This is a genomic window from Polaromonas sp. P1_F8 (genome assembly GCF_056405635.1).
Map to the genome: position 1 here is coordinate 339,028 of NZ_JBFUBS010000002.1, position 54,649 is coordinate 393,676.

Here is a 54,649-nt window from a genome sequence, read left to right on the forward strand (position 1 = left end):
GCTCGACATCGCCAGGCACCACCCTGACCCCGCCCGTCGTGAAAGGGCACAGCAGTGGTGCAGCCTGCTCACACCCGTGTTGAAGGCTGCTTTCACCGATCAGGCTTTCCACGGCGCCAGCGAATGCCTGCAGGTTTTCGGTGGCCATGGCTACATCCGCGAATGGGGAATCGAGCAGACTGTGCGCGACTCACGCGTGACCATGATCTATGAGGGCACCAACGAGATCCAGGCCATCGACTTGCTGGTCCGCAAGGTGATACCGGACGGCGGCAAGACGTTGCGGCAGATGTTCCAGGTCCTGCAGGAGGGCCTGGACGACGGGCGCGCGAACGAGAAGGCTGTATTGAGCTGTTTCGTCCGCCTGGAGGTGACGACCGCAGCATTGATCAAGGCCGCGGGTGCGGCGCCCCAGTTGCCCTATTGGGTCGCTAGCGACTACCTGCGCGCGGTGGCGCTGGCGCTGCTCGGTTGGGCTTGGGTGCGAATCTGCAACACGCCTGACGCGCAGGGCCATGAGCGCTGGCAAGGCCCAGGTGAAGCGTTACGGCGCTGGGTGATGCCAGAGTTCGATATGCGGCTGGGCATCATCGAAGATGAAATCGGACGGCAGGATTGACCCGCTTTTCATGTGGACGGGGCGACACCGGATCGACGGTTAACCCCAGCATGCCCTGGGCGTTGAGAGATCAGATCTTCCGCACGCCTTGGGCAGCCTGCTAGTTCTGAACCCCGCGACCACCCAAGGTGCGCTGCGCATCGTTTTCGAGCGCGATGGCCTCGTCGAAATGGCGAAGGCCGATGTCGTTGAGAACCCGTTTGAAGCTGGCTGCCACCGCCGGCTGAAGCAACGCCAGCCTGGCGCCAATTTGTCGGGAAGCCGATTCGAGTTCCTGGTCGGGGACCACTTTCCAGACAAGACCCCAGGCCATCGCCTGCGCGGGTGAGAACTCCTCGCCCAGTAGCATCAGCGCCTTGGCGCGCGCCACGCCTGCATAGGCAGATAAGGTGACGGTCAATCCACCCGTCACAAAAACCCCGAGGGAGGACTCCGGCAGCTTGAAGCGGGTGCTTTCTCCCGCGACCACAATGTCCGCATTGAGCATCCACTCGAAGCCAGCGCCGACTGTCCAGCCATGAACCGAAGCAAGCACCGGCTTGGGCAGGGACACCAGCGCTTTGGACACTGCTTGCACCAAGACCAGTTCCTCTTCAGTTGGGGCCGCACTAACGTCCCTCCCCGCACAGAATGCCCGGCCATTGCCGCGCAGAAGGAGCACCCGGACGGTATCGTCGCGCGAGGCCAGCTCAATAGCGGCAAGAAGCGCACGCGCAAGCTCGTTGTCAATGGCATTGAGTTTTTCGGGGCGGTTCAGGGACACGGTCATGATGCCGTCCACGGACTCGATCAGCAGCTTGGGAGTTGTCATGGGTGTGATTCTGAACCGGGAAGCCATCAGCGAACGTATAAATTTCCGGCCCAATGTTTTTCCGGGGCCGTACGCATATCGCCCCGAGGGCGCGGCGGCTTCGCTGCCTGAAGTGAGCGTCTACCAAGCCTCGCAGTGCTATTCCGCGCAATTAAAGTCGTAAACACGGACCTAGGATTCATGCGGTTTTGCGGCGTTAAAAATTCACAACCGGTAAAGCTGAAGTCGTAAACACCTTCACAAACAGTTAGTCGAGTTGTACTTCAAGCTGGCACTTCATTGTTACTCCCCAAAACGATCGAATCGCAACTCGCTCGGCTCGCGGCTTAGTTTTGATGACCCCTCTGGTCCAGTCCGAGGGCTCACTCCATAACTGGGTCGAATGTCGACGGAGTCAACAACACGGCGGCATTGAATGTCACCGTGCGTTGGGCACCGCGATATCTGATGCCGTCCGCGGGATTGCTAGGGTTTATACGAGTGTATAAGTAATTTATACAGGTGTATATTTCATCCTACCAAATCTCTGGATCGAGCAACATGACCAAGCCCCGTGCAAGCAATCGCCCCACCCGCAGCTCCAGCGAAGACTCAGCCGACGCCGCCGTGCTGACGCCGGATCGCAAGCGCAACATCTTGTTGGCCGCTGAACGCCTGTTCGCAGAGCGTGGTTTTCATGGCGTGTCGATTCGCGAGATTGCCGATGAAGCCGGCGTGCAGTTCGCTCTGGTGGGCTACTACTACGGTCCAAAGATGGACCTCTATCACGAGATCTTTCGCCAGCGGGCGGGGTATATCCAGCAGCGGCTCGACTCCCTGGCTCAGGCGCAGAAAACCACGCCGGGCGAGCAATTGCTGGAAGAAGTCGTCAAGGCATTCGTGCTGCCTGTGCTGCAGGTGGCCCGGCAACCCGAGGGGCGAAATTTCATGCGACTCATCCAGCGCGGCATGGTCGAGCAGCTCAAGGAGGACGAGGCCCTGATCCGGGACATGTTTGATCCGCTGGCTCATGCCTTCATTGACGCGTTTACCGCCGCCATGCCGGGTGCCACGCGAGGCGCAGCGGCATGCTGCTACCAGTTTGCGCTGGGCTCATTGCTGCATCACGTCAACGACAGGCGCATCGAAGGCCTGTCCCGCGGTGAGTTCGCGGCCTGCGCACCCGAAGCGGAGCCTTTGATCGTGCGCTTCATTAGCAGCGGTATCCGTGGCGTGCTTGCCACCCCGATCCATTAAATCGCCGCCTTCACTCTTCACGAATCTCTGGCCATGTTTCGCCTTGATTTGAAGCGTCCCCCCTGAGTTTTCCGGCCTGCGCCGCGCAGCGCAGCGTCCTTCCCTTTCCCACACATTCCTCCGGACGGCCAAAGCTGGCTTTGACGACCGGTGGATCAACACACCCTAAAAAAATGGAGCGAGACAACATGAAGACAATTTTTCTTTTCGCCGCCACGGCGACCGTGCTACTGGGAACGCAGATTGCCCGGGCACAAAGCAACGTCACGGTGACAGGCGTGCTGGACTCTTACGCGGGCAGTCGCCAACTCAGCGGAAGTCCGCGATCGACGCGGGTCGATAGCGGTGGCTTGACGACATCACAACTTACTTTTCAAGGCGTCGAAGATCTGGGCGGAGGCTTGAAGGCCGAGTTCGTCCTGGGTATGTTCCTGCGGGTGGATACCGGGGAATCAGGTCGCGCCACAGGTGACCCGCTATTTGCGCGCAACAGCTATGTCGGCCTGAGCGGCGGCTTCGGCACTTTGCGCCTGGGGCGGCAAACCACGGGTAATTTCCTCAACTTCATACGAACCAACTCTTTCGGTGACTCCTCCACGTTTGGTCCGACTTTTGTTCAGACATGGGTTGCGGCAGTCGCGCAAGGAAGCCAGTTCATGACGCCCGGCGCACCGCCGACAAGCCGTTCCTTGACCGGCGCCCTGGGCACCACCGACAGCACCTGGAACAACGCCATCGGCTACATCAGTCCCAATCTTGGAGGCGTCACTGTGATGGCGCAATGGGCCCCCAGTGAAGTCGCAGGCGTCGGCAACCGCGCGGGCCTCAGTGCGTTTTATGCCAACGGCCCCTTGACTCTTGGCCTGGCCACGGAACAGATAGGCAATGCCTCCGTCCCGCCGTCGGGCCCTGCCGCCGCGGTTCTGGCCAAGCAACGCACCTGGCATGCGTCGGGCGCCTATGCTTTCCCCTTCGGACGCATCAGTGCCGGCTATCTCGACACCAAACGGGACTATGCTGCCATCGTGGACGACAGCATCCGAACCTGGCATCTTGGAGCAAACATTCCCGTCGGTGCAGGCAGCGTGCTGTTTCAAACGGCCCACAGCAAGCAAACACCTGACACCGGAGCGGCCGTGACGCGCACCACCACCAGCGTGGGCTACGACTACAACCTCTCCAAGCGCACCGACGTTTATGCCATTGTGATGAACGACAGGTTCACCGGAAATGCTTCAGGCAACTCGTACGGCGTCGGCATTCGCCACCGTTTCTAGGCATCGACACAGGAGCCACATCATGTTCACCCGACGCGACTTCACCCAACTCGCCGCAGGCGCCATAAGCGCCGCCGCCTTTCCACAAATTGGCCGCGCCCAGGCCTCCTCACTGAACCTGGCCAAAATCATTACCGGCTTTCCTCCGGGCGGCACGCTGGACGTGCTGGCCCGGCGAGTGGCCGACAAACTGAGAGGCAACTACGCTGCCACCGTGTTGGTGGAAAACAAGCCAGGCGCCGCCGGACAGATCGGCGTTCTCACACTCAAGGAAGCCAACCCCGACGGCAGCACGCTGCTGCTTACGCCTTCGTCCATGCTTTCGATCTATCCATTCACTTATCCCAAGCTGCAATACACCGTTGAGGACGTATCCCCCGTCTCGGTAGGAGCCTATATCAACCACGGGCTTGCGGTGGGGCCGGCCGTGCCCGACAGCGTCAAGACACTCAAGGATTTCATTGCCTGGGCCAAGGCCAACGATATCAAGGCGAATTTCGGAAGTCCCGGTGCCGGCTCCATGCCGCACTTGATCGGTATCCTGCTGGGGAAAGTCGCCGGCGTGGATCTCCGGCACATTCCCTACCGCGGCTCGGTACCGGGTGTGCAGGATTTGCTGGGTGGGCAAATTTCATCATTCGCGGGCCCGATCGGCGACTACCTCCCATACATCAAAACCGGCAAGCTGCGTGTACTGGCGATCTCCGGAAAAACGCGCTCACCCTTTCTGCCCGAGATACCCTCGCTGCGTGAACTCGGCCACCCCTTGACGGTGCGCGAATGGTACGGCTTCTTCCTTCCCGGCAAAGCCAGTCCTGATGTCGCGCGCCGTGCCGCCGCTTATCTGCAACCTGTATTGGCGCAAGCCGACCTGGTGGCTTACGGCAGGCAATTCGGGCTGGAAGTTGAATCCTCCACCGCACCTGCATTGGCCGAACTGCTCCACGCGGACACCCAGGAATGGCGGCGATTGATCAAGCAAACAGGCTTCACCGCCGAGTCCTGACCCTCGCAGCGCCGCACGGCGTGCCCCTGATACCCCACGGAGCTTCCCATGCCAAGAAAGTTTGTTGACCTGTCCATTTACCTCGAAAACGATGTCGCCTCTGATCCGCCCGGCCTGGAGCCGCGGATCACCTATTTCACGCATAACAACACCTATGAGCAGATCGCGCCTTTCTTCCCGGGCCTGAAAAAAGAGGACCTGCCGGAAGGGGAAGGCTGGGCCGTTGAACTGGTGCAGCTTTCCACGCACAACGGTACTCACCTGGATGCGCCCTACCACTTCCACTCCACCATGGACCAGGCGCTGGATGGGAAAAAACCCGCGATTGCCATTCACGACGTGCCACTGGAGTGGTGCTTTCAACCCGGCGTGAAACTCGACTTTCGCGACAGGCCTGATGGGTATGTGGTGACGGCAAACGATGTTGAATCAGAGCTCGCACGCATTCGGCACACGCTCAAGCCGCTGGAGATTGTCGTGGTGAACACCCGGGCCGGATCCCGCTACGGCCAACAGGACTACGTCGCCGCAGGCGTTGGAATGGGTTATGAAGCCACCATGTATCTGCTCGAGCGCGGCATCCGCCTGACCGGCACCGACGCGTGGAGTTGGGACGCGCCCTTTGTGCACACGGCAAAGAAGTACGGCGAGACCAAAGATGCGTCACTGATTTGGGAGGGCCACAAGGCTGGCCGGGATATCGGCTATTGCCATCTGGAGAAGCTGCACAACCTGGAAGTCCTGCCTTCAGATGGATTCTTTATCAGCTGCTTTCCACACAAAATTCGTGGCGCCTCGGCAGGGTGGACCCGCGCGGTGGCAATTTTTGACGATGCCTTGATGGCTACCATCTGAGGCATTGCCATGGACCTGAACCACACCCACGCACTAACTACCCAAAGCTGGCTTGAAGAGGCCAACGGCCACACGGATTTTCCTATCCAAAACCTGCCCTATGCGGTTTTTCGCCGACAGGGCAGCGCAGAAGCCTATCGCGGCGGAGTGGCCATCGGCGGGCAAGTCGTGGATCTCGCGGCGTTGAGCCGCAGCGGTGTGCTGCACGGTTTGGCCCTGCAGGGATGCCAGGCTTGTACCTTGCCCGTGCTCAACGATTTCATGGCACTCGGCCCAGGCGCATGGCGCAGTTTGCGCCACGCCTTGTTTGCCTTGCTGCGCGAAAATGTGACCGCCCCGCAGCAGGAGGCCATACGCGCCTGCCTCGTGTCCCAGGCTATGGTGGAGTACCGGGTGCCATCGCGTATTGCAGACTACACGGACTTCTACACATCCATTCACCATGCGCGCAATGTGGGTCGCATTGCCCGGCCGGACAGTGATCCGCTCACGCCCAACTTCCAATGGCTGCCAATCGCGTATCACGGACGCGCCTCAAGCGTGGTCATCAGTGGTACGCCGTTTCGCCGCCCCATGGGGCAGATGATGCCGCCGGGCGCAACCGAGCCGATATACGCTCCTTGCGGCAGGCTCGATTACGAACTGGAACTTGGAATCTTTATCGGCCCGGGCAACGCCATGGGCGAGCCTATCCCGATCGCGCAGGCCGAAGAACACATCTTCGGCGTCTGCCTGCTCAACGACTGGTCTGCCCGTGATATTCAGTTCTGGGAAATGGCGCCGCTCGGCCCGTTTCTGGGAAAGAATTTTTGCACCAGCATCTCACCATGGATTGTGAGCATGGAGGCACTGGCGCCTTTCAGGTTGCCATTTTCCCGTCCTGCAGGTGACCCTCAGCCTCTGGCTTATCTGAACAGCCCTGCCAATCTCGCGGGCGGCGTGCTCGACATTCAACTTGATGTGCTGATCGAAAGCAGCCCGCAACGCGCCGCGGCTCAGGCTCCCACCCGTGTGTCCCGCACCAGTTTCAAGCACCAGTACTGGACTTTCGCCCAGATGGTCGCGCAACACAGCATGGGCGGCTGCAACCTCCAAAGCGGTGACCTTCTGGGCAGCGGCACCATCTCGGGCCCGGCACATGGCGAGGAAGGCGCCATCATCGAGATGACCAAGGGCGGACTGGCCCCCCTGACCCTCGGCAACGGAGAGCAACGCGCCTTTCTGCACGATGGCGATGTCGTCACCCTGCGCGGTTGGTGCGAGAAACCTGGCGCTGCAAGCATTGGCTTTGGTGAGTGCCGCGGCGAGGTGCTTCCCGCGTTGCTCAATTAGGTCATAGATCAAAGTGCGACGGAATTCAACCTTGCGGTATACAGTACGTTGGGCGGCACAAGCGCTTACGACTTTGAACCACCAGTAGCGTCGATAGAGGAGCATTACCGTGACATCAGAAGCGAACAAACTCACCATGCAGCGATTTGTTGAGTTCATCAACACCGCCAGTGAAACATTGGCTGAAGAACTCATCTCGCCAAACGCGATCTTTCATGTGCCGGGAAGTCCGGAGCCAATGCGAGGCCCGGCCGGTTATCTCGCAATCATTGGAATGATGCGTGGGGGGTTCCCCGACATCCAGTGGACCCTGGAAGAAATGGTGGCCGAGGGTGACAAAGTGGCCGCCCGGTTCATTATGCGCGGCACACATCAAGGAACGTTCTTCGGTGTTTCACCTACAGGGAAGAAAATCGTGGTGCAGGCCATGAACATCTACCGGCTCTCCAACAGTAAGTTCGTCGAAGAACGCGGCCAGCCCGATATGCTTGGCTTGTTACAGCAAATCGGTGCTGTACCGTCGCACTGAGCGTCTCAAGTGCTGCCGGAGCGAGTTTCGGCCTGTACGCCTTGAGATCTCGCGGATGGACATCTGATCCCTCAATGCCCAACGCCTGATGACATTCAATGTCGCCACGTTTATCACTCCTAAATTCCCCCTTCTTTTAAAACAAGCAGAGTAGTGCCTACGTGGGTCAGTTTTGGATGGAAATTACTGCGATAAGTGGATCAGATTTCGACGAAATTCAATACCCGGTTCCTGAGGCCCTGCGAACGTTGACTTAGCCAAGCCGCATTGACAACTCCACGTCCTCGCCGAACGCCACGGACAGGTAGCCACTGCCGGGCGAACGCATTCGGGTTAGGTAGTCCGGGCTCTGGTCGGCGTTGTCGGCCACGATCAGCGCACCTGGCAAAAGGCGGCTCTCCACCAGATCCAGAATGTCGCCGTAAAGCGCCTTGGCTCCGTCGAGCAGCAGCAGATCAATGTTTTCGGGCAGATCGGTCGCGAGGGTATTCAGTGCATCGCCCTCGCGGATTTCCACCAGGTCGGCCAAGCCGCCCTCGGCAAGATGTTCCCGCGCCCGCGCCACTTTGGAGGGCTCGAATTCAGTGCTGATCAGATTGCCGCCGCCGTTGTCACGCAGTGCCGCAGCCAGGTGCAGAGTTGAAATGCCGAATGAGGTGCCGAATTCGACGATGTTTGCAGCATTGGCATTGCGCGCCAGCATATAAAGCAGTGCGCCGGTTTCGCGCGAGACCGGAAGCCATAAATCTTTTAGAAGACCATACAAACTCAAGTATTCCGTCTTGCTTTGCATCAGGCGTTCTCGCTCTTCACGCGAAACGCCTGCCATTGTCGGGCTGGTGGCGGCATTGGCCTGCGCGAATAACGTGTCCAACAACGGGGCGAGCGGAGGGGAGATAAGTGTTGCAATCATTGAAGTGTCCAATCTGGGTAAGCGTTACTTAACGCGCGATAAAATGCGATCAATTCGTCGCATCCATAGAATACGATTAATTCCTCGCATTCGCTATTCGCATTATTTTGGACACGCCACGCCGCCATGACTGACCGCCAGATTCCTCAGATTTCCTCGAGAAAACAGCCCAAGCAGGCCCGCTCGACTGAACTCGTCGCTGCAATTCTGGAGGCGGCCACTCAGGTTCTGGCCAAGGAAGGAGCACATCGATTCACGACAGCGCGCGTCGCGGAAAAAGCCGGAGTTAGTGTCGGCTCGGTGTACCAGTACTTCCCAAATAAGGCGGCGATCCTATTCCGGCTGCAAAGCGACGAGTGGCAGCAGACGACAGATATGCTGCGCAGCATCCTGAAGGATGTTCAGAAGGCGCCGCTTGAAAGGCTGCGGGCACTGGTTCACGCCTTCATTCGATCGGAGTGTGACGAGGCTGGAATGCGGGTGGCGCTCAATGACGCTGCACCGCTCTACCGCGAGGCACCTGAAGCACACGCGGCGAAGGCGTCGGGAGACCGAATTATTCAAGCCTTCATGCGGGAAGCGCTGCCCAAGGCGCCGCAGGTAACTCGTGTACTGGCCGGCGACCTGATTACCGCCACTCTCAGCGCTGCCGGAAAGGATTTTTCGGAAAGCAGTCGCACAAACGCAGAGATCAAAGTCTACGCGGACGCAATGGCCGATATGTTCTGCGCCTACCTCAAGCATTTGCGTGCCGCTGGGTCGAAACTGTTGAATTGCACTGAAGTCTGACCCGAGTTTTCCATCGAATTTTGACCCACACCCTTTGTGAGCAGAAGGTGCTCACGATGTGGATAAGTTCTTGGTTTTCTCCTTTTTTGGCTGAGTCTTTGCAGAGCTGTTTTTGAACCGATAGCTTGTGTGGATCTGCCTCAAGTGAGCCGCTGTTTCCGCGATTTTGTTGCCTCGATATCCAGCCAGGTGGCCAGCTTCTCGGCGTAGGGATAGCGCTTGCTTGAGCTGACCCGCCTTGGGTACTTGGGCTCGCTCTCTTCCGATCGCAGGTGCTTTTTAATTGTGTTGCGAGCCAGGCCTGTACGCCTTGAGATCTCGCGGATGGACATCTGACCCCTCAATGCCCAACGCCTGATGACATTCAATGTCGCCACGTCTATCACTCCTAATTTCCCTCTGCTTTTAAAACAAGCAGAGTAGTGCCTACGTGGGTCAGTTTTGGATGGAAATTACTGCGCTAAGTGGGTCAGATTTCGACGGAATTCAACATTTAATTCAACGCTCTAGTTGAACGTCTCGGTCTAGCCCCATTTTTTTACAGTCTTTCTTAGGTTTTTACCGGTTTTCTTTTTACAAACAACAAATCATGCCACCTAAATCCGTCACTCCACAGTGACGGATTTAGCCAGGTTTCTCGGTTTGTCCACGTCCGTCCCGCGCGCCACAGCCGTGTGATATGCCAGCAACTGCAACGGCACCACGTGCAGCAGCGGGCTCAGCGCGCCGTAGTGTTCGGGCATGCGGATGACGTGCAGGCCTTCGCCGCTTTCGATGTGGCTGTCTGCGTCTGCCAGCACGTAGAGGACGCCGCCGCGGGCGCGGACTTCCTGCATATTGCTTTTGAGTTTTTCGAGCAGTGCGTCGTTGGGGGCGACGCAAACGACGGGCATCTCGCTGGTGACTAACGCCAGGGGGCCGTGTTTGAGCTCACCGGCGGGGTAGGCCTCTGCGTGGATGTAGCTGATTTCCTTGAGCTTGAGGGCGCCTTCGAGTGCGATGGGGTAATGCAGGCCGCGGCCGAGGAAGAGTGCGTTTTCCATCTTGGCAAAGTCTTCGGCCCAGCTGATGACTTGGGGCTCCAGCGCCAGCACGGCTTGCAGGGCGGCGGGCAGGTGGCGCATGGCTTTGAGGTGGCCGGCTTCTTCTTCGTCGCTGAGCTTGCCTTTGCTTTGGGCCAGGGCCAGCGTGAGCAGGAAGAGGCCTGCGAGCTGGGTGGTGAAAGCCTTGGTGGAAGCCACGCCAATTTCAACGCCGGCGCGCGTGATGTACGCGAGCTTGCATTCGCGCACCATGGCTGACGTTGACACATTGCAGATGGTGAGGGTTTGCGTCATGCCCAGGCTTTGCGCGTGGCGCAGTGCGGCCAGCGTGTCGGCGGTTTCGCCGCTCTGGGTGATGGTAACGACGAGTGACTTCGGGTTAGGTACCGATGTGCGGTAGCGGTATTCGCTGGCCACTTCGACTTGCGTGGGGATGCCGGCTATCGACTCGAGCCAGTACTTGGCGGCACAGCCGCTGTAGTAGCTGGTGCCGCACGCCAGGATGAGGACCGAGTCGATGTCCTTGAAGACGCGGTAAGCCTCGTCGCCGAACAGTTCAGGAACGATGCCTTCCACGCCTTCGAGCGTGTCGGCAATGGCGCGCGGCTGCTCGAAGATTTCTTTTTGCATGTAGTGGCGATACGGACCGAGCTCTGCGGCGCCGCTGTGGGCGTGCACGGTTTTGACTTCGCGCTGGACGGCTTTGCCTTCTTTGTTGAGTACCCAGTACTTGCCGAGCTGGATGTCGACCATATCGCCTTCTTCGAGGTAGACGATCTGGTCCGTCACGCCGGCCAGGGCCATGGCGTCGCTGGCCAGGAAGTTCTCGGTCTTGTCCTTGCCGACGCCCAGGATCAGCGGCGAGCCGGCGCGCGCGCCGACGACGCGGTGCGGCTCGTCCTTGCAGAAGGCCGCAATCGCATACGCGCCGTGCAGTTGTGCCACGGTGGCCTTGAGGGCTTCGAACAAATCGCCGTCGTACAGGCTGTCCATCAAATGCACGATGACTTCGGTGTCGGTCTGGCTGTCGAAGACATAGCCCTTGGCCTTGAGGCCGGTGCGCAGCTCTTCGTAGTTTTCGATGATGCCGTTGTGCACCAACGCGACCTTGCCTGCGCGCGCCGTGGCGCCCGCGCCGCTGCCGTGGCTGAAATGGGGGTGGGCGTTGTGCACTGCGGGCGCGCCGTGGGTGGCCCAGCGGGTGTGCGCAATGCCGGTGCCACCTTCGAGTTTGTCAGCGCTCACCTGCTCCTGCAGTTCGGCCACACGCGAGGTGCTGCGAGCGCGCTTCAGGCCGCCGGCGTACACGGCGACGCCGCAGGAGTCATAACCGCGGTATTCGAGGCGCTGCAAACCCTGCACCAGGATGGGAACGATATTTCGGGTCGAAACGGAAGCAACAATGCCGCACATGAAGGTCTCCTGAAGGTCAATGCGGTGATGCTACGTATTTACAGTTTTCCAATGTGATCTATTTTTTCGTTTGAATGGAATTTAATTTCATTTATTCCAATGTATTGAATTAAATTTCATTTATATTTCCTTAATGGAACAAATAATCATTGATGACGTCGACGTGAAGCTACTGGACAGCCTGCAAACCGACGCATCGCTGAGCAACCAGGCGCTGGCCGAACGCGCCCATATCTCGCCGCCGACCTGCTTGCGCCGCGTGAAACGCCTGCGCGATGCCGGGCTGGTAGAACGTGAAATCGCGCTGCTCAGCCCCGACAAGCTGGCCGCCCTCACCGGCCACGGGCTGACGGCGCTGGTGGAGATCACGCTGGATCGCCAGGGCACGGAACATCAAGAGGCATTTGAAACGAGGGTGGTGCAGGACGACGCCGTTCAGCAGTGTTACCGCGTCTCACCGGGGCCGGACTTCATGCTGGTGGTGCATGTGGCCGACATGCCTCGCTACCTGGCGCTGGCGCAACGGCTTTTCACCAGCGACGCGAATGTGCGCAACGTGAAGGCTTTTTTTAGCACCCGGCGTGCAAAATTTCAGCCAAAAGTGCTTCTAGGCCAATAAGGACTTGCGCAAGCAGCTATTAAAACAATAGCAATATGACTCAGGCAGCGGCGGTGCGAACCTATTGACCGGGTTTCGCAGGCTGCCGGGTCTGTTTGAGAAGCACCCACGCCATCAGCCCCAGCGCCAGGGCACCCGCCAGCAAGACGCCCCACAGCACCAGGCTGCGTGTCGGCATGCCCTGGCTGGGGGGCTGCGCCGCCACCAGCGGGCCGGCCGCACCGGCACTGCCACCGGTGACGTCTGCTTTGGACACGTCGGCCTGGGCGACAGGCAGGGAGTTTTCCTGCTGCGCCTTGTAGCCGGGAATCAGGCTGGCCATGGGCAGAAAAGCGCCTGCAGCCCCCGTTGCGCTGGCCAGGCCCGCTGCCAGGGTGAAAGGGCCCTGCCCGCTGGCCAGAAAGATGAGCTGCGCCGGTTCGAACTGCAGGACGATTTCAGGCGCGGCGGCAAACCCCGGCGTTTTGAGATCGGCCTCGATCTTCATTTCGCGCACTGATGAGCCCTGCAATTCGACCGGCCCGCTGGTTTGTTCTTTGCCCGCGGTTGTCATCCGGTAGACCACGGCGCTGGCCAGCAGGGCCCAAGGCTGGTTGCGGTCATTACGGCCCAGCACGCGGATGGGCACCAGCACATTGCTGCCTTGCGGCGTGATCTTTAAAGCGGCAACAGGCGTGGCAAAGGGCAACGCAAAAGTCAGCTCATGGGGATTCGTCAGCACCGGCGTGGCCATGGTGGCGCCCACGCGCTGGCGCAGGGCCGTGCTGCGGGACGTGACCAGCGTGGCGCCGCGCAGGGTAACGCCGGCGTCGCCCCAGGTGATGCGCAGGTACTGGTCTTTCAAATCCGCCATAGAAAGCGCAAGGCTGTTGTCGCCCAGGCTCGTGGCCTTGGCAGAAGCATCGGCGCGGTACAACACGGTGTCGGCCAGGGGCCGCCAGTTCTTCAGGTCCTTGCTGGCCTGCACATTAAAGCTGACTGGCTGGCCGACCGGCAGGTCGGCATCCAGCGTCAGGCGGGCGGCCGGCGCATTGACGCTGCGTGTGTCGAGCAGCGCGCCCAGCACCTTTTGCGATGAAGCTGCACCCGCGGTGTTTGCCGCGCTGCCCGTGTTGAGCTGCACCACGCGCCGGCCCTGCCGCTCTTCAATGCGCAGCGACAGGCCTTCCAGGCCGGCGGCGCTTGCGGCACCCAGGATGGGATACGCCGTGAGCTTGACCTGCTGCTCCTGCGTAGCCGTTTCCGCGGCGACATTGGCCAGCGCCATGGGCACCGGCTGACCCGCCGCGTTGAAGAGGCGTATGTCGCCATAACCGGCGCTTTGCAGCCGCACCAGGGCCTCGGCGGGCACCACCAGCCGCTGCAACGGCGCATCAGGCGCCAGCGCGACGGGTATGCGAACGGCATACGATTTGGCGCTGCCGGCGTCCGCGGCGTCGGCGGCCAGCACCAGCAGCGGGGCTGCCAGCGCGGTGGAGAGCGCCAGAGTTAGCGCCTGGGTTAAAAAGCGTTGGTTGATTTTCATGACTGAGTTACCTTCAGGTCGCCCGCATCTTCGGGCAAAACATCTTGCGCAGTGGCGGTGCCGGCGGCCTTGGGCGGCAGCGGCGCAAAGTAGCCCACCACCAGCATCAGCACACCCACCACAATGAACGCGATGATGCGCTCCGCACCACCGGCGTTCGACAGGTCAATCAACAGCAGCTTGACGACCACCAGGCCCAGCAGGCCCGCGCCCACCAGCCACAGCGGCCGCTGCACACGCCGGTGCGCCAGCACCATCAGGCTCAGGGCCAGCAGCGTCCACAAAATGGCGTAACCGGTTTGCACCACGAAGCTGCCGAACAGCGCGTCGGCATCCCAGCGCACGCCGAAGAAATGGTGGGCGATGCGCAGCCACACGGTATTGACGGCGACAAACACCAGTAGAGCCAGCGCCACCAACGCATTGCGGCCCGTCACCCAGCCCGCATTGCCCGGCGGCGGCGCGGCCGTCACCAGCACGCGGCGCCAGAACACCAGGGCGCCCAGCGCGAGCGCAAGCGTCAGGTCGGTCGGGTTGAGCAGCGGGATGTAGGGAAGCGGCGCGGTGTGGCCCGAGGAAGTGACGGCGGCGGCGAGAGCCCCCCAGAACACCAGCACCGCCAGCGGCAAGGCTGCATACCAGTAGTAAGCCTGGGCATGCGGATTGAGGGGCCACTTCGCGCCCTGTCGCAGGGCCGCGCTGTTGGCCCGCCCTGCCCACACCGCCAGCAGCATCAGCACGGCGATGGCGCTGACCAGCAGGACCACGCCGGCCCACGAAGTGCGCCAGAGCTCGGCCTTGCCGATACCCGACCACAGGCAATCCGCAAGGAGGAAGGTCACCAGCCACGCGCTTGCGGCGTGCAGGAAACCATAGGGCGACTGAGAGGCGCCCGTGGACGTAGCCTGCGCCAACGCCTGGCGGTCCGTCTGCCGCAGCATCCAGTAATGCAGCACCAGCACCGCCGGCCACACAGCCCACGCCGGAGTAGCGAGTACGCGGTAGCCTTGACCTGCCTGCGCCACATAACCCAACGCCAGCACACCCACGGTGATGCGCGCGGGCCAGGTCGCCACCGTCCACTGCTTCTTCAGGCCAAGCACCATCGACAAGGCCGCGCTGGCCACCACCGCCAGCATCATCAGCAGGCCGGTAGTGCGGTCGCTAAAGGCCTGCTGAGGAAAGGCATCTGCTTCCAGCGCCGGCACGCGGCGGTTGATTTCCAGCAACCAGGCCAGGCACCAGAAGAAAAAGCCGTAGAGGTAAACAGGAACGCTGAGCTGCGACTCCACGCCGGCATAGGCCTTGGCCCACGAAGACTCGCTGTGCGGCAGGGGCCGGCGCAGCCACCACGCCAGCTGCAGCGCCGGCAGCGCGATCAACATGGCGCCGATAAAGGCCGGGTTGCCGAAAGGAATGGCCGAGACAGGGTTGCCCAGTGCGCCCGCGTCATCAAGCCCGCCCAAAAACGCCATGGCGGCCACGCCCTGCAGCAGCAAGCCGAAAGCGCGCGGCATCCAGCGCGCCTGCCGCATGCCGACCCAGAACGCGCCCGCACCTTCGAGCGCCCAGACAGCCGAAGTCCACTTTGCATCGAGTGCCAGCGGCACCGCCAGCGTGGCAAAACCCACACCCACTGCAATAAAGCATTCGATCAGCAGGCGGTAGCTGGACAGCGCCCGGCGTACCAGCACCATCGCCGTCACCAGGTACAGCGCGGCAAAGCCCAGCGCCGAAAAGGCCGTGCCCAGTTCCATGGTGCGCACCAGCCCGGCCTGAAGGCCAAAGCCCACCAGCGGCGTGCCGAACACCAGCATGGTGTCGACGGCGTTGCCGAGCTTCGTGGGCGTGTTGCGCGCATAGAGGATGGCGGCAAAAAGATAGATCAGTACAAAGCCGATGAGGAAGGGCTGGGTGCTGGCGTAATGCTCTGGCGTGTACTTGAGAACACCCCAGGCAGTGGCCACGCCGAAGGTGGCGATAAAACCCACCACGTTCAGGATGCGCCATGAGCGCTTCCAGGCAATGAACAGAATGGCCAGGTTCAGCACTGAGTAATAGCTGAAGAGGCCCACATGGCTGCCCTGCCCTGTCGACAGCAGAATCGGTACGGCAAAACCACCGGCGAATGCGGCCACTGCCAGCGCGCGCGAGTTTTGCAGCAATGCCAGCGCACAGCTCAGCGCGCACACCACAATCATCAAACCAAAGGCAGGCAGTGGCTCCAGCAGGCCGTACATGCGGAAGGCCGCAAACACCGTGAGGTACATCACCGCCACGCCGGCGCCCTGCAGCGCGAGTGCAAAGCCGGGCTTTTCCGTGCGCTTGCGAAAACCCACGGCCAGCAGCGCAATCGCTGCGGCGGCGATGGCCGTCAGCCGGAACTCCACCGGAAAGAGCCCGGCCGATGCCGCGTAGCGTGCCAGGAACGACAGGCCGATGAACAAGATGACCAGCCCGACCCGCACGATGGTGTTGCCGCCCAGGAACCAGTTTTTGCCGGCAATCAGGGCCAGCTCGATGGCATTGGGCTCGGCCGGTGTGTAAGCCGGCCGGGTGGCGGGTGCTGCCTGGCCACGCGGCAAGCCGTTCGGGGCCAGGTCTTCTTGCAGGGATGCCTCTTCATTGCTGACGGCACTGAGAGCGCTGGCGGCCGCTGGCGCCATGGTTTGCGGCGCAGCAGGTGCACGGGCAGGAAGCGGGGCAACGGGCGAAGGAGCGGTGTTCTCAAATTCCTTGAATCCGCCGTCGTCTGCCGTGGCCGGAATGGCAGGCGGATGTGTTGCTGATGCAGTCGCTGTCCTCACCTGCGGCGCATGCTTCTTGCGCGCGGCCTCGACTTCAGCACGCACGGCCCAGCGCAATGACAGGCCTGCGAACAACCCGAGGAAGCCCCCCAGAAAAACACCGAAATCGCCGTAGCCCGGCCAGAACCAGCCCAGCACGGCACCCCAAACAATGCTCCAGATAATCATGACCCCAGCCTCCCTGTTGTTTTCCGTGCTGCGATGTTGCACGCCAGCCTGCGGAATGGGCTGATGGTACTTGATGGACCCACTCGTGAGCACCGGCGGCACGGTGCCAGGCAAGCCCGCAGAAAAGCCCGCCAGCAGTCCTTATTAATTTAGGAAGAAACCGGCTGAAATTCAATCAGGACAAGCGCAAGCAGCTATCAAATAAGTAGCAACCTGACTCAGTGCGCCTTGGCCCCTTCACGGGCGGTGTTCCAGAACGCGCGTGCCAGCGGCGAGAGTTTGGCCACATCCAGGCAGGCCAGGCCGACCGTTCGGGGTTGCGGCGGTGACAAGGGCCGGTAAACCACGCCCTTGGGCGCATCAGGCAGCGCCAGTCGGGCAGCTACCGACACTGCCAGGCCCTGCTGCACAAATTGCAGGATGGAAATGATCTGCGTGAAGTGATACAGCACCTTGGGCAGCGCGATGTTTTTTTGCAGGATGGGCACGATGACCGGCCCGCAACCGGCCTCCGTCAGCACAAAGTCCAGCCCCGTCAGAGCAGTAACCGGCACGGCCTTGTGTTTGGCCAGTGGGTGTTTGGCCGGCAGGATGGCGACAAACTCGTCCTGCACCAGCGGCAGCACTTCAAAACGCTCGTCGGGCACGACGACAAATCCAAGCTCCACCCGCTTTTGCAGCAGCCAGTCATCCACCACTTCGTCGCTTTCCTCTTCAATGCGCACCTGCGCGCCCGGGTGGCGCTTCTTGAATGCCGCCAACAGTGGCGGCAAAAGGTTGACGGTGGACGTGGGCCCAAACGAGCCGATGCGCAGCGTGCCGGTTTTCAGCTCACGGGCGTCGCCGAGCTCCTGCGTCATGGTGGCGGCCAGGGCGGTCATTTCGCGGGCGCGCAGCAACAGCCGCTCGCCGGCATCCGTCATGGCCACGCCGGAAGCGTCACGTTGCGCGAGCTTGACGCCGAACTGCGTTTCAAGTGCACGCAGCGCATGGCTGACGGCCGATTGCGTCGTGCCCAGCCGCATGGCCGCGCGTGAAAAGCTGCGGCATTCATCGAGGGTGATCAGGACTTCAAGTTGGGCGAGTGTCATGGCCGGCTTGGAAAAGCGGTAAAACGGTAAAGCGGTGCATGGGTAATGATGAGTAAACACTCATTTGATGGTGAATTAAATAGCAGTTAATCTCATGCATCAATCTAACCGATGCCAGCCTTTTTCCCAACAAAAACCGCATGACAGCCACAGCCACATCGTCCACCGCAGCCCCCCTGCCCGGCATCGCCGCCACGGCTCCCCCGGCGGGTAAAAGCCTTCTGGGCCTGTACCTGCGCCTGACCTGCGTGCCCTTTCTCTGGGGCGGCACCTTCATTGCCGGGCGCGTCATCTCGGCCCACCTGCCGCCCGCCACGGCGGGTTTCATACGCTTTGTGTTTGCCACGCTGGCCCTGCTGGTGGCGCTGCATTTCACCGAAGGCCTGCGCGCACTCACGACACTGTCGCGCCGCCAGCTGCTGGGCACGATGGCGCTGGGCGCCACCGGTATCTTTATCTACAACCTGCTGTTCTTCACGGCGCTTTCCGTGCTGCCGGCAGGCCGCACCTCGCTCATCATTGCCCTGAACCCGGTGGTCACGCTGCTACTGGCCGCCGCATTCCTGGGCGACCGGCTTTCGCCAATGCGCTGGCTGGGCGTGGCCCTGGCGTTGCTCGGCGTGTGGATCGTCGTCACGCGCGGCGACCTTTCGCAAATCGCGCAGTCGCTCGGCAAGGGTGAGCTGTCGATGTTCGGCGCGGTGTGCGCCTGGGCGGTGTACACGCTGCTGGGACGCAAGCTGCTGCAGGGCCTGTCGCCGGTGCTGGCCACGCTCTGGGCCGCCATCTGGGGCACGCTGTTCCTGGGCCTGCTGGCCCTGCGCGACATCTCTGGTGTACATGCCGAATCATTCACCCCTGAGGTGTGGGCCGGCCTGGCGTTTCTCGGCGTGCTCGGCACCGCGGTGGCTTTTGTCTGGTACTACGAAGGCCTGCGCCAGCTGGGCGCGGCACGCACCGTGGTGTTCAACAACCTGGTGCCGGTGTTTGGCGTGCTGCTGGGTTGGCTGATTCTGGGGGAGCCCTTGAGTATCAGTTTGCTGGCTGGCGGAGGGTTGGCGATTTTTGGGGTGTTCCTGGTCAACCGCATCAAATAAGTGGGCCAGGTTTCAGGCCGACCGCCGGCCGGCCTGAAAGTGCTTACTTGCGCAGCGCGGGCGACTCGACCAGCGCCTTGACCAGCTTGGCCAGCGCGTCGTTGGAAGCGCGCACAGCAGCCAGCGAGAAATTGCTCTTGAATTCCGAGAAAGTAGCGCCGCCTTCACCGCTGACCCGTATCGTCTCGACGGGCTTGCCACCGGCATCGACAATGGTGCAAACCAGCTTGACTGTGAACTGTGTGGGTGGCCAGGTGAATGCGCCGTCGGAAGACGAATTGGTGGTGATTTCCGGCGTGATCAGCAATGCAACACCGCCAGCCTGCAGCGCCGCGAAGTCCTTGGGATTTTGAACCTTGGTCACGCTGCTGAAGGCTTCGGACAGCGCCTTGTAGAAGCCCGGTTCGATATCGCGGTACGGGAAGTAACGCACCTTGTCACCGCCGCCGCCGGGTGTTGTCACCTCCACCGAACGCAAGGCATCAGGGATGTGGTAACCCACTTTTTTTGCGATGGGCCTGGCGCCGGTGGGCAAGGTGACCGCCGCGAGGTCCGGGTTCATGGTGATGGGGTGTGCGCAGCCAAACAATACAACGCAGGCCAGCGCGGAAAAAACATAGCCAACAAATCGGTTCATGATGGATGTCCCGGCTTAGTTGCGAATGGCTTTGACGAAGTCGGGATCGGTCACCAGCGAGGCGACCAGCGACTGCACCATCAGCGGGTAGTTGTTGGCCGCCAGCGGAATGGCCACGGCGCCGGCGAAGGAGCTTTCCCACTTGCGCTCTATGCGCTTGACCTTGTCAAAGCGTACCTGCCCGTTGGCCGTCACGACGAAGCGCGCCTCTATCTGCCCGGCGTTAGTGCTCATACCGCCCGCGTCGATGTTGTTTTTGAGCAGGGTGCCGCTGATTTCAACGCCCGATTGCGGGTTGTGCAGCTTGGCCAGCTCCAGTTCCTGGCGCAGCGCCGCGGCGATGTAATCGCCATAGTTCTTGCCGACGGGTGAGGTCATGGTATTGGCGCGAAGGCTCAGCGAGGCGCCGCCTTGCAGGTCTGGCGCAACGCTGATGACGCCGGTCTTCACGGCACGCGCGCCGTCCATTTTCTTGAGCGTCTCGACGTTGTCGATGGACGGCGCATAGTTGGGTGCCGGGCCCGCGCAACCCACCAAAAACGCAGACACGGCAATACCCGTGAACAGGACAACACGCCTGAGCTGTTGAAACATGAAAAACCCCTCGTTGATTTATTGGAATGAACAGCCCTCATTGCGAGTGCCGCTGGGCATATGTTACGTCACGTAACCGCCATTCAAGCCACTCCGGGAATACCCGAAGAAAACGCCTTCAAGGCTGGCGGGGCGCCTTCACCGGCCTCTTCCAGTTAGGCAAACTAACCTGCTTGCCCCGCGCCACACTCAACGAATCCGGTGGCGTGCTTTTGGTGATGGTTGAGCCTCCGCCCACCGTGCCGCCCGCGCCTATGGTCACCGGCGCCACCAGGACGCAGTTGCTGCCGATGTGCACGTCGGCTTCAATCACCGTGCGGTGCTTGTTGGCGCCGTCGTAGTTGGCGGTGATGCTGCCAGCGCCGTAGTTCACGCGTTCGCCCACTGTCGCGTCACCCAGGTAAGCCAGGTGGTTGGCCTTGGCGCCCTTGGCCAGGGTGGCATTTTTGACTTCCACAAAATTGCCGATGTGCACCTCTGCGCCCAGCTGCGCGCCGGGCCGCAGTCGGGCAAAGGGCCCGATCAACGCGCCCTCGCCGATCTGCACACCCAGCTTCTCGCCGTCGATATGCGTAAAGGGATGGATCACGGCGCCGGCGGCAATGGTGCAGTTGGCAATCACGCAGTTGGCGCCTATGTGCACACCGTCGCCCAGCGTGACCTGTCCTTCGAACACGCAATTCACGTCAATCTCCACATCCTGGCCGCAGTGGAGCGTGCCGCGCACATCGAGCCGTGCGGGATCGGCGAGCCGCACGCCTTGCTCCATCAGTGCCGTGACCAGGCGGCTTTGGTACACGCGTTCCAGTTCGGCCAGTTGCACCGGGCTGTTCACGCCGGCCACCTGGGCTGCGTCGGTAATCTGCTGCGCCACCACGGCCACGCCATCAGCTACCGCAAACTTGACGATGTCGGTGAGGTAATACTCGCCCTGGGCATTTTGATTGTCCAGCCGGGAAAGCCAGGCGCGCAGCAGGCGCGTGGGCACGGCCATGATGCCGCTGTAAATTTCGCGGATCTCGCGCTGGGCAGGTGTCGCATCTTTATGCTCGACGATGGCGCGTACCTGGGCCGAAGTTTCGGCGCCGGCCCGCAAGGGCTCGGAGGCGTGCGCCTGCGCGCGCACGATACGGCCATAACCCGTGGGGTCGGCCATGCTGAGCGTGAGCAGTGCCAGCCGCTGGCCGTCGCACTGTGCCAGCAGGGCCTGCAGCGTGGCGGCCTGGGTCAGCGGCACATCGCCCGACAGCACCAGGGTGACGCCATCGTCGGCCAGCAGGGGAATTGCCTGCTGCACCGCATGGCCCGTACCGAGTTGTGGTTCCTGCCGCGCAAATTGCAGGCTGACCTTCGAATCCGGGGCCACTTCCTGCTGCGCAAAGCCCTGGCAGGCGGCCTCAACAGCCTCCGCGCCGTGGCCGGTAATGACGACCGCCTTGCGCGCTGACAAAGACGCAGCGCATTCGATGACATGCTGCAGCAAAGCCTTCCCGCCCAATCGGTGCAAAACCTTGGGTAAGCTGCTTTTCATCCGCGTGCCTTTGCCCGCGGCCATGATGACGACATCAACTGGGGTTGCCATGAAGTTTCCTCTGGATTTTCGAAGGACAGGATTTGAAAAGCGCGCCACCCTGGCCGGGGCAGGGCTGGTACGCAGCTTACGGATTATCGGTGTGCTTGCCGCCGTGCTGCTGGGTGCGGCGCTGCCCGGTTGCAACGTGATGATGAAACTGGCCTACAACCAGGCGCCTGAGCTGGTGTATTGGCATCTGGACGGTCATTTTGACTTCACCGACACGCAAAGCGTGCAGGTCAGGGCCGACCTGGACAGGCTGCATGCCTGGCACCGGCAAACCCAGCTGCCGGGCTATATCGACACGCTGCAAAAACTGCAGCACCAGATGCCGCAGGACATGGATACGGCAAAGGCTTGTGCGGTTTATACCGATCTGCGCCGAAAGCTGCTGGTGGTGTCGAACGAGGCGGAACCCCTCATGACAAAGCTGGCGGGCACGCTCCACGCCAGCCAGATGAAGAAGCTGCAGCAGCGTTTTGAAAAAGGCAATGCCGACTATCGCGAGGACTTTCTGGAGTCATCCAAAACCAGCCGCAAAAAACGCTACAAAGAGGCGGTGAATCGGGCCGAAATGCTTTACGGGCGGCTGGAAGAAAAACAGCTGGACATCATTGGCCGTCGGATCGATGCGTCCCACTTTGACGCCGCCGTGTCCTACCGGGAAAGGCTGCGGCGCCAGCAGGATGCCCTGCAAACCCTGCGCCCACTGGCTGACGGCCACAGCGCACCCGAGAAAACGCAGGCCGCCGTGAACGGACTGTTTGAGCGCACGCTGAACTCACCGGACGTCGCTTATCGGGACTACTTCGAACGCCTGACCCAGGACATTTGCCAGGGATTTGCAGAACTGCACAACAGCACCACGCCCGCCCAGCGCTTAAAAGCCGTGGAAAACCTTCACCGCTATGAGCGGGATTTCAAAGTCCTGCACAGCCAAAAGTCCTGACCCCGGAACCGCCCCACATACCCCCCCTTATTTACCGGGCGCTTTGGTATGGGACAAACCTTCCTGTTCAGCTTTCTTCAGCTCTGCCGCCTGCTGGGGCGAATCGGGTTTCGCCGCCTTCGCGTCGGCAGCGACATCTGCATCCTTGAGATAGGACTTGATGTTCTTCTGGTAGTCGCGGGTGGCTTCATAGCTCCCTTCGCCCATCTGACCGGCCGGGGCATCGCCCGGCTTTGACTGGCGCGGCTGAAACTCGCGTGAGCCGCTGCTTTGCTGTTGCTGGCGGTCGGAAACACGGCGCGGTTGCTGCTGCAGGCGTGCGCCGGGTGCTTGTGCGTGGTTCATGAACGTCTCCTGGGTGGTGGTCGGTGCGCGTCGCCACGGCTTTCCCTTCGCAGGAAAGGACAAATCGTGGGCAAGAGAGCCACCTTAAAACCGGATGCAGGCCGCATTTGTCATCCGCCCCATGGCCTTGTTGTCAGCGGCCGCCTACACACCTGAACCAAAGCTTAAACAGACGAAATCAGAGCAAAGGAACCTGCGCAGGCGGCGTGTCGTAGTAGTCGGCAATACGCTCCAGCGCGCGGGTATTGAGCAAGCGGAGCTGCCCATTTTCAATCTCATGCAGGCCCAGCTGGCGCAAACGCCTGAGCGTCTTGTTGGTATGCACCAGCGACAGTCCCAGCGCGTCGGCAATATGCTGCTGGTTGATGGGAAACCCTATCCAGCCTTTTTCGGCCATGCCCACGCGTTCCAGCCTGCGGTACAGGTGCATCAACAGCATCGCCACGCGTTCGGTGGCGTTGCGCCGGCCGGCCGTCAGCAGATGGTCATCGACCATACCTTCCTCTCGCGCACCCATCCACGTGATGTCGTAGCCCAGGCTGGGGTGGTTGCGAAACAGTTCCCACAGACCGTCCCGCGGGAACACACAGAGGCTTACATCCGTCACGGCCTCGATGCCGTGCATGGCGCCGTCCGCGAACTTTTGCTGCAGGCCGATGAAGTCGCCGGGCAACAGGAAATTGAGGATTTGCCGGCGGCCGTCGCTCAGGGTTTTGTACCGGAATGCCCATCCCGAATACAGCGTGAAGAGTTTGCCGTTGGGCTTTTGTTCATACAGGATGGTGCCGCCCGCCCGCACTGCAGAGGTGCCGGTGCGAAAGGCTTCGATGAACGCCAGTTCCCCATCGCTCACAGGCATGAAGGCCCCGGTCCTGCGCAGCCCGCAGGCATTGCAGTGAGGCGGACAAATCGATGACGTTGGCGCTGGAATGTTCATAAAAGGAGAATCTTAGGCGCTTTTGACTGTGTCTTTTGACATTGTGAAAAGCCGGACCGCCCGCTACATTCTGCCGCCATGACGCCAAAAAGCCCCACGTTGTATGAAGTTCTTTATGTCAGTACCCTGGCGCCCGAAGCGCCGCTCAGCGTCGTGGCGAACATTGCCGTCAAGGCCCGCCAGGCCAACGCGGAACGGGACATCACCGGGCTGCTGATTTTTGACGGCATGCGCTTTTGCCAGCAACTGGAGGGCGACCAGAAGCAGGTGCTGATGTTGCTGGAACGCATCCGCCAGGACACCCGCCACATCAACATGCAGGTTCTGCACCACGACGAGCTGGACGCCCGGCGATTTCGGCGCTTCAGCCTGGGTTACTGCACGGTCGACGACGACGACGTGCTGGAGCGGATGGAGCGGATGGACGGGCAAGTTGCGCTGGAGTCATTTGTGGGACTGCTTTCCAGGCTGGATCTCGACGCCTGAGGTTCAGCCCTGCAGCGCTTGCCACATTTCCTGGTCGCGTTCGGCTGTCCAGATACGCGGGTTCTTGATGCCGCTGGCTTCGTCAAATGCGCGGCTCACGTCAAACGGCAGGCAGTGCTCGTAAATAAACACGTGGCCGAAGATCGGGTCCATGCTTTTGCGGGTGTGGTCCATGGCGGCTTTGAGGTCCATGCCGGCGGCGGCGGCTTCTTTGCCCGCCTGGTACAGGGTTTCGACCCAGCGCTTCGTATAGTCCAGCGCCTTGTTGACGTTGGCCGCACCCTTCATGGCCTCGCCGCGGCCGGGCACGATGGCTTCGGCTTTCAGTGCGCGCAGGGCTTCCAGTGTGGCGGGCCATTCCTCCAGCTGCGCGTCGCCGGTGTAAACGCCGGCCTCGTACTCGACCAGGTCGCCTGAAAACAGCACTTTTTCTTCTTCGACCCACGCAATCGTGTCGCCGCGTGTGTGGCCGGGGCCCGGGTGCCAGACTTGCACCTTGACACCGCCCAGGTCCAGCACCAGCTTGCCGGGCACTTCGCCCTTCACCGGATTGCCGCCTTCGATGACCAAAGTCGGCCAGGTCAGGCCGGGCACGCTTTCGGCGTTGCGAAAGAGACGCGGAAAGCGCTCCATCTCGCTTTGCATGTCCTGCGCGCCGCGCTCGACGATGAGTTCGTACGTGCCCTGGCTGGCGATCACTTCCGTGGCGCCTTCCGCAAGGTAGGCACTGGCGCCCAGCACCCGGACCGCGTGATAGTGAGTCAGCAGCACATATTTGATGGGCTTGTCGCTCACGGTGCGGATGCGGGCGATCAGGTCCTGTGCCATGGCCGGGGTGGCGGTGGCGTCGCTCACCATGATGAATTTTTCGCCAATGATCACGCCGGAATTGGGGTCACCCTCGGCGGTGTAGGCCCAGCAATGTGCGCTGAGCTGCTCAAAGGTGATGACCTTGTCGGTGAGATCGGACTGCGAGGCGAAGGCTTTGGACATGCGGTTCCTGTGTTTGGGACGCTGCGCCGGCGGTTCAGTGAAGCCGGCGCCAGTTTTGGGTCATTTTACTTAAACGTAATGCGTTACGGATAGTTAAACCGATACCCTGCCCGGCGAAAACGATTTTCAAGACTGCTACTTATTTGATAGCTGCTCGCGCTCGTCCTGATTGGCCTGCGAGGCAATTTGATGCCAGAAAACGGGGCCTGCAGGCGAGGCCTGGCGGCAGGGCTCTACCCGCGGATTTCCAGCCAGGCGACCGCGCTGTCGGCCAGGGCTTCCAGGGAAGCATTCCCGGCCAGGGTCAACACACCCGGCTCGGCCGAAGGATCCTGCAGCGCCTCAAACTGGCTGGCGACCAGGCTGGGTGGGTAAAAGTGGCCCGGCCGCGCGGAGACGCGCCGCAGGGATTCAGCCTGGCTGATGGCCAGGTGCACAAACTGCAGCCCGGGCACGGCAGCTCGCAGGCTGTCGCGGTAAGCGGCCTTGAGGGCCGAGCAGGTCAGCACGACACCGGCGGGGTGGCGTGCCAGTTCCACACCCAGCTGGCGCAGCCAGTCAACGCGGTCTTCGTCCGTGAGGGGAATGCCTTGCTGCATCTTCTGGATGTTGCCGGGGGGATGGAAATCATCCCCTTCGATCAGCGGCAACACGAGCTGGTCGGCCATCAGACGCCCGACCGCCGACTTGCCGCAGCCGGCCACCCCCATGACCACCACATGGACCGGCGGCCCGGCGTGGCGCACATCGGGCGCGGAGAAGGAGTGGGTCTGGGAAGCTGGGGCCATGCCCAAATTATCGCGGCCCGCCGCGTCTTTGCGCGTCGCGCCTGCGATATCTGCCAGACGTCGGTTTTTTGAACAAAGCGACAGCCACGGCGCGCTGCGCTCGCCGCAACACAAGTCCGCCGGGTTTGGTATGGTTGCGCGATGGCCTCTTCCAGGAATGATTTTGCGACCTACTGCTGCGAGCTTTTGTCAGGCGTCGGGCCCTGCACGGCCAGGCGCATGTTTGGCGGGTTTGGCATCAGCACCTCGGGACTGACGCTGGCCCTGGTGGCCGACCTGGGCGGCGGCGAGAAGCTGTGGCTCAAGGCGGATGCGGAGACCCGCAGCCTGTATGAAGCCCATGGCTGTGAGCGGTTCACCTATGAAATGACACGAAATGGCGTCAGTGCGCCGCACAGTCTCAACTACTACGCGGCACCCGAAGAGGCGATGGAGTCGCCCGCCGTGATGCTGGAGTGGGCGCGTGTAGCGTTGGAGTGTGCGTTGAAGGCGCGTGCGGTCAAGGCGACCAAAGCGCCCAAGACAGCGAAGGCGAGGAAAACGCCAAAGGCGCCGGCAACCAAGACGGCCAAAACGGCCAAGCCCCGAACCAGGCGCCCATAAAAAAACCCGCAGCCTTGCGACTGCGGGTTAAACGGTTTTCCCGGAGTAAAACTGTTGGCTATCTGCGCTTAGACCAGGTTGGACATGGCCAGCACGTTGTAGTTGCGCGGCTGGAGCTGATTGTCCCTGTAGGCGTCAAAGTCGTGACCGGTGACGTGAGGCCGGGCGCGGGCAGTGACGAACACCAGGGCAACGGGGGTCAGCACCGCTTCAATAGCTGCGACAGCACCCATCGCCAGCCCGCGGACCAGGCGGCCCAGGGCGCTGGTGGCCAGGCCGAAGGCGGCGCGCAAGTCACCCAAAGGCTGCATCACGCCGGCACGCCAGCCGGAAGTCTCTTTCATCTCGGGCACTTCGGCGCAGGCCGTTGCCGGCTCCCAGCTGAAATAAGCGGAAGCAGCGTGACCAGCGCTGAAGGACTCCATCACCAGCGACTCACCCGCCCGCAGCGAAAGGCTTTCGCCCCGGCCGAGGAAATGGTCGCCTGCGCGGACCTGGATGTCCTGGCTGGCGGAGTCGAAGGTGGCCCAGACCCGGCCATGCGCAATTCGCAACACACCGGCCTGCGAGGCACGCAGCGTCAGCGCTCGGCCCGCGCCCAGTTTCCAGAAGCCCGCCAAGCCGGCCACATGGCCGTTGGTGGCATCGGAAGCCTGTTGCAAGAAACGATCTCCTGAGAGGTGAGCTGCGTGGTCCATGGTGTTCTCCTAAAAAGGCACAAAGTGAGTGATGAGGGTTGAATCATCTCGCCACGGGCTTGCACAGTCCAATGAAATCGCGGTAAGCTATTGATTCCATAATCGCATCAATCAATTAGGCCCGAATTGCCCTATTTGGCCTTTTTCACCCCCACACTGTCATGCTCCATTCACAAACACACCTGCGCTCCCGGCCGATTTCCGCCGGCCAGTTAAGGGCTTTTGAGGCCGTCGCCCGCCACCTCAACTTCCGCGCTGCCTCGGAAGAACTGGCCCTCACCCAGTCGGCGGTAAGCCGCCAGATCCAGGGCCTGGAAGAAGACGTGGGCGTGAGCCTTTTTCACCGCCACACCCGCGCCGTGGAGCTCACCACCGCCGGCGGCATCCTGCTGCGGGCCGTCACGCCGTCGCTGGAGCGCATCGACAACGCGGTGCGGCAGATACGCCAGACCGCCGGGCGCAAGAGCGTCTCGCTCACCACCTTTGCCTCGTTTGCCTCGATGTGGCTGATTCCCCGGCTGGAGGGCTTTCAGCGCGACAACCCCGACATCGACATCCGGATTGATGCGTCGGACGTGGCTGTTGACCTGGACATTTCAGACCTGGACCTGGCCCTGCGTTACGCCCCGGCCAGCCACATGCCGCCAGGCGCCATACGCCTTTTCGGCGAGCAGATCACGCCGGTGATCAGCCCCTGGTTGCTTAAAAGCGGGCCGCGCCTGAAGAAGCCCGACGACCTGGCGCAGTTCACCTTGATTGAGGCGGGCGACGCCCATCAGACGCACCTGGAATGGCTGACCTGGCGCCGCTGGCTGGAAGAGCACGCCAGCCCCAAGCTGGAAGCCAAGCGCTGGCTGTACTTCAACTACGCCTACCAGATGGTGCAGGCGACGCTGACGGGCCAGGGCGTGGTGCTGGCGCGGCTGCCACTGATTGCCGAAAGCCTGGCTTCAGGCGATCTGGTGGAGCCGCTGCCGCAAATGCGCATGGAGTCCCCGATGAGTTATTGGCTGATCATCGGCCCGCGCAATGTGGCCCGGCCCGAAGTGCTGGCGTTTTGCGATTGGCTCAAAAGCCAGGCCGCACTGACGCGCGAGGCGATTGGGGATGTGCCTGATCCGGACACAGTGGATTCCCTGGACTAGAAACAGGGGCCCCACGCTCCCCCACTTCGTGTGGGTCGCTGCCCCCCGAGGGGGTCGCCCGCCTGTGGCCCGGCAAAGCCGGTTCCACGGCTCATGCTGGGCTTAAGAGTTCATTGAGTACAGCGAGCGGGGCCCCATGCAAGCAGGGGCCGCGGGTTCGGCTTCGCCGGCCTCAGGCGCCGCCCCCTTGAGGGGGGAACAGGCTACACGCAGTGAGCCTGGACGGGGGTGTTTCTTATTACACATGCCGTTTCAACAAGCGCCCGGCGCGCGCCTGCACCCTGACGCTGGCCGCATCAGCAGCGCCGGCAACGTAGGCCAGTTCGCCGTTCACAAAAACTTTTTCAATGCCTTCCGACAGCGCGATGGGGTTTTCGTACGTTGCCACGTCGCGCACTCGGGCTGGGTCCAGCACCACGACATCGGCGTACCAGCCCGGCTGCAACTGGCCGCGCTGGTGCAGGCGGAAGTTGCGCGCCGACAGGCCGGTCATCTTGTAGATCGCGGTCTCCAGCGAAAGCAGCTGCTGCTCGCGCCAATAGCGCGCAAGCACCCGCGGGAAGGCACCCCACAGGCGCGGGTGCGGATGCTTGTCATGCGGCAGGCCGTCGGATCCGATCATGGAAAGCGGATGCGCAATGACGCGTCGTACATCGTCCTCGTGCATCTGGAAATAGCAGGCCCCACCGGGCTGCAGGCGGCGGCAAACCGTTTTCTGGTCGACGCCCCACTCCGCGGCAATCGACGCCAGGGTGCGGCCCATCATTTCCGGGTGCGGGGCCGACCAGCTCACCAGCACATCGATCACACCGTCGACCAGGTCTTCGCGCAGCACGGTCGAGCCGGCCACATAGGGATAGACATCCATCGCGATGTCCTGGCGCTGCGCCAGCGTGTCGATCAGCGGCAGCGTCTCATGCGTGCGGCCCCAGTTGGCCGGGCCGGCGCATTTGTGATGCGAGATCACCAGCGGCACACCAGCCTCGAAGGCGCAGCCGGCGGCCTCGTGCATGGCCTCCAGGATGTCGGCCATCTCCGAGCGCATGTGGGTGGCGTAAATGCCGCCGTACCGCGCGACGACGCGCGCCAGCGCTGTCACCTCGGCGGCCGGTGCCGGCATGGCTTCGGCATAAAAAAGGCCCGACGACAGTCCGATCGCGCCCTGGGCCATGCATTGCTCCAGCAGGGCGCACATGGCGGCCACTTCATCAGTGGTGGCTGGCCGGTTGAGGTCGCCCACGCAGGCATAGCGCAGCGTGGTGTGGCCGATCAGTGGCGCCACATTAACGGCCGGCTGCGCTTCGGCTACGGCCTGTGCGTAGGCCTCCACCGAAGGGTACTTGAACGAATTTCCGAGCAGGGTGAGGGCGCCCTGCGGCTCCTCCACCACGAAGGGCGCGACCGACAGGCCGCAGTTGCCGGTGACCACCGTGGTGATGCCCTGCGACAGCTTGGGAAACATACCGGGCGCGTTCAGCACGATGGCGTCGTCGTGGGTGTGCACGTCGATGAAGCCGGGCGCGATCACCAGGCCGCTGCAATCGTACACATCGGCGTCGGCCAGGGTCAGGCCATCCGGCAGGCCGTGCCGCAAGCCCGCGCCCATGGCCACGATCCGGTCGCCCGCCAGCAGGAGGTCGCCTGGTCGGCCAGCCGCGCTGGTACCGTCCACCAGCAGGCCGTTTTCCAGCAAGGTGGCGCGCGTCATCGTACTTTTCCCATGGTGAGCTTGGCGCCTTCGTCCCAGTCCAGCCGGGGATGGTGGTGCATGTCCACGCCGCGGGTTTCCAGCGTGCGCTGGATGTTGGCCAGCCGGTTCACGGCCTTGTCGCCCAGGCGCTGTGCCACCAGCACGGTGAGGATCTCGATCACCGTCAGGTGCGCCAGGTAAGCCTCGGGGCCCACCGGCATCACCGGGTCGGGCGCCACTTCCACGCCCAGCACGATGTCGGCCAGCGCCGCGAGCTGCGAGCCGGGCTGCGTCAGCGCGATGATGGTGGCGCCCTGCGAGCGTGCCACGTCCACCGCCTCCAGCAGCGAAGGCATGCCGCCGACGTGGGTGATGGCCATCACCACGCCGCGCGGGCCGATGGTGGCGGCCGAGATCAGCTGCAGGTGCGGGTCCAGGTAGCTGTTGGAGGCCACGCCCATGCGGTACAGCCGCGCCTGCAAGTCGGAAGCCATGAAGTTGGAGGTGACGCCGACGCCGTAGCAGTCCACCCGGGCGCCGTCGACGATGGCGTCGGCCGCCGCCTGCACTGCCTCGACATTGAGCTGGGCCTGCACGCTGTTGATCACCGTGGTGGCGCCGCGCGTCACCTTGGCGATGACCTGCCGGGTGTCGTCATCGATGCGCACGCGCCGGTTCAGTGGCGAGCCGCCCACCGCCAGCTCTTGCGCCAGCGCCAGCTTGAACTCGCGCAGCCCAGGGTAGCCCAGGTCGCGGCAGGTGCGCATGATGGTGGGGACCGAGCTGTTGGCGCGCTGGGCCAGGGTCTCGAAGGTCTCGTCCAGCACGCGCTGCGGGTCTTCCAGGATCAGGGCCAGCACGGTGCGCCGCGCGGCGGGCGCGCGGTCCATGATCTCGGCAATTTTTTCAAGAACGCGTGGGGTCATTTAAAAGCAGGTGACGATGGCGTCACACACGTTGTTTTGTTCGTCCACCACCGGCATCCAGCGCCATTTATCAAAGGTGGTGCAGGGGTGGGAGATGCCCAGCGCAACCAGGTCGCCCACGCGCAAGGCCTGGTGTTCGGGGCCACTGCCGGCCGGGGTCGCGTGGCGGAGGTAGGCGTGCTGGTCGTTCAGGCCGGCGATCTTCCAGTCGTCCGGCGCCGGCGTCATGGTGGCCTCGCCCGCTCTGCACACACCCAGGGGTACGGGAAGCTCCAGGTCGTAGGAGATGTCGCGCTTGCCTACCGCGAGGATAGCCAGGCCCGGCTCGGGGCAGGATTGCACCGCCGCCCAAACCTGCATCGCCGCGTGCAAGCCATGGCCGCAGCCCATGCGCGCGGCGACTGTATTCATGAAGCGGTGGTAGGTGCCATGGTCGTGCGTCACATAGCAGCCCGAACGCAGCAGGCCTTGCACGGGCCGGGAGAGTTTCATCTTCAGGTGTTCGGCTACAAGATCGAAGATGGCGGAGCCGCCGGCCGTGAGGAGGATTTCATCCGTTTCGAACAACTGCTGCTCGTCGCAGGCTTGGGCGATGTCGCGCACACGTTGCATCAGCGCATTGGCGTAGGCCGTGTCAGCGGCCGACTGGCCGGTGGCGCCCAGACCCTCGTAGCACTCGATGCCGACCAGCCGCGTGGCCTTGCCGCTGCGCAGGCGCTTTGCCAATGCGAGCGCCTGCTCGTGGCTGCGGCAGCCGGTGCGGCCGCCGTCCACGCCGATCTCCAGCAGCACGTCGAAAGGCTCAGCGTGCGCATTCACCGCATGCCAGGCTTCAATGAGCTCCGCCTGCGCCAGGGAGTCCACCAGAAAAGCCACGCTCAGCCCGGCATTGGCACGCTTGAGGTCGGCTATGCCCTGCAGGTCCACCGCCTGGAACACCTGGTTGGCGATCAGGCAGCGTTTCGCACCGGCCGTCACGCCCGCGCGCAGCTGCGTCACGGTGGCGAAAGTCAGGCCCCAGGCGCCGGCCTCCAGCTGGCGCCGGAACAGCTGCGGCGACATGGTGGTCTTGCCGTGCGGCGCCAGGCCGACGCCATGACTGCCGGCGAAGCCCTGCATCCACTGCAGGTTGCCGGCCAGCGCGTCGCGGCGGATCACGGCCAGCGGCAGCGGCAGGTCTCCGCGCAGCACGTTCCAGCCCTGGTCGCCGATGGCCGAACGGCGCAGCGGCGGGCTGTGGTGCGGAAAGCCCTTCCAGGAGGCGTCGAGCAGGGGGTCGAGAATGTCTTGCAATGTCATGGTGTCGTCAATGATTCAATGTCGTCTCGGATACAGGCTTTGAGGCGGCCGCCGCCCATGTCGCGCGGCTCCGGCCGCGTCTGGGCACAGGCGTCAATGGCATGCGGGCAGCGTGTGCGAAACACGCAGCCCGAAGGCGGGTTGACCGGGCTGGGCATGTCGCCTTTCAAGGGCACATGCACCATCTTGATGGTCGGGTCCGGTTTGGGCGACGCGGCCAGCAGCGCCTGGGTGTAGGGATGCAGCGGCCGGGCGAAGAGCGCCGCCGTCGGCGCCACTTCCATCACCCGGCCCAGGTACAGCACAACCACCCGGTCGCACAGGTATTCCACCACATCCAGGTCATGCGAAATGAATAGCATGGTCAGCTTCAGGCTGTCGCGCAGGTCGCACAGCAGGTTGACCACCTGCGCCTGGATGGAAACGTCCAGTGCCGAGAGCGGCTCGTCGGCCACGATGAATTCGGGCTGCACCGACAGCGCCCGCGCCACGCCGATGCGCTGCCGCTGGCCGCCGGAAAATTCGTGCGGGTAACGCGCCGCGTGCTCGGGCGGCAGCCCGACCAGCTGCAGCAGCTCGGCGATGCGCTGCGCGGTGGCTTCCTTGCCTTTGGCCAGGCCATGCACCTGCAATGCCTCGCCCAGGATATCGCGCACCCGCATCTTGGGGTTCAGGCTGGCGTACGGGTCCTGGAAGATCATCTGCAGCTTGCTGCGCAACGCGCGCATGCGGCCGCCCGAAGCCGCGCCCAGGTCTTCGCCGCGGTAGCTCACTGTGCCACCGGTACTGTCGACCAGGCGCAGCAGGGCGCGGCCGATGGTGCTCTTGCCAGAACCCGATTCGCCCACCAGGCCCAGTGTCTCGCCGGGATGGATCACGAAGGACACATCGTCCACCGCGCGCACCGGCCGCACGGAGGAGCCGAAGAATTTCTGCAGGTTGCGCACCTCGATCAAGGGCGCAGCGGCTGGCGTCTCTATGCTCATGCGGCCTCCGGCACCAGGATGCAGCGGGCGCTGCCGCCGGCTTCGTCGTTGCGCAATGCCGGCATGGCGTCGCGGCAAGCCGCGATGGCCTTGTCACAGCGCGGCTCGAAGGCGCAGCCCGGTGGCGGCGCCAGCGGGCTGGAGACCTGGCCGCGGATGGCGTAGAGCCGGCGCTTGCCGTCCGCCGTCGGCGCGTGGCCTCGCTGCTGCGCCGGCAAGCAGGCCAGCAGGCCCTGGGTATAGGGATGCTGCGGCCGTGCGAACAGGTCGTTGACGGGCGCGGCCTCCACAATGCGGCCGGCGTACATCACAGCCACATCGTCGGCATGGTGGGCCACCACGCCCAGGTTGTGGGTGATGAACAGGATGCTCATGCCGGTCTCAGCCTGCAGCCTTCGCATCAGCGCCAGGATCTGCGCCTGGATGGTTACGTCCAGCGCGGTGGTGGGTTCGTCGGCGATCAGCAGCGTCGGGTCGCAGGCCATGGCCAGCGCGATCATCACCCGCTGGCGCATGCCGCCGGAGAGCTGGTGCGGGTATTCGTGCAGGCGCTGGGCAGCCGCCGGGATCTCCACCAGTTCCAGCATGCGCAGCGCCTGGGCCAGGGCTGCCGCATGGCCCAGGCCCTTGTGCAGGCGGAGCGTCTCGGCCACCTGCTCGCCCACGGTGAAGACCGGGTTCAGGCTGGTCATCGGCTCCTGGAAGATCATCGCCACCTCGTTGCCGCGGATTGCGCGCATGCGCGGCTCGGGCAGCGTCAACAAGTCCAGTGTCTCGCCGGCGCGATTGACGAACAAGGCCTGACCGCTGACCTGCGTCGATGCCGCACGCGGCAGCAGGCGCATCAGCGTCAGGCTGGTGACCGATTTGCCCGAGCCCGATTCGCCGACGAGGGCCGTGGTCTTGCCGGCACGAATGTTGAAGCTCACGTCGGCGACGGAACGGATCAGGCCTTCGTCGGTGTCGAAGAAGGTGGAAAGGTGGCGTACTTCGAGACGGTTCACATCGATTTCCGCAGGCGCGGATCCAGCAGGTCGCGGATGCCGTCGCCGAGCAATTGGAGCGACAGCGCGGTAAGGATGATGGCCAGGCCCGGGAACAACACGATCCACAGCGCCTGGTGGGCGTATTGCTGGCTGCCGGCGACCATGGTGCCCCAGGTCGGGATTTCGGGCGGCACGCCGACACCCAGGAAAGACAGCGCGGCTTCCGCCAGGATGGCGTAGGCGAAGATGAACGAAGCCTGGACGAGGATGGGCGACATCAGGTTGGGCAGCACATGGCGCCACAGGATGCGCACGGTGGAGACCCCGACGGCGCGTGCAGCTTCCACAAAGAGCAGCTCGCGCACCACCAGCGTCGAGGCGCGCACCACCCGCGCCACGCGCGGCGTGTAGACCAGCACCAGGGCCAGCACCACGTTCAGCATCGAGGGGCCGAGGATGCCGACCAGGGCGATGGCCAGCAGGATGTCGGGGAAGGACATCATGGCGTCTACCACCCGCATGACGGGTGCGTCGAGCCGGCGAAAGAAACCTGCAACCAGGCCAAACAAGGTGCCGGCCACCACCGAACCCAGCGCCGTCAGCAACGCGATGGTCAGCGAATAGCGGCCGCCGAAGGCGATGCGGGCAAACAGGTCGCGGCCCAGTTCGTCGGTGCCGAACAGATGGCTGGAAGAGGGTTGCGCGAGGCGCTGGCTCACGGCGGTTTCATTCGGGTCCAGCCCGCTCAGGGGGCCGGCGAAGAGCGACACCAGCACCACCACGACCAGCGCGATGGCCGCAGCCAGCACGATGCGGCGGCGAAACAGCTTGCGCAGGATGAGAGGGAGTTGAGGCATATGCATCGCTTCAGTACTTCACGCGTGGGTCGACCACGGTATAGAGCAGGTCGATCGCAAAGTTGATGACCACGTAGATCGCGGCCACCACCAGCAGCGCACCCTGGATCACCGGGTAGTCGCGCCGGATCACCGCGCTCACCACCAGGTTGCCCACGCCGGGCAATCCGAACACCGTCTCGGTGACCACCGCGCCACCGATCATCAGCGCCACTGTCAGGCCGAGCACGGTGACGATGGGCACCAACGCATTGCGCAGCGCATGCTTGAGCACCACCACGTTTTCCGAAAGCCCCTTGGCCCGGGCAGTGCGCACGTAGTCCTCGCCCAGCACATCCAGCATGGAGGCGCGGGTGAAGCGGATGATCAGCGCCGAATTGAGCACGCCCAGCACCGTGGCCGGCAGCACCAGGCAGTGGATGCGGGCCGCCAGTGAGGCGCCCGGCTCGCCATAGCCCGAAACCGGAAACCAGCCCAGCGAGACCGCGAAGATCTGCATCAGCACCAGGCCGAACCAGAAGCTGGGGATGCTGGCGCCCAGCATGGCAAAACCGGTGAAGGCCTGGTCGACGGCCCTGCCGCGATACACGGCCGAAACGATGCCGCAGGGCACGCCGATCAGCGCTGCAATGACAATCGCCATCAGTGAGAGCAGGGTCGTGGGCTCGGCCCGCTCCCACAGCGCCTGGGTCACCGGGCGCTGCAGAAAGATCGATTCGCCCAGGTTACCGCGCGCCAGCTCACGGACCCACAGGCCGAACTGCACTGGCAGGGGCTTGTCCAGGCCATAGACCTTCTGCACGCGCGCGATGTCCTCGGCTGTAGCCTGGTCGCCCAGCAGCACGGCGATCGGGTCGCCCGGCGCGGCGCGCGTGAGAATGAAAACCAGCACCGCCACGATGGCCATGACCACCAGCATGCCGCCCAGCCGGGACAGGAGGTACCGTGTCATGACATTGCTCTATTCAATGATGTGAATCTTTTAACCATTCGAAGGCGCCCCACGTCGGCATCATTGCGCTCGTCGAAATGAAGCGAAATAAAAGCCGGTCAAGCCGCGGAACCGGCTTTGCCGGGCCGCTGGCGGGCGGCCCCCTCGGGGGGCAGCGCAGTACGCGAAGCGACAAGCGTGGGGGCTCAATTCTTTAGACTGGTATTCCAGAAGAACGGGTAGGTATAGGGCGTATAGCCCTGCAGCGCCGGTGCGCGCGCTGACAGACTGGCAAATTTTCCGACCTGGATGTAAGGCACCTCGTCATACACCACCTGCTGCACCTTGCCCCACAACGCACCGCGCTTGGCAGGGTTCGGCTCCTGGTTCAGCGCGGCCAGCGCCTCGGCCTTGGCGGGCGAGCTCCACCAGCCCGGCGCGCCGTCGCCCAGTTGCGGCGGCGAAAGCATGGGTTCGGGGAACAGGCCCGAATGGGTGATGTAGATGTCCCACAGCTTGGGGTCGGCGCGGCGCTGCAGCAGCGTTGCCCACTCGACCACGTTGAGCTCGGCCTTGAAGCCGGCGCGCTTGAGCTGCTCGGCCATGATCAATGCCATGTTGTAGTGAAAGTCGTACTGCCGGCTGGTCAGGATGCGCACCGGCTCACCCTTGTAGCCGGCCTGCTCGGCCTGGCTCTTGGCCTTCTTGGCATCGCGTTCGTTATACGCTGCGGTGCCGGCGGTGGAATAGAAAGGGGTGCCTTTGGGAAAATGGTTGCCTTCGGCGATGAAAAAGCGCGTGTCGCCAAAGCCCGCAGCCAGCATCTCGCCTTCGCCCAGCGCGGTCTGCACCGCCTTGCGTACAGGCTGCCGTGCCAGCGAGCCTTCCTTGGTATTGAACACCAGGTAAGGAAAGCCAAAAGAGGGCGTCATGATGGGCACGACCTTGCCGCCGGCTTTTTCCAGCCGCGGCAGCGCCTCAATCGGCAGCAGATCGGCATAATGGAACTGGCCGGCCAGCGCACCCTCCACCCGCGTGTTGGCATTGGGCACCGGTACGAAGCGCAGCTCCTCCACCACGGCCACCCGCTTGCCGCCGTAGCCGCTGGCAGCCTCATTGCGCGCGGTGTAGCCGTCGAAGCGGGTGAGCAGCACATACTGGTCGGGCTTGCGCTCCTTGAACTTGTAGGGCCCGGTGCCCACGTATTCGCGCAGCGGCTGGGCCAGCGATTCCTTGGCCATGATGGCTGCCATGCCCGACGCCATGGCCAGTTGCGAGAGCAACGGCGCATAGGCGTTCTTCAGGCTGATCTCCACACCGTGCGGGCCCTTGGCCGACAGGTCGGCCACCTGCACCGCCACCGACTTGCCACGCGGCGAGACTTCCATCCAGCGTTTCAGGCTGGCCACCACATCGTCGGCATGAAGCTCGCGCCCGCTGTGCAGCATCACGCCCTTGCGCAGTGCGATGCTGTAGAGCTTGCCGTCCGCCGAGATCTTGGGCATCGCCTCGGCCAGCATGGGCACCAAGGCCGCCTTGGCGTCGAAGGTGAACAGCGGCTCGTAGACGTGCTGCATGATGATGCAGACCAGGTCGGCCGGGGTCGACTGGATGTCCAGTGTCGGCGGCTCAGCCACCATGGCCAGGTTCAGGGCTGACTTGCCCGTCTGCGCGGCGGCCGGACCGAAGCCGGCGCCGGCCGCACCCAGGGCCAACAGGGAAGACAGGGCAGTGCGGCGGTGCATGCGAATTCCACGGATCATGACAACTCCTGATTGAAGTTAAATTTCAAAAGTGAAGATTAATTGACCTGAAGACGATCATTTTCAGGATAAACCCGAGTATTTGCACATATTCATGAAAATATATTTCATAATTTGCTACAAAAGAGACTGGAAAAAAGGAGTTCTTCATGCCTCTGGAACATTTCGGAAATCCTCCGCTGGCCTCCGACCGCCAGCCACGCCCGTTCTCACCCGCTGTACGCGCCGGTGACTTCATCTATGTCTCCGGCCAGGTGCCGGCCAATGAAAACGGCGAGATCGTGACCGGCGGAATTGAGGTGCAGACCCACCAGGTGATGAAGAACCTGCAGGCGGTGCTGGCCCTGGCCGGTTGCACGCTGGACGACGTCTGCAAGAGCACGGTATGGCTGCAGGATGCGCGTGACTTCGGCAGCTTCAACCGCATCTACATGGGCTATTTCGGTGAGAAGAAGCCGGCCCGCTCGACGACTGAGGCGCGGTTGATGGTGGATGCGCGGGTGGAGATTGATGTTGTGGCTTACAAGCCCAAGGGTTGAGGCTTGGCTTGTTCTGCCGTTGCGCTTTTTGCTGAGGGTTGCTGGCCGGGGGTTGCCCGGCGGCAAGTAACTTTCTTTTGCTTCGCCAAAAGAAAGTCACCAAAGAAAAGGCGACCCTGCTGTCTGCGTCCCTTCGCTGCGCTACGGGCAGCCTGCGGTGCTCGGTCCAGGCGGGGTCTCGCTCGAACTCGCCTTCGGCTCAGACAATCGCGATCCCTGATCCGCCTGAACCTGCGCTCCTCGGCGCAGACAGAAGGGGCTGACGGAAGCGGGGACCGAAGACAAATACCAACTCCAATACCAACAAGGACACGCCATGGCGTGTCCTTGTTTCTTCAGGTATTCGGTTGTTGGCTGTTCTGCATTCCTTCCCCCACCCCTTGTGGATGCGCCGAGGAGCGGAGGACCAGACGGATCAGGGCAAAAACTTGTTTGAGCGAAGCGAGTTGTTTTTGACCCCGGCTGGACCGAGCACCGCAGGTTGCCCGCAGCGAAGCGTAGGGACGCAGGAACCAGGGTCGCCTTTTCTTTGCTTACTTTCTTTTGGCGAAGCAAAAGAAAGTGAGTTGCATGCCGGGCAACCCCCGGCCAGCAACCCTCAGCTAAGAGCACGTAGCTGGAGCAAGACCCGCCGCCGATAAAACCTACCCCGCCAACTGCTCGCGCATCACCTCATGCCGGTGCCGGTAAGTCCCCAGCACCTCTTTGAACTGCTCACGCTGCGCACTGATGCCGGGCAGCTTTACCTTGGTCGTCTTGGCCCCCAACAGGCCTTTTTCAGTCAAGGTAACCGTGAGGACATCGCCGCCAAAACCATTTTCATAGCCAAGGTTCTGGATGTCATCCCACGAGAGTTCATCGGGCTTGCCGGGCAGCTGCAGGCCGCTGTATGTCACACCGACAGAGAGAGTGCCCTTGAGCTGAAACAGCACAGGAGGAAAGTAGCGCAGCACCAGCGCCTGCTCCATGTCATTGTCCGGCCCATAGCGGTAAGCGAGGGTACGTTCATGGTCAGCGGCAAAACCCTGCTCGTAGGCCGACCACAGTCGTTGCTCAATCTGCGGCGCGGTCTGTATGTCGTCAGCCCAGTTGCGCGATGGTGGATCAGTCACGATGGCGCCGAAGGCGTCGGGCTTGACCAGGTGACGCACGTTTTTCATGCGATCCAGCATGGCCGGATGCGAATCAAACGGATGAGGCACGCTGGCTGTTCCCATGGCCTTCACGAATTTGGTAGAGGCGGCGTAGGGTGCCAGGCCCGAGGCCACAAACTGCGCAATGCCGAGTTGCTGGCCGTGCTGCCGGTCGTGCTCGAACAGTTCACGCTCGATTTCCGACCGGTAGCTCGCGTAGGCGGTAATCTTGATCAGCGATTCCACAATGGCCTGCGGCGAAACCAGCTTCGCGGCGGCGCGGTCGGCCTTGAATTCGCGCTCGCGGCTGTCACGCATCAGCGCGAACTCAAAGATCACCCGGTACAGGTACATCAGGTGATAGACCGCCACCGTCAGGCCGCCGCCACGCATCAGGCCGAGGTAGTGGTCGTACTGCACAAGCTTGGGCCCAAGCCGGGCGCTGCTGGCGGCATCGCCACCGCGAAAATGCGCGAGCTCATGGCCCAGCACGGCATCGGCCTGGGCGCGATCCAGCAGCCGCAGCAGCGGAAGGCTGACAAACAGCGTGCGGCCGGTGAGCGCCTGGCCGGCCACGGTGAGCGGCGCTTCGGTGACAAAAAAATTGGTGTCGATGCCCGCCACGATCTGTTTGGGCGGTGCGGTCTTCAGGCGTGCGGCCAGGGCGCGGGTGTTGGCCCACAGGCCCGGCGCGTCGCCATCGCTGACCAGTTCCCCGTCAATGGTATTTCCCATGGCGGGGCGCCGCAGCAGTCCGGCAATGGCAAAGAACACCGCGACAGCCACCACAAAGCCGATCAGCGCGATCAGCTTGATGTAATACACGTGAAAGAAGAATGCCGTCACCCAAAAGGACAGCCAGACAAGCATGGTGCCCTGCACCAGCATTTGCGCCGCGCTGGCCAGGCTCAGCAGGCGCCAGCCGGTCACAAAACTCAGGTATTGGGCCTTCCGGTTCCAGAAAGCCACGGCGCCCAGCAGTAGTTCCACCAGCAAGATGGCCACACCGCCGGCAATCGTCCATTTGGCGATGACATGCGCTGCGTAAAACTGCCAGACTTCGGAGAACGGCTCGCAGAACATGTCCCTGTCCTGCACGAGGTCGGCGTTGGCGTCGGCGCATATACGGGAGACCGGGTTGTCACGGTAAAACTTCTTGGTTTGCGCCTTGCTTTCGGCGGACATGCTCGAGTCCTGGTCGACCTGCCGCTCTATCGACTGGATGATGGTGCGGTCGAGTTGCTGCTGTGCATGCCTGGCAAACAACAGGGTTGAACCCGGAACCAGAAACAGCGTCACCAGCGCGAGGGCCAGAACTTTCAGCAGGTCCTTCCTGATCCTGCTGCTGACCGTATTGCTGTCTTCTCCACTGCCTGCCATGCTCCGCTCCCTGTTTTTTTAGTCATTAACCGCTTTGCTCGAGTGGCTAATATACCGGCCCTTCTCACCCGCGAAGCCGGGAGGCTGTCGGGCGCCTGACGGTCACACCGGCCAGACCACGCCCTTGTCGTTCAGGATGGCATCGAGCGGAATGTCGTGCGGCTCGGGCTCCATGTCGGGCAGCCAGCCCTGGGTATAGCCCAGGCCCACTGTGAAAGGCCGTGGTTGCAGCGTGGCCAGCGTGCGGTCGTAAAAGCCCCCGCCATAGCCCAGCCGATAGCCCCCGGGCCCGTAACCTACGCAGGGCACGAATAGCAGAGTGGGAATAATCACCTCTGTATCTTTTGGTTTCGGAATGCCGTAGGCGTCTTCTTCCATGGGGCAGCCCGGGTACCAGGCATGGAAAGTCAATGTCTTGTGCAGCTTGTTGACCACCGGCAGACCGATCTTGCGCGGCGATCGCGCTGCTATGCTTTCAGTAGCTAGTTGCGCACGTTCCACTTGGTCCAGCGCCGGATTTGATGACGAGTCCTGGCTCAAAATGGCATCTTCCTGCCAGCGGTACAGCGCAGGCAGCGGATCGAACTCGCCCTTGATGGGCCAATACGCGCCAATCACCTCGTGCGTGGAACCTACCAGCCAGATGCGCATCACACGCTGCAGCAGGTCAGCCCGCACCAGGCGGTCAGGCATGTTCAGTCGCGCTTCCACCAGCGCCTTGCGTGTGCTTAATTTGTCCATAATGTCCCGATGCTATACAAATTTCTTAACGGCCCGGTACGTGCGGCCGCCCTGCCTGCCATTTTTTCCGCAATTGCCTCCCTGACGCTGCTCGTCCCTGCAACCGCCCAAACCACCCTTCCCGCAAGCGCCAGCGCAGCTGACAACGTGATTGTGGAGATGAGCAAGGCTTTCAAACGCGGCGACAGGGGCCGGCTGGCGCAACTGCTGCCACAGGCCCGGGGCCACGCGCTGGAGCCTTGGGCCGCATATTGGGAACTCAAGCTGCGCCTGGGCGAAGCCAGTGCACAAGAGGTGCAGGACTTTTTCGGCCGCTACGCCGGCACCTACCAGGAAGACCGCCTGCGCAACGACTGGCTGCTGCTGCTGGGCCAGCGCCGCGACTGGGCCGGCTTTGCCGCTGAATACCCCAGCTATCGGATGAACGACGACAAGGAGGTGCGTTGCTACGCGCTGCTGGTTGAACACCTCAAAAATCCGGCGGCTGATGCGCGCCTGGCCGACGAGGTGAAGAAGAACTGGTACGCACAACGCGAGGCAGACGACGGTTGCAACTCGGCCGCCGAGCGGCTGGTCGGCACCAAAAACCTCACACCGCAGGACGCGTGGATCAAGGCCCGCCTGGCCACTGAAGCCAACCGGCCCCGGGCAGCGACAGGCGCCGTGCAGATCGTTGCCCCCGATGCCGTTGGCATGGTCAATGAACTGAACGCCAGCCCCATCAGGTTCCTGGCGGGCAAACACCTCGCGCTCAGCAAGGCGCGGCGCGAAATCGTCACGCTGGCGCTGATCAAGATGGCGATCAGCGACACGGACGGAGCGGCATCCCAGATGGAAAACAAATGGGGCATGCAGCTGAACACGGAAGAGCGCAACTGGGTCTGGGGCGTGATCGGCAGGCAGGCCGCCACACGCCTGGGCGCCACACCGGCCGGTGACGCACTGCAATACTTTGCCAAGGTCACCAAGGACACCGACCTTACCGACGACATGCTGGGCTGGAAAGTCCGGGCGGCATTGCGCGCGGGCACCCAGCCCAACTGGACGCTGGTGCTGGCAGCCGTCAACGCCATGAGCGACGACGCGCGCAAGGACCCCACCTGGAGCTACTGGAAAGCGCGTGCGCTGCTGGCAACCGCGCCGCCGGACGTGGCGCCCAAAGGCCCGATCGTCGTCGCGACCACACCCGGCGTGACGCAAACCATCAGCACCGGCATCACCATTGCGCCGCAACGGGCCGAGGCCCTGGCCTTGCTGCAGTCCTTTGCGTCGACCCGTGGTTTTTACGAGCAGCTCGCGCTGGAAGAGCTGGACCAGAAAATCACGGTGCCAGCCAGGCCAGCGCCGCTGACGGCCGAGGAAAAAGAAACTGCACGGCTGAACCCGGGCTTGAACCGCGCCGCTTATGCCATCGCCATTGGCCTGCGCCCCGAAGGAACGCGCGAATGGAACTACAGCACCAACCTGCACAAGCGCGGCGGCATGGCTGACCGCGACCTGCTGGCGGCCGCCCAGTTCGCCTGCGACCGGCAGATCTGGGACCGCTGCATCAACACCAGTGAGCGCACCAAGGGCGAGATCGACTTCGAACAGCGCTTCCCGATGCCGTTTCGCGAAACGGTGACCAAACGCAGCCAGTCCATCAATCTGGACCCGGCCTATGTGTATGGCCTGATCCGCCAGGAAAGCCGCTTCATCATGGATGCCCGCTCCGGCGTGGGCGCTTCCGGCCTGATGCAGGTCATGCCGGCGACGGCACGCTGGACGGCCAAAAAAATCGGTCTGGAAGGTTTCACGCAAGAGCAGCTCAACGACCGCGACACCAACATCGCGATCGGCACGGCCTACCTCAAGTTCGCACTGGATGACTTCAACGGCTCCATGCCCATGGCCGCGGCAGCCTACAACGCCGGGCCCGGCCGTCCGCGCACCTGGCGCAACGGCCCGGTGCTGGACGCGGCGATCTGGGCCGAAAGCATTCCTTTCAGCGAGACGCGCGACTACGTGAAAAAAGTGCTGTCCAACACCACCAACTACGCGGCCATCCTGACGGGGCGGCCGCAGTCACTGAAAGCAAGGTTGAGCACTGTGGGGCCGCGCGATGCGGCGCAGCCCGAGCCTTACAAGGACTTACCTTAGGCCTCAGGCAGGATAGACCGCGCCGAGAACGCGAAGGCCGCGCGCGCCCGTCACGCTGGGCAGATTGCCCGGTCGACCCAGCACCAGCTGCCGCGCCAGCCACGCAAACGCCGCCGCTTCTACCTGCAACGGCGGCAGGCCGTGCTGGTCGGAAGTGCTGACGTGCAGCGAGGGCAGGCCGGCCTGCAGGCGCGCCAGCAGGTGGTTGTTGAAAGCGCCGCCGCCGCAGACGATCAGCGACTCGCTGCCTTTGCCGTAACCATCGACGCCCAAGATGCAGGCCCTGGCGGTGAACTCGGTCAGGGTGTTCTGGATGTCCTCAGGCCGCTCGCCGGCAAAGGGCTGGAGCTTGCTTGCCAGCCAGTCCAGACTGAACAGGTCGCGGCCCGTGCTCTTGGGAATCGGCTGCGAAAAATAGGGCTCGGCCAGCAGGCTGTCCAGCAATGCGGGCAGCGGCTTGCCGCTGGCCGCCCAGGCGCCGCCGGCGTCATAGGGCTGGCCGGTATGCTGCCGGCACCAGGCATCCATCAGCGCATTGCCCGGCCCGCAGTCAAATCCCAGCACCGGCGAGGCCGCCGCTTTCGGCAGCACACTGAGGTTGGAAATACCGCCCAGGTTGAGCACGCACACTGCGGTGTCTTCACGGCCGAAGACACCCTGGTGAAAAGCCGGCACCAGCGGCGCGCCTTGTCCGCCCGCGGCCACGTCGCGACTGCGGAAATCGGCCGCGACGGTGATGCCCGTGAGCTCTGCCAGCAGGGCCGGGTTGTTGAGCTGCTGCGTATAGCCCGCGCCGGCAGGCTCGTTTGACGTTCTTTGCGGCTGGTGCCGCACGGTCTGGCCGTGCGCGCCTATGGCTTTGATGTCTAGCGGCGAGATATCCTGGGTTGCCGCCTGGGTCAGCAGCGCGGCGACGACCTTGGCATAGACCGCAGCGACCTGGTTGCCGGCGAGGGCGGCGCGGTGCAGTTCGTTGTGGGTGGGTGTATTGAGCGCCAGAAGTTCGGCGTGAAAGGCATCGCTGAATGGCTCGGTCGCGGCGGCGAGCACGCGCGGCTTGTCGCCCTCAAACGCCACCAGGACGCCGTCGGCGCCGTCAAGCGAGGTGCCTGACATCAGGCCAATGTAGAGATCAAGCATTCTGACTATTCTGCCGCAGTAAGTTCCCTACCAGCAGGGGCCGCGGAACCGGCTTTGCCGGGCCGCAGGCGCAGCGGCCCCCCTCGGGGGGCAGGAAGCTACACGAAGTGAGCGACCGTGGGGGCCATTTATTCAGCCCGGGTTTGGGTGATCGTCGCAGCCGCGAGCAACTGCGTCTTCACGCCGGCTGCACGCTCCCTGAACAGCGGCATGGAGGCCGCAGCGACGGGGATGGTCTCGCTTTGCTTGGCGATCATCATCGGGTCCTGGTGCACGCCGTTGACACGGAACTCGAAATGCAGGTGTGGGCCGGTGGCCCAGCCGGTGGAGCCGACGAGACCGATGGTCTGGCCCTGGCTGACGTTCTGGCCGCGCTGCACCATGATTTTGCTCAGGTGGGCATAAACAGTTTCATGACCGTTGCGGTGGCGAACGAACACCACGTTGCCGTAACCGTTTTGGACACCCGAAAACTCCACCACGCCATCGCCGACGGTACGTGCAGGTGTTCCCGTAGCCGCTGCGAAGTCGGTGCCCAGGTGGGCGCGCCATTTTTGCAGGATGGGGTGAAAACGCATCGAAAAGCCGCTGCTGATACGCGAGAACTCGACGGGCGAGCTCAGGTAGGCGCGGCGCAGGCTCTGGCCGTCGAGGGTGTAGTAGCCGCCCCTGTTGGCAGCACCCGCGGCGTCCACGCCCGGAGGCTGGAACCACATGGCCTGGTAGGCCTTGCCGGCGTTGACAAACTCGGCCGACAGCACGCGACCGGTGCGCAGCGGCTCGCCGTCGGCTTCCAGGCTTTCATAGACCACGTTGAAGCGGTCGCCCTTGCGCAGTGCGCGGCGGAAATCGATATCACTGGAGAAAATTTCGGCGATCTGCACCGCCACGCCATCGGGGATGCGGGCGTCGTCGGTAGCGGCGAACAGCGAGGTCTGGATGCTGCCGCTGGACAAGCGCGCAGTAGCCACATACGGGGCGGTTTCAATGCGCGAGCTGAAGCCGGCAGCGCCGCGCTCGACCACCAGGCGCTTGAACATCGTTTCGTCGTCAGTGGGCCAGCGCATGCTGAGCTTGAGCAGTTGCTGGCTGTCGCTGGCTTCAGCGGTTACGTTCTTTCCGGCCCGGCCCGACAGCAGCAGGCGCGCATTGGCGTCGCTGCGCAAAAAGGCGGCAGCGGCGCTGTCGTCGATGTTCAGGCGCTTGAGCAGGGTGTCGGCGGTATCGCTGCTGCGGGTGCTTTCGGTGCGGAACAGCTTGAAACGGAAATCGGTGAGGGAATCGGTCTGTATCTGCGTGGGCAAAGGCTCGACCGCTTCGAGTATCTGGCGGACCGGCAGGTTGGCCGCATCGGGTGCCAGGGGCGCAACGCCGAATGCGGTGACGCCTGTGCCCAGCAGCAGCGCTGCAAGGCTGGCGGTGACCCGTTTGGGATGGCGACGGAGGCTGTCGGCGATGGGCAGCAGTATCTGGGAGGGAGATGGCAGTGGCAAAGCAGTATTCCCAACAAAAGTGCATCGGGCGCTGCGCGAGCACCGGACTGCTGTATAAAAGGTGGAGAGCTTTGGCGGCCAGCCCTGGATGCAGGGGTGGGGCCGGAGCCATCCGGTTATGAGTTTCCTGATCAGCAAATTGCAGGCCAACTAAAATGGCTCCGCCGCTGCAGGAGAGCCGCCAGTATATCTGTCGGACAATTCCCCGACATGTGAAAAACCCTTATGAATCAAGAGCTTGTTACAAAATTCCCCGTCACCGACCGCGTCAGGGAGGCCTTGGCCGTGTCCCTGCGCGGCTGCGATGAGCTGATCCCGGAAAACGATTGGATACAAAAACTGGCCAAATCGGAGGCCACGGGCGTCCCGCTGCGCATCAAACTGGGGCTGGACCCCACGGCGCCTGACATTCATGTCGGACATACCGTGGTACTGAACAAAATGCGTCAGCTCCAGGATCTGGGCCATACAGTCATTTTTCTTATAGGCGACTTCACCAGCCTGATCGGCGACCCGTCCGGGCGCAACACCACACGGCCCCCGCTCACGCCCGAGCAGATCAAGGTCAATGCCGAAACTTACCGGGCGCAGGCCGACAAGATCCTGGACCCCGCCAAAACCGAGCTTCGCTACAACAGCGAGTGGAGCGAACCGCTGGGCGCCACCGGCATGATCAAGCTGGCTTCGCACTACACCGTGGCCCGCATGATGGAGCGCAACGACTTCAACGACCGTTTCAAGGCCGGCACGCCCATCAGCGTGCACGAGTTTCTGTACCCACTGATGCAGGGCTACGACTCGGTCGCGCTCAGGAGCGACCTCGAGCTCGGCGGCACCGACCAGAAATTCAACCTGCTGATGGGCCGGCACCTGCAGCAGGAATACGGCCAGGAGCCGCAGTGCATTTTGACCATGCCGCTGCTCGAGGGCCTGGACGGCATCGAGAAGATGTCCAAGAGCAAGAACAACTACATCGGCATCAGCGAGGACGCCAACACCATGTTCGCCAAGGTGCTGTCGATCTCCGACGTGCTGATGTGGAAGTGGTACACGCTGCTGTCGTTCAAGAGTGAAGCCGACATCGCGGCGTTGAAGGCCGAAGTGGATAGCGGGCGCAACCCCAAGGACGCCAAGGTGGCGCTGGCCAAGGAAATCACCGCGCGCTTTCACTCGGCCGCTGCGGCCGATGCCGCCGAGCAGGACTTCATCAACCGCAGCAAGGGCGGCGTGCCCGACGAGATTCCCGAGGTGTCGCTGTCAGGCGCACCGATGGGCATTGGTGCGCTGCTCAAGGCGGCCGGCCTCGCGCCCTCGGGCAGCGAAGCCACGCGCCTTATTGAGGGCGGCGGCGTGCGGATTGACTCCAGCGTGGTGAGCGACAAGGCGCTCAAGCTGGACACCGGAACGTATGTGGTGCAGGTGGGCAAACGCAAGTTTGCCAGGGTCACGCTGGCCTGAACTTCGGCACGGGGCGCTTTCCGCAAACCCGCGGACGGCGACCGAGCGCTACAGTTTTAATAGCTGCTTGCGCTCGTTCCTATTGGGCTGCAGGGTAATTTCACTTGAATTCTGGCGATTTCCCTAGCGAACCTCGATGGCCACGCGCCGATTGCGCGGTTCTTCCACTTCGTCAGCGGTAGGCACCGCCAGGTCGCGCTCGCCCCGGCCCGCCGCTTCGATGCGCTCCGCCGGAAACTGGCGGTCGATCAATATCTGGCGCACCTGCTGCGCCCGCTGGGCCGACAGCACGTCGTTGCTGGCGCCGGCGCCCACGGTGTCGGTATGGCCGGTGATCACGATGTCGCCGCCGCTTCGGGCCAGCGCATCGGCGAGCACGTCTTCCATGATTTTCTGCGACTCGGCCGTCAGCACCGTGCCGCCCGCATCAAAGTACACGGTGTAGCGCTTGCCCCTGGGCGGCGCCATGTCGAACAACGCGGCGTTATCGGCGCGCACCTTGGCCGGATCGGCCTGGTCCACCTTGGGGACACCGGTCGCACCCAGCGCTGCCGTGGCACGCTGGAAAGGCGCAGACAGCACGGCTTCGCCGCCGCTGCCTTCGCGGGCGCGCACCACCACGGCAGACGGCGTTCCGTCTTCCTGCGGCAGCAGCACAACACGGGTGCCGGTGGAACAAGCCGCCAGCAGCGTGCTCAGGAGAATGGCGGAGAGAAGGGGGAAATGGATTCTCATGGCTGTGGGTCCGCCTGGACGATGAAGTCGGTGCCGCGAATGCCGATGAAAGCGGTCTTGGTCTCGATGCGCACGGTCTCGGGGTGGGCTTTGCCCACCAGGCCGCTCATCATGCGCAGCGAACCCTGCAGCAGGGAAAGCAGCAGGCCGCCCTCTTGGGTGGTGGCATCAAAGCTGAAACCCTTGATGTCCAGTTGCGAAGCCGGGCCCACCACCACCGTGGTGCCGTCGCGCAGTACCAGGCTGGCGGCGGAGTCGGCGCCGGTGACGATGCGGCCGGCGGGCAATACAGGGTCTCCGGCCTTTGCCGGCCGCGCTGCGCCGCCGGCCTCCAGCAGCTTGACATCACCGCGCAGGGTTTTCAGAAAGCCGGCCTGCCCGGGGGCGAGTGGAGGTGGGGGCAAGGGTACAGAAGCGGTTGGGGCCGATGCCTCGGCTGGCGCGGCTGCCGGCGTAGCCGGAACGACCGCGGCAGGTTCCGGCTGGGTTTGTGCGGTGGCCTGCACGGCTGCAAGCATCAGTCCGGCCAAGGCTGTCAGATAGCGATGTTTCATGAAGACCTCTTTGGGCGGATTATCCATTACCTTTGGTTACGATTCGCCGGGCAAGTCTTACCACCCCGCCACCCTTCTCCGGTTTGTTACCCGGCATGCCCCCATACCTCACAATGCACAGATGAATTTTCCCGCCTGGCAGTCCCTGACGCCGCAACGGCTGCTGCGCGCTTCCGTCGCAGTGGCCGCAGTCACCATCGTCCTCAAGACGGCGGCCTGGTACATCACGGATTCGGTCGGCCTGCTGTCTGATGCCATGGAGTCTTTCGTCAACCTGGCCAGCGCCCTCTTTGGCCTGGCCATGGTCACGATCGCACAGCGCCCGGCCGACGACGACCACCCTTATGGCCACCACAAGGCCGAGTATTTTTCGTCCGGCTTCGAGGGCGCACTGATCGTCGGTGCGGCTGTGGCCATCATCTGGGCTGCCGCGCACCGCGTGCTGGACCCGCGGCCGCTGCAGCAGCTGGGCTGGGGTCTGGCCTTGTCCATCGGTAGCTCGGCGCTCAACGGCCTGCTGGCCTGGGTGATGTTCCGCGCGGCCCGGCAGCATCGGTCCATCGCGCTTGAGGCCGACGCCCGGCACCTGGTGACCGACGTCTGGACCTCCGTTGGTGTGGTGGTCGGCATAGGTGCTGTCATGTTGACCGGCTGGCTGTGGCTGGACGCCGTGGTGGCGATCGGCGTGGCCCTGAATATCTTGTGGGAGGGAGGCCGGCTGGTCTGGCGCTCGTCGCAAGGCCTGATGGACGAGGCGGTAGAGCCCGAGGTGCTGGCCGAGATCCAGAAAACGCTCGCTGGCTTCAGCCACCCCACCATCCGCTTTGACCACCTGAGCACGCGCCGCGCCGGCCAGCGGCGCTTTGTCGATATGCACATGCACATGCCGGCCAGCTGGTCGCTGGGCCGCGCAGCGGCCGTGCGCACCAGCGTTGAACAGGCGCTGATGAGCGCCGTGCCCGGCCTGCGCGCCAGCATCCAGCTGCTGCCCAGCGACGTGGAAGCCCATTTCGACGATGAGGCCGACCTGATCTGACGGCCTGCCGCCCTCTTCCGGCCACCGATAATTTCCCCGAACTTCCGACCTTCTACCCATGAGTCCAGGAGCCCTGATGAAACGAACCCCTCTTGCGCTTGCCGCCCGCGTCCTTGCCTGCGCACTGCTCAGCGCCGCCGCGCAGGCGGCGGAGCTCCAGGTGCTGAGCGCCGGTGCCATCGAGCCCGGCCTCAAGGCGGCCGCGGCCGCTTTTGAAAAGCAGACCGGCCACACCGCCAAAATCACCTTCAACACCGCACCCGAACTGAAAAAGCGCATGGACAGCAATCCGGCGTTTGACGTGGTGATTGCACCGCCCGCCGTCATCGGCGAATTTGCCGCGGCCAGCAAGCTGGCGGAAACACGCGCCAACGTCGGCCGTGTCGGCATGGGCGTGGCTGTGCGCGAAGGCGCGCCCGTGCCTGACATCGCCAATGCCGAGGCACTCAAACGCTCGGTGCTGGCCGCCGACTCGCTGGTGTTCAACCGCGCATCCACCGGCTTGTACCTGGAAGGCCTTCTCAAGAAGATGGATGTGTATGTGCAGGTGGAAGGCAGAACCACACGTTACCCCGACGGCGCCTCGGTGATGGAGCACGTGCTCAAGGGCAAGGGGCGCGAGATCGGCTTCGGTGCGATGACCGAGATTCTTCTGTACAAGGACAAGGGCCTGAAGTTCGTCGGCCCGGTGCCGGCCGAGGTGCAGAACTACACGTCGTACACCGCCGCGCCGCTGGCTTCCGGCAAACAGCAGGACGTGGCCCAGCAGTTCGTCAGTTTCCTGGCCGGCCCGGTCGGCAAGCCGCTGTTTGTGGCTGCCGGCGTGACCGACTGATGAAGGCGGTGCTGCAGCGCGTGGCCGAAGCCCGCGTGGTGATTGCCGGCGAAACCGTCGGCCAGATTGGCGGCGGGCTGCTGGTGCTGGTGTGTGCCGAGCGCGGCGACGCTGAAGCGCAGGCCGACAAGCTGCTGGCCAAGATATTGAAGCTGCGCATCTTCTCGGACGAAGCCGGAAAAATGAACCTCAGCGTGCAGGACGTCAAAGGCGGCCTGCTCATCGTGAGCCAGTTCACACTGGCGGCCGACGCCTCGGGCGGCAACCGGCCCAGCTTCACCGGTGCGGCCCCGCCTGACGAAGGGCGCCGGCTGTACGACTACTTTGTGGCCCAGGCCCGCAGCCTGCACCCGCAAGTCGAAACCGGGCAATTCGCAGCCGACATGCAGGTGCACCTGGTCAATGACGGGCCGGTGACCATTCCCCTGCAGGTTGCGCCGGGCACGTGAACTCGCTATCAATTCAATAGCTCTTTGCGCCCGTCCTTATTGGGCTTCAGCCAAAAAACCCTTGAATCTCAGCGGTAAGGGTTTTGGATGCCCAGGCCGGCCAGGATCTCGATTTCACGCGCTTCCATGGCTTCGGCATCGGCTTCGCCGCTCTCGTGGTCCCAGCCCTGCGCGTGCAGCGTGCCGTGTACCAGCAGATGGGCGTAGTGGGCCTGCAAGGTCTTCTTGTTCTCTTTCGCCTCTTTGGCCACCACCGGCGCGCACAGCACCAGGTCGGCCGTGACCACCGGCTCCTGGGTGTAGTCGAAGGTCAGCACGTTGGTGGCGTAGTCGCGCTGGCGGTAGTCCCGGTTCAGCGCCTGGCCTTCTTCGGCGTCGACGATGCGCACGGTGATCTCGCCGTCATGCGCGAGCGCGTGGCGGATCCAGCGGCCCACACTGTGGCGCGGCAGGGCGGCGCGGTGGCGGGCGGCGTCTTTCAGGTCGCCGAACTGCAAGGACAGGCTCAGGTTTTTAAGAGCCATTTCGGCTCCTGGCGCTTGTGCGACGTGCGGGAGCAGCTATCGAATCTGTAGCAATTTCTGCTGCGATGCCGGGCCGCGTCTTGTCGTACGCATCCACAATGCGGGCCACCAGCGGGTGGCGTACCACGTCGGCACTCGTCAGGCGTGTGATCGCAATGCCTTTCACGCGCTTGAGCACGCGCTCCGCGTCCACCAGGCCGCTCAGCTGCGTGCGCGGCAAATCGACCTGACTGATGTCGCCTGTCACCACGGCCTTGCTGCCAAAGCCGATACGCGTCAAAAACATCTTCATCTGCTCGGGCGTGGTGTTTTGCGCTTCGTCGAGGATGACAAACGCGTGGTTCAGTGTGCGGCCGCGCATGAAAGCCAGCGGTGCGATTTCGATCTGCTGGCGCTCAAAGGCCTTTTGCACGCGCTCAAAGCCCATCAGCTCATGCAGCGCGTCGTACAGCGGACGCAGGTAAGGGTCCACCTTCTGGCTCAAGTCGCCCGGCAGGAAACCCAGGCGCTCGCCGGCTTCGACCGCCGGGCGGGTCAGCACGATGCGCTGCACCGTGCTGCGCTCCAGCGCATCCACCGCGCACGCCACGGCGAGGTAGGTCTTGCCGGTGCCGGCCGGGCCGATACCGAAAGTGATGTCGTGGGTGGCGATGTTTTCCAGGTAGGTGCCCTGGTTGGTGGTGCGGGCACGCAGGTCGGCGCGGCGGGTCGACAGCGCCATGGCGCCGTCGGGTGCGATGCTGAGCGCGGTGTCGCCGGCCAGCATCAGCTGCACGGTTTCGGGCTCTATGGGGCGCTGGGCGATTTCGTACAGGGCCTGCAGCACCTCCAGCGCCTGGTTGGCCTTCACCTTGGTGCCGTCGATCTTGAACTGCTCGAAGCGGTGGGCAATCGTGACGTCCAGCGCCACCTCGATGGTGCGGATGTGGCTGTCCATGGGTCCGCACAGATGGCCCATACGGGTGTTGTTCGGCGGCGTGAAGGTGTGACGAAGAATCAAGGCAGTGTGTTTCCTGAAAAACCGGGTAGAAGCGAAAAAACACAATTGTCCGCCCAAACGCACGCCTGCGTCTGACTGATAAGATTTGCCCATGATCGGAAGACTCTCAGGCCAGCTGGCCGAAAAAAATCCCCCGGAAATCCTGGTGGACTGCAACGGCGTCGGCTATGAAGTGCTGGTACCCATGAGCACCTTCTATAACCTGCCCGGCCTGGGCGAAAAAGTCAGCCTGCTGACGCACTTTGTGGTGCGCGAAGACGCGCAGATCCTCTACGGTTTCGGCAGCGCCACCGAACGCGCCGCCTTCCGCCAGCTCATCAAGATTTCCGGCGTAGGCCCACGCACCGCGCTCAGCGTGCTCAGCGGCATGAGCGTTGAAGAGCTGTCGCAAGCCGTCACCCAGCAAGAAGCCGGCCGCATCATCAAGGTGCCCGGCATCGGCAAAAAGACTGCCGAGCGCCTGCTGCTTGAACTCAAGGGAAAACTGGGCGCCGACATCGGTATTCAGGTCAGCGTCGCCAACGATGCCCAGTCCGATATCCTGCAGGCTCTGGTGGCGCTGGGCTACAGTGACCGCGATGCTGCGCTGGCACTGAAGGCATTACCCAAGGATATTGGCGTGAGCGACGGCATCAAGCTGGCGTTGAAGGCGCTGGCTAAGTAGACCTTCCAGCATGACCATACAAACAGACGACTTTTCCCCCGGCGACTTCCCGCCCGCCAAACGCGTCATGTCGGCAGCCCCGGCCTCGCCGGGCGAGGAGGCGATCGAGCGCGCGTTGCGCCCCAAGCTATTTGACGAGTACGTCGGCCAGACCAAGGTGCGCGACCAGCTTGAGATCTTCATCGGCGCGGCCAAAAAACGCAGCGAGGCGCTGGACCACGTGCTGCTCTTTGGCCCGCCCGGTCTGGGCAAGACCACGCTGTCCCACATCATTGCGCACGAACTCGGTGTGAACCTGCGACAGACCTCGGGCCCGGTGCTGGAAAAACCGAAGGACCTGGCGGCGCTGCTGACCAACCTTGAAAAGAACGACGTCCTCTTCATCGACGAAATCCACCGCCTGAGCCCGGTGGTCGAAGAAATCCTCTACCCCGCGCTGGAGGACTACCAGATCGACATCATGATCGGCGAAGGCCCGGCGGCACGCAGCATCAAGCTCGACCTGCAGCCCTT

At 63.0% G+C, this 54,649-nt stretch carries 52 protein-coding genes and 2 pseudogenes (2 of these 54 running past the window's edge); 22 read left to right on the top strand and 32 right to left on the bottom strand.

Going from position 1 to position 54,649, the window contains the following annotated elements; genetic code table 11:
• Window positions 1-619 carry the end of an acyl-CoA dehydrogenase family protein gene (locus AC1D1J_RS10500; RefSeq protein WP_477694641.1) on the top strand. 1,088 nt of this gene lie to the left of the window's left edge, so the window shows 619 of its 1,707 coding nt (coding positions 1,089-1,707); its start codon lies beyond the left edge, outside the window; it ends in the stop codon at window positions 617-619.
• A gap of 100 nt (window positions 620-719) precedes the next feature.
• On the opposite strand, the gene AC1D1J_RS10505 is transcribed toward AC1D1J_RS10500, so the two are convergent.
• On the bottom strand, window positions 720-1,430 hold the full coding sequence (locus AC1D1J_RS10505) for an enoyl-CoA hydratase/isomerase family protein (RefSeq protein WP_477694642.1): 711 nt from the start codon (window positions 1,428-1,430) through the stop codon (window positions 720-722).
• Between the two features lie 540 nt (window positions 1,431-1,970).
• Between AC1D1J_RS10505 and AC1D1J_RS10510 the strand changes: the two genes are divergently transcribed.
• The 6 genes from AC1D1J_RS10510 (at window position 1,971) to AC1D1J_RS10535 (ending at window position 7,665) form a co-directional block, all read left to right on the top strand.
• A complete protein-coding gene (locus AC1D1J_RS10510; RefSeq protein WP_477686200.1) occupies window positions 1,971-2,666 on the top strand; it encodes a TetR/AcrR family transcriptional regulator in 696 nt (231 codons plus the stop codon).
• A gap of 188 nt (window positions 2,667-2,854) precedes the next feature.
• Complete coding sequence (locus AC1D1J_RS10515; RefSeq protein WP_477686201.1) at window positions 2,855-3,943, top strand: porin; 1,089 nt, start codon at window positions 2,855-2,857, stop codon at window positions 3,941-3,943.
• Window positions 3,944-3,965: 22 nt separating this feature from the next.
• Window positions 3,966-4,949, top strand: coding sequence for a tripartite tricarboxylate transporter substrate-binding protein (locus AC1D1J_RS10520; RefSeq protein WP_477694643.1), 984 nt, complete (start codon window positions 3,966-3,968; stop codon window positions 4,947-4,949).
• A 48-nt stretch (window positions 4,950-4,997) separates the two neighbouring features.
• On the top strand, window positions 4,998-5,804 hold the full coding sequence (locus AC1D1J_RS10525) for a cyclase family protein (protein ID WP_477694644.1): 807 nt from the start codon (window positions 4,998-5,000) through the stop codon (window positions 5,802-5,804).
• 9 nt (window positions 5,805-5,813) lie between these two features.
• Window positions 5,814-7,136, top strand: coding sequence for a fumarylacetoacetase (fahA, locus tag AC1D1J_RS10530; protein ID WP_477694645.1), 1,323 nt, complete (start codon window positions 5,814-5,816; stop codon window positions 7,134-7,136).
• Between the two features lie 109 nt (window positions 7,137-7,245).
• On the top strand, window positions 7,246-7,665 hold the full coding sequence (locus tag AC1D1J_RS10535) for an ester cyclase (protein ID WP_477686205.1): 420 nt from the start codon (window positions 7,246-7,248) through the stop codon (window positions 7,663-7,665).
• Between the two features lie 3 nt (window positions 7,666-7,668).
• Here AC1D1J_RS10535 and AC1D1J_RS10540 read toward each other — a convergent pair.
• Window positions 7,669-7,782: pseudogene (locus AC1D1J_RS10540) on the bottom strand (XRE family transcriptional regulator); the annotation flags it as partial.
• Window positions 7,783-7,918: 136 nt separating this feature from the next.
• Complete coding sequence (locus tag AC1D1J_RS10545; protein WP_477686206.1) at window positions 7,919-8,578, bottom strand: O-methyltransferase; 660 nt, start codon at window positions 8,576-8,578, stop codon at window positions 7,919-7,921.
• A 126-nt stretch (window positions 8,579-8,704) separates the two neighbouring features.
• On the opposite strand from AC1D1J_RS10545, the gene AC1D1J_RS10550 reads away from it, so the two are divergent.
• The gene (locus AC1D1J_RS10550; RefSeq protein ID WP_477686207.1) at window positions 8,705-9,367 is read left to right on the top strand and encodes a TetR/AcrR family transcriptional regulator; all 663 of its coding nucleotides are present in this window, start codon (window positions 8,705-8,707) and stop codon (window positions 9,365-9,367) included.
• Between the two features lie 143 nt (window positions 9,368-9,510).
• On the opposite strand, the pseudogene AC1D1J_RS10555 reads toward AC1D1J_RS10550, so the two are convergent.
• Both AC1D1J_RS10555 and glmS read right to left on the bottom strand, forming a co-directional pair.
• Window positions 9,511-9,753: pseudogene (locus AC1D1J_RS10555) on the bottom strand (IS21 family transposase); the annotation flags it as partial.
• Window positions 9,754-9,972: 219 nt separating this feature from the next.
• Window positions 9,973-11,823, bottom strand: a complete 1,851-nt coding sequence (glmS, locus tag AC1D1J_RS10560; RefSeq protein WP_457282491.1) for a glutamine--fructose-6-phosphate transaminase (isomerizing) — start codon at window positions 11,821-11,823, stop codon at window positions 9,973-9,975.
• Window positions 11,824-11,956: 133 nt separating this feature from the next.
• On the opposite strand from glmS, the gene AC1D1J_RS10565 reads away from it, so the two are divergent.
• A complete protein-coding gene (locus AC1D1J_RS10565) occupies window positions 11,957-12,442 on the top strand; it encodes an Lrp/AsnC family transcriptional regulator (protein ID WP_477694646.1) in 486 nt (161 codons plus the stop codon).
• Between the two features lie 61 nt (window positions 12,443-12,503).
• On the opposite strand, the gene AC1D1J_RS10570 is transcribed toward AC1D1J_RS10565, so the two are convergent.
• The 3 genes from AC1D1J_RS10570 to AC1D1J_RS10580 all read right to left on the bottom strand — a co-directional run bounded on the left by AC1D1J_RS10570 (window position 12,504) and on the right by AC1D1J_RS10580 (window position 18,033).
• Window positions 12,504-13,967 (bottom strand): DUF3999 domain-containing protein, encoded by a 1,464-nt coding sequence (locus AC1D1J_RS10570; protein WP_477694647.1) that lies wholly within the window; start codon window positions 13,965-13,967, stop codon window positions 12,504-12,506.
• Window positions 13,964-16,942: a DUF2339 domain-containing protein gene (locus AC1D1J_RS10575; RefSeq protein ID WP_477694648.1), complete on the bottom strand. Its 2,979-nt coding sequence runs from the start codon at window positions 16,940-16,942 to the stop codon at window positions 13,964-13,966. Before AC1D1J_RS10575 ends, AC1D1J_RS10570 begins: the two co-directional genes overlap by 4 nt.
• A 218-nt stretch (window positions 16,943-17,160) precedes the next feature.
• A complete protein-coding gene (locus AC1D1J_RS10580; protein WP_477694649.1) occupies window positions 17,161-18,033 on the bottom strand; it encodes a LysR family transcriptional regulator in 873 nt (290 codons plus the stop codon).
• Window positions 18,034-18,173: 140 nt separating this feature from the next.
• Between AC1D1J_RS10580 and AC1D1J_RS10585 the strand changes: the two genes are divergently transcribed.
• The gene (locus AC1D1J_RS10585) at window positions 18,174-19,130 is read left to right on the top strand and encodes a DMT family transporter (protein WP_477694650.1); all 957 of its coding nucleotides are present in this window, start codon (window positions 18,174-18,176) and stop codon (window positions 19,128-19,130) included.
• A gap of 43 nt (window positions 19,131-19,173) precedes the next feature.
• Here the strand turns inward: AC1D1J_RS10585 and AC1D1J_RS10590 are convergent, their stop codons facing one another.
• The 3 genes from AC1D1J_RS10590 to glmU form a co-directional block, all read right to left on the bottom strand.
• Window positions 19,174-19,767 (bottom strand): hypothetical protein, encoded by a 594-nt coding sequence (locus AC1D1J_RS10590; RefSeq protein ID WP_477694651.1) that lies wholly within the window; start codon window positions 19,765-19,767, stop codon window positions 19,174-19,176.
• 15 nt (window positions 19,768-19,782) lie between these two features.
• Window positions 19,783-20,361, bottom strand: a complete 579-nt coding sequence (locus AC1D1J_RS10595) for a hypothetical protein (protein WP_477694652.1) — start codon at window positions 20,359-20,361, stop codon at window positions 19,783-19,785.
• Between the two features lie 118 nt (window positions 20,362-20,479).
• Window positions 20,480-21,943 carry a bifunctional UDP-N-acetylglucosamine diphosphorylase/glucosamine-1-phosphate N-acetyltransferase GlmU gene (gene glmU, locus AC1D1J_RS10600; protein WP_477694653.1) on the bottom strand — a complete coding sequence of 488 codons (1,464 nt, stop codon included), beginning with the start codon at window positions 21,941-21,943 and terminating at the stop codon, window positions 20,480-20,482.
• On the opposite strand from glmU, the gene AC1D1J_RS10605 reads away from it, so the two are divergent.
• The gene (locus AC1D1J_RS10605) at window positions 21,942-22,883 is read left to right on the top strand and encodes a DUF6279 family lipoprotein (RefSeq protein ID WP_477694654.1); all 942 of its coding nucleotides are present in this window, start codon (window positions 21,942-21,944) and stop codon (window positions 22,881-22,883) included. The genes glmU and AC1D1J_RS10605 overlap by 2 nt on opposite strands.
• A 27-nt stretch (window positions 22,884-22,910) precedes the next feature.
• Here the strand turns inward: AC1D1J_RS10605 and AC1D1J_RS10610 are convergent, their stop codons facing one another.
• Together AC1D1J_RS10610 and AC1D1J_RS10615 are read right to left on the bottom strand one after the other, a co-directional pair.
• A complete protein-coding gene (locus tag AC1D1J_RS10610; RefSeq protein WP_477694655.1) occupies window positions 22,911-23,228 on the bottom strand; it encodes a hypothetical protein in 318 nt (105 codons plus the stop codon).
• Window positions 23,229-23,406: 178 nt separating this feature from the next.
• Entirely contained in the window at window positions 23,407-24,165 is a 759-nt protein-coding gene (locus AC1D1J_RS10615; RefSeq protein WP_477667433.1) for a Crp/Fnr family transcriptional regulator, read from the bottom strand.
• Window positions 24,166-24,243: 78 nt separating this feature from the next.
• Between AC1D1J_RS10615 and AC1D1J_RS10620 the strand changes: the two genes are divergently transcribed.
• Window positions 24,244-24,651: a BLUF domain-containing protein gene (locus tag AC1D1J_RS10620; RefSeq protein ID WP_477694656.1), complete on the top strand. Its 408-nt coding sequence runs from the start codon at window positions 24,244-24,246 to the stop codon at window positions 24,649-24,651.
• Between the two features lie 3 nt (window positions 24,652-24,654).
• Here AC1D1J_RS10620 and AC1D1J_RS10625 read toward each other — a convergent pair whose 3' ends face one another.
• Window positions 24,655-25,644: an MBL fold metallo-hydrolase gene (locus AC1D1J_RS10625; RefSeq protein WP_477688501.1), complete on the bottom strand. Its 990-nt coding sequence runs from the start codon at window positions 25,642-25,644 to the stop codon at window positions 24,655-24,657.
• A 233-nt stretch (window positions 25,645-25,877) separates the two neighbouring features.
• On the bottom strand, window positions 25,878-26,432 hold the full coding sequence (locus AC1D1J_RS10630; protein ID WP_477694657.1) for a gluconokinase: 555 nt from the start codon (window positions 26,430-26,432) through the stop codon (window positions 25,878-25,880).
• Window positions 26,433-26,651: 219 nt separating this feature from the next.
• Between AC1D1J_RS10630 and AC1D1J_RS10635 the strand changes: the two genes are divergently transcribed.
• On the top strand, window positions 26,652-27,035 hold the full coding sequence (locus AC1D1J_RS10635) for a TfoX/Sxy family protein (RefSeq protein WP_477694658.1): 384 nt from the start codon (window positions 26,652-26,654) through the stop codon (window positions 27,033-27,035).
• Window positions 27,036-27,103: 68 nt separating this feature from the next.
• On the opposite strand, the gene AC1D1J_RS10640 is transcribed toward AC1D1J_RS10635, so the two are convergent.
• On the bottom strand, window positions 27,104-27,733 hold the full coding sequence (locus AC1D1J_RS10640) for a DUF2917 domain-containing protein (protein WP_477688504.1): 630 nt from the start codon (window positions 27,731-27,733) through the stop codon (window positions 27,104-27,106).
• A gap of 161 nt (window positions 27,734-27,894) precedes the next feature.
• Between AC1D1J_RS10640 and AC1D1J_RS10645 the strand changes: the two genes are divergently transcribed.
• Window positions 27,895-28,878, top strand: coding sequence for a LysR substrate-binding domain-containing protein (locus AC1D1J_RS10645; RefSeq protein WP_457282474.1), 984 nt, complete (start codon window positions 27,895-27,897; stop codon window positions 28,876-28,878).
• Window positions 28,879-29,116: 238 nt separating this feature from the next.
• Here the strand turns inward: AC1D1J_RS10645 and AC1D1J_RS10650 are convergent, their stop codons facing one another.
• The 8 genes from AC1D1J_RS10650 to AC1D1J_RS10685 all read right to left on the bottom strand — a co-directional run bounded on the left by AC1D1J_RS10650 (window position 29,117) and on the right by AC1D1J_RS10685 (window position 38,316).
• A complete protein-coding gene (locus tag AC1D1J_RS10650; protein ID WP_477694659.1) occupies window positions 29,117-30,586 on the bottom strand; it encodes an N-acyl-D-amino-acid deacylase family protein in 1,470 nt (489 codons plus the stop codon).
• On the bottom strand, window positions 30,583-31,494 hold the full coding sequence (locus AC1D1J_RS10655; RefSeq protein ID WP_457282472.1) for a MurR/RpiR family transcriptional regulator: 912 nt from the start codon (window positions 31,492-31,494) through the stop codon (window positions 30,583-30,585). The genes AC1D1J_RS10650 and AC1D1J_RS10655 overlap by 4 nt, the downstream gene beginning before the upstream one ends.
• The gene (locus AC1D1J_RS10660; protein ID WP_477694660.1) at window positions 31,495-32,793 is read right to left on the bottom strand and encodes an amino acid deaminase; all 1,299 of its coding nucleotides are present in this window, start codon (window positions 32,791-32,793) and stop codon (window positions 31,495-31,497) included. It abuts the gene before it with no gap.
• Entirely contained in the window at window positions 32,790-33,779 is a 990-nt protein-coding gene (locus tag AC1D1J_RS10665; RefSeq protein WP_477694661.1) for an ABC transporter ATP-binding protein, read from the bottom strand. Before AC1D1J_RS10665 ends, AC1D1J_RS10660 begins: the two co-directional genes overlap by 4 nt.
• Complete coding sequence (locus AC1D1J_RS10670; RefSeq protein WP_477694662.1) at window positions 33,776-34,783, bottom strand: ABC transporter ATP-binding protein; 1,008 nt, start codon at window positions 34,781-34,783, stop codon at window positions 33,776-33,778. Before AC1D1J_RS10670 ends, AC1D1J_RS10665 begins: the two co-directional genes overlap by 4 nt.
• Window positions 34,780-35,622 (bottom strand): ABC transporter permease, encoded by an 843-nt coding sequence (locus AC1D1J_RS10675; RefSeq protein WP_477688509.1) that lies wholly within the window; start codon window positions 35,620-35,622, stop codon window positions 34,780-34,782. The genes AC1D1J_RS10670 and AC1D1J_RS10675 overlap by 4 nt, the downstream gene beginning before the upstream one ends.
• 10 nt (window positions 35,623-35,632) lie before the next feature.
• Window positions 35,633-36,574 (bottom strand): ABC transporter permease, encoded by a 942-nt coding sequence (locus AC1D1J_RS10680; protein WP_477694663.1) that lies wholly within the window; start codon window positions 36,572-36,574, stop codon window positions 35,633-35,635.
• 185 nt (window positions 36,575-36,759) lie between these two features.
• The gene (locus tag AC1D1J_RS10685) at window positions 36,760-38,316 is read right to left on the bottom strand and encodes an ABC transporter substrate-binding protein (RefSeq protein WP_477694664.1); all 1,557 of its coding nucleotides are present in this window, start codon (window positions 38,314-38,316) and stop codon (window positions 36,760-36,762) included.
• Between the two features lie 149 nt (window positions 38,317-38,465).
• Here AC1D1J_RS10685 and AC1D1J_RS10690 point away from each other — a divergent pair, with 149 nt between their 5' ends.
• Window positions 38,466-38,855 carry a RidA family protein gene (locus AC1D1J_RS10690; RefSeq protein WP_477694665.1) on the top strand — a complete coding sequence of 130 codons (390 nt, stop codon included), beginning with the start codon at window positions 38,466-38,468 and terminating at the stop codon, window positions 38,853-38,855.
• A gap of 644 nt (window positions 38,856-39,499) precedes the next feature.
• Here AC1D1J_RS10690 and AC1D1J_RS10695 read toward each other — a convergent pair.
• Both AC1D1J_RS10695 and AC1D1J_RS10700 read right to left on the bottom strand, forming a co-directional pair.
• Window positions 39,500-41,368: a M48 family metallopeptidase gene (locus AC1D1J_RS10695; protein WP_477694666.1), complete on the bottom strand. Its 1,869-nt coding sequence runs from the start codon at window positions 41,366-41,368 to the stop codon at window positions 39,500-39,502.
• 102 nt (window positions 41,369-41,470) lie between these two features.
• Window positions 41,471-42,109: a 5-formyltetrahydrofolate cyclo-ligase gene (locus tag AC1D1J_RS10700; protein ID WP_457282464.1), complete on the bottom strand. Its 639-nt coding sequence runs from the start codon at window positions 42,107-42,109 to the stop codon at window positions 41,471-41,473.
• Between the two features lie 9 nt (window positions 42,110-42,118).
• On the opposite strand from AC1D1J_RS10700, the gene AC1D1J_RS10705 reads away from it, so the two are divergent.
• Window positions 42,119-44,248 carry a lytic transglycosylase domain-containing protein gene (locus AC1D1J_RS10705; RefSeq protein ID WP_477694667.1) on the top strand — a complete coding sequence of 710 codons (2,130 nt, stop codon included), beginning with the start codon at window positions 42,119-42,121 and terminating at the stop codon, window positions 44,246-44,248.
• 3 nt (window positions 44,249-44,251) lie between these two features.
• Here AC1D1J_RS10705 and AC1D1J_RS10710 read toward each other — a convergent pair whose 3' ends face one another.
• Complete coding sequence (locus tag AC1D1J_RS10710) at window positions 44,252-45,388, bottom strand: anhydro-N-acetylmuramic acid kinase (RefSeq protein ID WP_477694668.1); 1,137 nt, start codon at window positions 45,386-45,388, stop codon at window positions 44,252-44,254.
• 128 nt (window positions 45,389-45,516) lie between these two features.
• Window positions 45,517-46,881: a peptidoglycan DD-metalloendopeptidase family protein gene (locus AC1D1J_RS10715; protein ID WP_477694669.1), complete on the bottom strand. Its 1,365-nt coding sequence runs from the start codon at window positions 46,879-46,881 to the stop codon at window positions 45,517-45,519.
• 225 nt (window positions 46,882-47,106) lie between these two features.
• Between AC1D1J_RS10715 and tyrS the strand changes: the two genes are divergently transcribed.
• Complete coding sequence (tyrS, locus tag AC1D1J_RS10720; RefSeq protein WP_477688515.1) at window positions 47,107-48,339, top strand: tyrosine--tRNA ligase; 1,233 nt, start codon at window positions 47,107-47,109, stop codon at window positions 48,337-48,339.
• Window positions 48,340-48,462: 123 nt separating this feature from the next.
• Here the strand turns inward: tyrS and AC1D1J_RS10725 are convergent, their stop codons facing one another.
• The gene (locus tag AC1D1J_RS10725) at window positions 48,463-49,074 is read right to left on the bottom strand and encodes an OmpA family protein (RefSeq protein ID WP_477688516.1); all 612 of its coding nucleotides are present in this window, start codon (window positions 49,072-49,074) and stop codon (window positions 48,463-48,465) included.
• Window positions 49,071-49,628: a FecR family protein gene (locus AC1D1J_RS10730; RefSeq protein WP_477694670.1), complete on the bottom strand. Its 558-nt coding sequence runs from the start codon at window positions 49,626-49,628 to the stop codon at window positions 49,071-49,073. Before AC1D1J_RS10730 ends, AC1D1J_RS10725 begins: the two co-directional genes overlap by 4 nt.
• A gap of 121 nt (window positions 49,629-49,749) precedes the next feature.
• On the opposite strand from AC1D1J_RS10730, the gene AC1D1J_RS10735 reads away from it, so the two are divergent.
• The 3 genes from AC1D1J_RS10735 (at window position 49,750) to dtd (ending at window position 51,948) form a co-directional block, all read left to right on the top strand.
• The gene (locus AC1D1J_RS10735; RefSeq protein ID WP_477694671.1) at window positions 49,750-50,664 is read left to right on the top strand and encodes a cation diffusion facilitator family transporter; all 915 of its coding nucleotides are present in this window, start codon (window positions 49,750-49,752) and stop codon (window positions 50,662-50,664) included.
• Window positions 50,665-50,740: 76 nt separating this feature from the next.
• Window positions 50,741-51,499 (top strand): substrate-binding domain-containing protein, encoded by a 759-nt coding sequence (locus tag AC1D1J_RS10740; protein ID WP_477688519.1) that lies wholly within the window; start codon window positions 50,741-50,743, stop codon window positions 51,497-51,499.
• Complete coding sequence (gene dtd / locus AC1D1J_RS10745; RefSeq protein WP_477688520.1) at window positions 51,499-51,948, top strand: D-aminoacyl-tRNA deacylase; 450 nt, start codon at window positions 51,499-51,501, stop codon at window positions 51,946-51,948. The genes AC1D1J_RS10740 and dtd overlap by 1 nt, the downstream gene beginning before the upstream one ends.
• 68 nt (window positions 51,949-52,016) lie before the next feature.
• Here dtd and ybeY read toward each other — a convergent pair whose 3' ends face one another.
• Window positions 52,017-52,472, bottom strand: coding sequence for an rRNA maturation RNase YbeY (ybeY, locus tag AC1D1J_RS10750; RefSeq protein ID WP_477688521.1), 456 nt, complete (start codon window positions 52,470-52,472; stop codon window positions 52,017-52,019).
• On the bottom strand, window positions 52,462-53,472 hold the full coding sequence (locus AC1D1J_RS10755) for a PhoH family protein (protein WP_477670040.1): 1,011 nt from the start codon (window positions 53,470-53,472) through the stop codon (window positions 52,462-52,464). The genes ybeY and AC1D1J_RS10755 overlap by 11 nt, the downstream gene beginning before the upstream one ends.
• A gap of 91 nt (window positions 53,473-53,563) precedes the next feature.
• Here AC1D1J_RS10755 and ruvA point away from each other — a divergent pair, with 91 nt between their 5' ends.
• Together ruvA and ruvB are read left to right on the top strand one after the other, a co-directional pair.
• Window positions 53,564-54,136, top strand: coding sequence for a Holliday junction branch migration protein RuvA (gene ruvA, locus AC1D1J_RS10760; RefSeq protein WP_477648181.1), 573 nt, complete (start codon window positions 53,564-53,566; stop codon window positions 54,134-54,136).
• A gap of 10 nt (window positions 54,137-54,146) precedes the next feature.
• Window positions 54,147-54,649, top strand: partial view of a Holliday junction branch migration DNA helicase RuvB gene (gene ruvB, locus AC1D1J_RS10765; protein ID WP_477694672.1) — the beginning only. Its footprint extends 562 nt past the window's final position; 503 of the gene's 1,065 nt are visible here — the first part of the coding sequence; the start codon lies at window positions 54,147-54,149; the stop codon falls past the right edge of the window.

What these genes read in the sequence shown, in the direction of transcription:
- AC1D1J_RS10580 (WP_477694649.1), bottom strand. Translation starts at nt 18,033, where the DNA reads ATGACACTCGCCCAACTTGAAGTCCTGATCACCCTCGATGAATGCCGC.
- AC1D1J_RS10570 (WP_477694647.1), bottom strand. Translation starts at nt 13,967, where the DNA reads ATGAAAATCAACCAACGCTTTTTAACCCAGGCGCTAACTCTGGCGCTC.
- AC1D1J_RS10645 (WP_457282474.1), top strand. Translation starts at nt 27,895, where the DNA reads ATGCTCCATTCACAAACACACCTGCGCTCCCGGCCGATTTCCGCCGGC.
- AC1D1J_RS10690 (WP_477694665.1), top strand. Translation starts at nt 38,466, where the DNA reads ATGCCTCTGGAACATTTCGGAAATCCTCCGCTGGCCTCCGACCGCCAG.
- AC1D1J_RS10575 (WP_477694648.1), bottom strand. Translation starts at nt 16,942, where the DNA reads ATGATTATCTGGAGCATTGTTTGGGGTGCCGTGCTGGGCTGGTTCTGG.
- AC1D1J_RS10550 (WP_477686207.1), top strand. Translation starts at nt 8,705, where the DNA reads ATGACTGACCGCCAGATTCCTCAGATTTCCTCGAGAAAACAGCCCAAG.
- AC1D1J_RS10565 (WP_477694646.1), top strand. Translation starts at nt 11,957, where the DNA reads ATGGAACAAATAATCATTGATGACGTCGACGTGAAGCTACTGGACAGC.
- AC1D1J_RS10685 (WP_477694664.1), bottom strand. Translation starts at nt 38,316, where the DNA reads ATGATCCGTGGAATTCGCATGCACCGCCGCACTGCCCTGTCTTCCCTG.
- AC1D1J_RS10650 (WP_477694659.1), bottom strand. Translation starts at nt 30,586, where the DNA reads ATGACGCGCGCCACCTTGCTGGAAAACGGCCTGCTGGTGGACGGTACC.
- AC1D1J_RS10505 (WP_477694642.1), bottom strand. Translation starts at nt 1,430, where the DNA reads ATGACAACTCCCAAGCTGCTGATCGAGTCCGTGGACGGCATCATGACC.
- dtd (WP_477688520.1), top strand. Translation starts at nt 51,499, where the DNA reads ATGAAGGCGGTGCTGCAGCGCGTGGCCGAAGCCCGCGTGGTGATTGCC.
- AC1D1J_RS10585 (WP_477694650.1), top strand. Translation starts at nt 18,174, where the DNA reads ATGACAGCCACAGCCACATCGTCCACCGCAGCCCCCCTGCCCGGCATC.
- glmU (WP_477694653.1), bottom strand. Translation starts at nt 21,943, where the DNA reads ATGGCAACCCCAGTTGATGTCGTCATCATGGCCGCGGGCAAAGGCACG.
- AC1D1J_RS10675 (WP_477688509.1), bottom strand. Translation starts at nt 35,622, where the DNA reads ATGCCTCAACTCCCTCTCATCCTGCGCAAGCTGTTTCGCCGCCGCATC.
- AC1D1J_RS10630 (WP_477694657.1), bottom strand. Translation starts at nt 26,432, where the DNA reads ATGGCCCCAGCTTCCCAGACCCACTCCTTCTCCGCGCCCGATGTGCGC.
- AC1D1J_RS10510 (WP_477686200.1), top strand. Translation starts at nt 1,971, where the DNA reads ATGACCAAGCCCCGTGCAAGCAATCGCCCCACCCGCAGCTCCAGCGAA.
- tyrS (WP_477688515.1), top strand. Translation starts at nt 47,107, where the DNA reads ATGAATCAAGAGCTTGTTACAAAATTCCCCGTCACCGACCGCGTCAGG.
- AC1D1J_RS10545 (WP_477686206.1), bottom strand. Translation starts at nt 8,578, where the DNA reads ATGATTGCAACACTTATCTCCCCTCCGCTCGCCCCGTTGTTGGACACG.
- AC1D1J_RS10655 (WP_457282472.1), bottom strand. Translation starts at nt 31,494, where the DNA reads ATGACCCCACGCGTTCTTGAAAAAATTGCCGAGATCATGGACCGCGCG.
- AC1D1J_RS10620 (WP_477694656.1), top strand. Translation starts at nt 24,244, where the DNA reads ATGACGCCAAAAAGCCCCACGTTGTATGAAGTTCTTTATGTCAGTACC.
- AC1D1J_RS10710 (WP_477694668.1), bottom strand. Translation starts at nt 45,388, where the DNA reads ATGCTTGATCTCTACATTGGCCTGATGTCAGGCACCTCGCTTGACGGC.
- AC1D1J_RS10700 (WP_457282464.1), bottom strand. Translation starts at nt 42,109, where the DNA reads ATGGACAAATTAAGCACACGCAAGGCGCTGGTGGAAGCGCGACTGAAC.
- AC1D1J_RS10705 (WP_477694667.1), top strand. Translation starts at nt 42,119, where the DNA reads ATGCTATACAAATTTCTTAACGGCCCGGTACGTGCGGCCGCCCTGCCT.
- AC1D1J_RS10515 (WP_477686201.1), top strand. Translation starts at nt 2,855, where the DNA reads ATGAAGACAATTTTTCTTTTCGCCGCCACGGCGACCGTGCTACTGGGA.
- AC1D1J_RS10605 (WP_477694654.1), top strand. Translation starts at nt 21,942, where the DNA reads ATGAAGTTTCCTCTGGATTTTCGAAGGACAGGATTTGAAAAGCGCGCC.
- AC1D1J_RS10525 (WP_477694644.1), top strand. Translation starts at nt 4,998, where the DNA reads ATGCCAAGAAAGTTTGTTGACCTGTCCATTTACCTCGAAAACGATGTC.
- AC1D1J_RS10665 (WP_477694661.1), bottom strand. Translation starts at nt 33,779, where the DNA reads ATGAGCATAGAGACGCCAGCCGCTGCGCCCTTGATCGAGGTGCGCAAC.
- AC1D1J_RS10615 (WP_477667433.1), bottom strand. Translation starts at nt 24,165, where the DNA reads ATGAACATTCCAGCGCCAACGTCATCGATTTGTCCGCCTCACTGCAAT.
- AC1D1J_RS10735 (WP_477694671.1), top strand. Translation starts at nt 49,750, where the DNA reads ATGAATTTTCCCGCCTGGCAGTCCCTGACGCCGCAACGGCTGCTGCGC.
- AC1D1J_RS10725 (WP_477688516.1), bottom strand. Translation starts at nt 49,074, where the DNA reads ATGAGAATCCATTTCCCCCTTCTCTCCGCCATTCTCCTGAGCACGCTG.
- AC1D1J_RS10660 (WP_477694660.1), bottom strand. Translation starts at nt 32,793, where the DNA reads ATGACATTGCAAGACATTCTCGACCCCCTGCTCGACGCCTCCTGGAAG.
- AC1D1J_RS10680 (WP_477694663.1), bottom strand. Translation starts at nt 36,574, where the DNA reads ATGACACGGTACCTCCTGTCCCGGCTGGGCGGCATGCTGGTGGTCATG.
- AC1D1J_RS10740 (WP_477688519.1), top strand. Translation starts at nt 50,741, where the DNA reads ATGAAACGAACCCCTCTTGCGCTTGCCGCCCGCGTCCTTGCCTGCGCA.
- AC1D1J_RS10595 (WP_477694652.1), bottom strand. Translation starts at nt 20,361, where the DNA reads ATGTTTCAACAGCTCAGGCGTGTTGTCCTGTTCACGGGTATTGCCGTG.
- ybeY (WP_477688521.1), bottom strand. Translation starts at nt 52,472, where the DNA reads ATGGCTCTTAAAAACCTGAGCCTGTCCTTGCAGTTCGGCGACCTGAAA.
- AC1D1J_RS10640 (WP_477688504.1), bottom strand. Translation starts at nt 27,733, where the DNA reads ATGGACCACGCAGCTCACCTCTCAGGAGATCGTTTCTTGCAACAGGCT.
- AC1D1J_RS10610 (WP_477694655.1), bottom strand. Translation starts at nt 23,228, where the DNA reads ATGAACCACGCACAAGCACCCGGCGCACGCCTGCAGCAGCAACCGCGC.
- AC1D1J_RS10625 (WP_477688501.1), bottom strand. Translation starts at nt 25,644, where the DNA reads ATGTCCAAAGCCTTCGCCTCGCAGTCCGATCTCACCGACAAGGTCATC.
- fahA (WP_477694645.1), top strand. Translation starts at nt 5,814, where the DNA reads ATGGACCTGAACCACACCCACGCACTAACTACCCAAAGCTGGCTTGAA.
- AC1D1J_RS10635 (WP_477694658.1), top strand. Translation starts at nt 26,652, where the DNA reads ATGTTTGGCGGGTTTGGCATCAGCACCTCGGGACTGACGCTGGCCCTG.
- AC1D1J_RS10590 (WP_477694651.1), bottom strand. Translation starts at nt 19,767, where the DNA reads ATGAACCGATTTGTTGGCTATGTTTTTTCCGCGCTGGCCTGCGTTGTA.
- AC1D1J_RS10520 (WP_477694643.1), top strand. Translation starts at nt 3,966, where the DNA reads ATGTTCACCCGACGCGACTTCACCCAACTCGCCGCAGGCGCCATAAGC.
- AC1D1J_RS10730 (WP_477694670.1), bottom strand. Translation starts at nt 49,628, where the DNA reads ATGAAACATCGCTATCTGACAGCCTTGGCCGGACTGATGCTTGCAGCC.
- glmS (WP_457282491.1), bottom strand. Translation starts at nt 11,823, where the DNA reads ATGTGCGGCATTGTTGCTTCCGTTTCGACCCGAAATATCGTTCCCATC.
- ruvA (WP_477648181.1), top strand. Translation starts at nt 53,564, where the DNA reads ATGATCGGAAGACTCTCAGGCCAGCTGGCCGAAAAAAATCCCCCGGAA.
- AC1D1J_RS10695 (WP_477694666.1), bottom strand. Translation starts at nt 41,368, where the DNA reads ATGGCAGGCAGTGGAGAAGACAGCAATACGGTCAGCAGCAGGATCAGG.